The organism is Janthinobacterium sp. TB1-E2, assembly GCF_036885605.1.
GTDB classification, from domain to species: domain Bacteria; phylum Pseudomonadota; class Gammaproteobacteria; order Burkholderiales; family Burkholderiaceae_D; genus Janthinobacterium; species Janthinobacterium aestuarii.
This window is the reverse complement of sequence record NZ_CP142523.1, coordinates 972,028-1,029,698: the sequence shown is the minus strand read 5'-3', so window position 1 is coordinate 1,029,698 and position 57,671 is coordinate 972,028. Positions and strand designations below refer to the sequence as shown.

Genomic DNA, 57,671 nt, shown 5'->3' with positions numbered 1-57,671 from the left:
TGCGGTTGGCGTTGTGCGTATGCGCTGTACCGCACAGTAACATCGGCCATAACGGCCTACCCTGTTCTCATTACACAGGGAGATATCGCATGCTGACGATCATACTGGTGGTGGCCCTGCTGGGCCTGGTTGTACTGTTCGCGCCCGGCCCCGTGCGCCGCGCCCTGATTACCCCACACCTGCTGGCCCTGTTCAAGCGCATCTTGCCGACGATGTCCGACACGGAGCGCGACGCGCTCGAAGCCGGTACCACGTGGTGGGATGCGGACCTGTTTTCCGGCAAACCCGACTGGCCCAAGCTGCTGAGCTATGGACGCGCCACGCTCACGGCCGAGGAGCGCCACTTTCTTGAGCACGACGTCGAGCGGCTGTGCGAACTGGTCAACGACTGGGAAACGCAGCAGGCGCAGGATTTGCCATCCCAGGCGTGGGACTACATGAAGGCGCAAGGTTTCCTCGGCATGATTATCCCGAAGCAATATGGCGGCAAGCAATTCTCCGCCTACATGCATTCGCAAGTGGTGATGAAATTGTCGAGCCGATGTTCGGCGCTGGCCGTGACCGTGATGGTGCCCAACTCGCTGGGACCGGCCGAACTGCTGCTGCACTACGGCACAGAAGAACAGAAAAACCATTATTTGCCACGCCTGGCCAACGGCACCGAGATTCCCTGCTTCGCCCTGACCAGCCCGTACGCGGGTTCCGATGCGGCCGCCATTCCCGACCTGGGCGTGGTGTGCATGGGCATGCATGAGGGCCGCGCCACCCTCGGTTTCCGCCTCACCTGGAACAAGCGCTACATCACCCTGGCGCCTGTGGCGACCTTGCTGGGGCTGGCGTTCCAGACCAGCGACCCCGAGCATCTGCTGTCCGGCAACGATGCACCGGGCATCACTTGCGCCCTGATCCCCGCCAGCCACGACGGCGTCGTGATCGGCCGCCGCCACCATCCCTTGAACGCCGTCTTCCAGAACGGCCCCACGTCGGGCAACGATGTGTTCATCCCCATCGACTGGGTCATCGGCGGCCAGGCGCAAGTGGGCAAAGGCTGGCGCATGCTGATGGAGTGCCTGGCAGCCGGGCGCGCCATTTCGCTGCCCTCGTCCAGTGTGGGCATGGGCAAGATGGCCGTGCGCGGCACCGGCGCGTATGCGGCCGTGCGGCGCCAGTTCAACATGCCGATCGGCAAATTCGAAGGGGTGCAGGAAGCGCTGGCCCGCATGGGCGCCAACCTGTACCTGATGGATGCGGCCCGCACCCTGGCCGCGCACGCCGTCGACCTGGGCGAAAAGCCGGCCGTCATTTCCGCCATCGTCAAATACCACGTCACGGAACGGGGCCGCGCGCTCGTCAATGACGGCATGGATATTCTCGGCGGCAAGGGCATCTGCATCGGACCCAACAATTTCCTGGCCAGCGCCTACCAGCAAATTCCCATCGCGATCACGGTCGAAGGGGCCAACATCCTCACGCGCAGCCTGATCATCTTCGGCCAGGGCGCCATCCGCGCGCATCCGTATGTGCTCAGGGAAATGGCCGCCGTCAGCGAAAGCGACGGCCGCAAGGCCTTGCGCGATTTCGATGCGGCCTTCTTTGGCCACGTCGGCTTTGTACTGGGCAACCTGGCCAGGGGCCTGTGGTACGGACTGGGCGGCGCGCGCCTGGCGGCCGTGCCCGACGCCAGCGCGCCCGCACTGGCGCCCTACTACCGCGCCCTGACGCGGCTGTCGACGGCGTTTGCCGTCATGACGGATATGTCAATGTTCGTGCTCGGCGGCGAACTCAAACGCCGCGAGCGGCTGTCCGCCCGCCTGGGCGATGTGCTGGCGCAGTTATATCTGGCGTCAGCCGTGCTGAAGCGCTACGAAGACGATGGCCGGCCCGAGGCCGACCGGCCCTATGTGCACTGGTCGCTGCAAGATGCGCTGGTCAAGGCGCAGCAGGGCTTGACGGGCGTGCTCGACAATTTCCCCGCGCGCGTGCTGGCCGTGCTGCTGCGCACCTTGCTGTTCCCGTTTGGCTTGCCCCACCGTCCGCCTTCCGACGAACTGGGCAGCGAGGTGGCGCTGGCCCTGCAAACGCCGGGCGCCGACCGCGAACGCCTGCTGGCCGACGGTTATGTATCCAGCGAGGGCAACCAAGGCGGCGATCCCGTAGCCTGCGCCGAGCGGGCCCTGGCCTTGCTGCCCGACGTCCTGCACATTGAAAAACGCCTGAAAGACACGCCCGAAGGCGCGGCCCTGCGGCACCTGCCACAAAGCCTGTCCGCCATGCAGCAGTGGCTGGCCGCAGCCAAGGCGGCGGGCTCGGTCAGCTGCCAGGAGCACAATATCTTGCTGGAATATGCGCGTTTGGTCGACGGCTTGATACAGGTCGACGATTTTGCGCCCGCTGCGGCGCAACCAACACACTTGCAGGCGCACGGGGCCAATATCAACAGCCGCGCAGCCTGAGCCGGATTGCGGCCTATACTGAATTGAGCGGGTGCTGTGCCCGCTCTTTTCGGAAAGGAGTCGATCATGACGCGCAAATTCATCGATTGCCGGGAATTCCCAAGCGACACGCATTGCTCGGTGGCCATCTCGGCCGATAGCGAGGAAGAGCTATTGGGTATTGCCGTGGAGCACGCGGTCTCGGTACACCATCACCACGACACGCCGGAACTGCGCCAGCAATTGCGTCAACTGTTCAAGGACGGCATGCCGCCCGAACACCTGCCCATGACGGGACAGGCCGGCAACAGCGGGACCGCGCACGCGCACTAGCCTGCCAGGACTTGCGCCGGTTGCTGAAAGCGCAATCCCTGCACGAGCGGCACCAGGGAGACACAGGCTTGAACGCCTGACGCCTGAGCACGCCGGCAGCGGATGTCAATCCCTTGACCCAAGGCAATGCAATATGCGGCCAGCCAGCATAAGATCGCCGGCTTTGCCCATCCTCCATGCGCCACGCTCCCGAACTCCTCCTGCCTGCCGGCTCCCTGGCCAAGATGCACGCCGCCTTCGACTATGGCGCCGACGCCGTCTACGCGGGCCAGCCGCGCTACAGTTTGCGCGTGCGCAATAACGATTTTTCGACCTTGCAAGCCTTGCAGGAGGGCATCGATGGCGCCCATGCGCGCGGCAAGCAGTTCTTTGTCGCCAGCAATATCTTCGCCCACAACGCCAAGCTGAAAACGTATTTGCGCGACATGGAACCGGTGATCGCCATGCGCCCCGACGCGCTGATCATGGCCGACCCGGGCCTGATCATGATGGTGCGCGACAAGTGGCCGGACGTCCCCGTACACCTGTCCGTGCAGGCGAACGCCGTCAACTGGGCCGACGTCAAGTTCTGGCACCGCATGGGCTTGACGCGCGTGATTTTATCTCGCGAACTGTCGCTCGACGAGATCGAGGAAATCCGCCAGCGCTGCCCGGAAATGGAGCTCGAGGTCTTCGTTCACGGCGCGCTGTGCATCGCCTATTCGGGCCGTTGCCTGCTGTCCGGTTATTTCAACCACCGCGACCCGAACCAGGGCACCTGCACGAATTCCTGCCGCTGGGATTACAAGGTGAAAAACGCGTCCGAAGACGCCAGCGGCGACCTGGGCGGCATGCAGGTGGTGCCGCTGGAATTTCACCAGGCGCTGGCCGAGGCGGACAACAATGCGTTTTCCGCCCTGCACCAGCAACCGCGCCACCCGCTGGCCGACCAGCCCTATCTGATTGAAGAAGCCCAGCGCCCGGGCCAGCTGATGCCGATACTCGAAGACGAGCACGGCACCTACATCATGAATTCGAAGGACTTGCGCGCCGTCGAGCATATCGAGCGCCTGGTGAAAATCGGCGTCGATTCGCTGAAGGTCGAGGGCCGCACCAAGTCGCTGTACTACGCGGCGCGCACCGCGCAAGTCTACCGCCAGGCCATCGATGACGCCGTCGCGGGCCGCCCCTTCGATATCAGCCTCTTGGGCCAGCTGCAAGGCCTGGCCAACCGCGGCTACACGGACGGCTTTTACCAGCGCCACCACACGCAGGCGCACCAGAACTACATGCGCGGCGCGTCCGAGGCGGACCGCAGCCAGTACGTGGGCGACGTGCTGGGCGTGGCGGACGGCTGGGCCAGGGTGGAAGTGAAAAACCGCTTCGCCGTGGGCGACCGCATCGAGGCCGTGCATCCGGGCGGCAACCGCGACGTCACCATTACCCGCATGCTCAGCGATGACGGCAAAGAGATCCAGGTGGCGCCCGGCAGCGGCCACTTCGTGCGCATCGAACTTGACGGCGCTCTCGACAAGGCCTTGCTGGCCCGTTATTTGTAACCGCCAGTCTGCTGCGCGGGGTAGCGAAGCAGTCTACAAGTGTTTGATTTGACAAGAAAAATTCCGGCTGGCACTACCTAAATAATTTGTTTAGGCTTCAACATTGCTATACGATACGGCCACCCGCGCCCGGGGGCCTTATCGGCATCCCGTGCGTCCCTGACACGTTCACCGGAATCCCCGATGCCACCTGCCACACCCGCCCTGATCACCAATGACGCCGTCGTCCTCGGCCTGCTCGCCATGACCCTGGGAGCCGTCTTCTGGAGCGCTTCCCGCCCAGACGGCTTCTGGAAAAAGTTCTACACGTATATCCCGTCGCTGCTGATGTGCTATTTGATCCCGGCGCTGCTCAATACCTTCGGCATCATCGACGGCAATGCGTCCGGCCTGTACGCCGTGGCGCGCGATTACCTGCTGCCCAGCGCGCTGGTCCTGCTGTGCGTGGCCATCGATTTCGGCGGCATCATCCGCCTCGGCCCCAAGGCCATCATCATGTTTTTGACAGGCACGCTGGGTGTGATGCTGGGCGCCCTCGTCTCGTTCGAAGCCTTGCGTTTGATACACCCGGAAACGGTGGCCGGCGACACCTGGCGCGGCATGACCACCGTGGCCGGCTCGTGGATAGGCGGCGGCGCCAACCAGGCGGCCATGAAGGAAGTGTTTGAAGTGGATGCCACCATGTTTGGCCAGTTTGTCGCCGTCGACGTGCTGGTGGCCAACGTCTGGACGGCCGTGCTGCTGTTCCTGGCCGGCCGCGCGGGCGCCTTCGACCGCTGGACGGGTGCAGACTTGACTGCCATCAATGCGCTCAAGGACAGCATCGAAAGCTACCGCGCCCAGCACGCGCGCGTAGCCAACCTGACCGACATCATGATCATCCTCGGCGTGGGCCTGGGTGTGACGGGCCTGTCGCACTTCCTGGCCGGTCCCATCATCAGCTGGATCAGCACCCTGCCGGCCGCATGGCGCTTGCAGGACTACAGCCTGACGTCGAACTTCTTCTGGATCGTCGTGCTCGCCACCACCTTCGGCCTGCTGCTCAGCTTTACCAAAGCACGCAGCCTGGAAGGCGCGGGCGCCTCGACCATCGGCTCGGCCATGCTGTACGTGCTGGTGGCAACCATCGGCATGCACATGGACTTGAAAGCCCTGTTCGACAAGCCTTTCCTGTTCCTGCTGGGCCTGATCTGGATCGCCGTGCATGGCGGCCTGATGCTGCTCGTCGCCAAGCTGATCCGCGCCCCTCTGTTCTTCATGGCCGTGGGATCGCAAGCGAACATTGGCGGCGCCGCCTCGGCCCCCGTCATCGCCAGCGCCTTCCACCCTTCGCTGGCGCCCGTCGGCGTGCTGCTGGCCGTGCTGGGCTACGCACTGGGCACCTACGGTGCCTACATCACGGGCTTGATCCTGCGCGGCATGGCGGGGTGATCCCTGTCCTGGCTTGACCAGCCAGGCACGCAAGAATGACGACAACGCCAGCCTTCGGGTTGGCGTTGTCGTTTACGGCTCGCATCGGCCGCAGTGTCCAAAAAATCCCCACAATGTAGCAGAAACCCCTCAAAACCAAATTTCCGCACCATTTTTGTGCAAAATCTGCGATGATAGTTGCCCAAATAACCGATTACCTCCATGGAATTCTGATGAAATACGCATCTGCTCACGAGTATGTCCAGCATGTCGCCGCACGCAATCCAGGTCAACCCGAGTTTCTGCAAGCCGTCACCGAAGTCATGGAGAGCTTGTGGCCGTTCCTGGAACAGCACCCGAAATACGCGGAACAAGGCTTGCTGGAACGCTTGATCGAGCCGGAGCGCGTGGTGATGTTCCGCGTGTCGTGGGTCGATGATCACGGGCAAGTGCAAGTCAACCGCGGCTACCGCATCCAGCACAGCATGGCCATCGGGCCGTACAAGGGCGGCATCCGTTTCCACCCTTCCGTGACCTTATCCGTGCTGAAATTCCTCGCTTTCGAGCAGACGTTCAAGAATGCGCTGACGACCTTGCCGATGGGCGGCGGCAAGGGCGGCTCCGACTTCGATCCAAAGGGCAAGAGCCCGGGCGAAGTGATGCGCTTCTGCCAAGCCTTCGTGAGCGAACTGTTCCGCCACGTGGGTTCGGACACGGACGTGCCGGCCGGCGACATCGGCGTGGGCGGGCGCGAAGTGGGCTATATGGCCGGCATGATGAAAAAGCTCAGCAACCGCGCCGACTGCGTGTTCACGGGCAAGGGCGCCAGCTTCGGCGGCTCGCTGATGCGCCCGGAAGCGACGGGCTACGGCACCGTGTATTTTGCGCAGGAAATGCTGAAAACGCGGGGCCGCTCATTCGAAGGCATGCGCGTGTCCGTGTCCGGCTCGGGCAACGTGGCGCAATACGCGGTGGAGAAAGCCATGGCGATGGGCGCGAAAGTCATCACCGTCTCCGATTCGAGCGGCACCGTCATCGACGAGGCAGGCTTTACGCCGGAAAAGCTGGCCATCCTGATGGAGGTCAAGAATCATTTGTATGGCCGGGTCAGCGACTACGCCGCGCGCACGGGCGTGCGCTTCGAGGCCGGCGTGTCGCCATGGCATGTGCCGGTCGACATCGCCCTGCCCTGCGCCACGCAAAATGAATTGCATATCGACGACGCGCGCACCTTGATCGCCAATGGCGTGCAGTGTGTGGCTGAGGGCGCCAACATGCCCACCACCATCGAGGCAGCCAAGGCATTCGAAGCGGCCGGCGTGCTGTATGCGCCGGGCAAGGCCAGCAATGCGGGCGGCGTGGCCACGTCCGGCCTGGAAATGAGCCAGAACGCGGCCCGAATTTCCTGGCCGCGCGAGGAAGTCGATGCGCGGTTGCTGCAGATCATGCAGGGCATCCACGCCGCGTGCAAGCAATACGGCACGCGCGCCGATGGCACGGTCAGCTATGTCGATGGCGCGAATATCGCCGGCTTTGTGAAAGTGGCCGATGCCATGCTGGCGCAGGGCGTGATTTAATCATCGGCCAACGGTGGTGTCGGATTACGGCGCCTTGCGCCTAATCCGACCTACGCCGACCTACGACATTTCTGGCTTCATCAAGCTCTTGCGGCTGATGGTCCGGCCCGACACCATGAACTCGCCGTTGCCGCGGTAATGTAACGTTTCCGGCAGCTTGGGCGAGGTGGCCACGTGGGCTTTCACGCACTCGAAGATGAAGAAGCCGCCTTTCGGATTGCCCGCCACCTGGGCCAGCTTGCATTCGAAGTTGGCGTAGCACTCGGCGATCAGGGGCGCGCCCACCAGCTCGGCTGGTTGCGGTGTCAGGCCGAAGGCCGTGAACTTGTCCGTGTCTTCACCGCTGCAATTGCCGATGGCGACCACCTGGTCGACCATGTCGGCCGTGGGCAGGTTGATCACGCACTCCATGCTGCGCTTGATCATTTCATAGCTGTGGTTCGCGTCGGAAATAAAGCAGCCCAGCAACGATGGCGTGAATTCCATCAGCATGTGCCAGGCCATGGTCATGACGTCGCTTTCGCCCTGCCAGGTTGAACTGACAAGCACCACCGGCCCCGGTTCGAGGAAGCGCCGGATATCGGCGACGGGATAATCTTCTTTGTGGTAATTTTTCATCTGGTCTCCAGGACGCGGTACGCCATAGCATAGACCAACGGCGCCTTGCCGGGCGCGCGGCTGGCCGGCCGCGGCGTGTCATCGGCACCGCGATTTGTGCCGTTCATCGCAAATTTCTCCCCCTTGGAGATGTTGCAACATAGAATACACTGATCAACTACTCAAGGAAACCGCCATGCGTCCTCTGTTCCTGTTGTCAGTCCTGTCCCTCGCCTGCCTCTCGGCCCTCGCGCATGCGGACGAGCAAACCCGCACGGTAGCCGCCTTCAACGCCATCGACATCCGCGGCCCCATCAGCATCGAAGTGGAATCGGGCAAGGAGCAAAGCCTGCTGCTGCGCGGCGACCAGAAATTCCTCAGCGGCGTCATCACGGAAGTGGTCGATGGCGAGCTGAAAATTTCCATGAAGGACAAGGACATCAAGAAGACCGAGGGCGACCCGCGCATCATCATCACCATGCCCACCTTGCGCAAGCTGATCGCGGAAGGCGCGGGCGAAAAAATCCTCACCAAGCTCAATGGCCCCCGGGTCGACATCAGCTACAAGGGCGCGGGCCGCCTGGCCGCCGATGGCCAGGTCGACTGGCTGCGCCTGAAGGCGCAAGGCGTGGGCGAAGTCGATACGAAAGCCTTGCTGGCGAAAAACGTCGATGTGAATTTCGAAGGCATCGGCTCCGTCAAGGTGTATTCCTCGGGCGAGCTGAACGCCGTGGTGCGCGGCATGGGCGAACTGACCTACTACGGCAAGCCGAAGATCGTGCACAAGTCGATCGCCGGCATCGGCAGCGTCAATGCCGCCAAATAAGATTTCCTAGAACAACAAGGCCATCAGGCCACTGGAGACCGCATGACCGCAACACATGATACCGACACGCCGCTGGTACTGCGCGAGGAGCACGATAGCCTCGTCACCCTGCGGCTGAACCGCCCGCTGCAATTCAATGCCCTGTCCGAAGCCATGCTGGCCGCGCTGCAGGAAGCGCTCGACACGATCGCGCAGCAGCCGCACGTGCGCTGCGTGGTGCTGGCCGCCGAAGGCAAAGCCTTTTGCGCGGGCCACGATTTGCGCCAGATGCAGGCGACGCGCCAGCTTGCGTATTATCAAACCCTGTTCGCGCAATGCTCGCGCGTGATGCAAGCCATTCAAAGCTTGCCCGTGCCCGTGATTGCCCGCGTGCACGGCATCGCCACGGCGGCCGGCTGCCAATTGGTCGCCAGCTGCGACCTGGCCGTGGCGGGCGCATCGGCCCGCTTTGCCGTCTCCGGCATCAACGTGGGCCTGTTCTGCGCCACGCCATCGGTTGCCCTGTCGCGCAATGTGTCGCCCAAGCGGGCCTTCGACATGCTGGTGACGGGCCGCTTCATCGACGCCGACACGGCCGCCGACTGGGGCCTGATCAATGAAACGGTGGCCGATACGGCGCTCGACGAAGCCGTGGCGCGCCTGGCGCAGCAGATCATGGCGAAAAGCCCGACGGCCATCCGCTACGGCAAGGCCATGTTCTACCGGCAGCGCCAGCTGCCGCTGGACGACGCGTATGCGTATGCGGGTGACGTGATGGCGCGCAACATGATGGAAGAGGATGCGGAGGAAGGCGTCACCGCCTTCCTGGAAAAGCGGCCGCCCGGCTGGGCGGCCGTCAAGTAGCTTAACGTTCCTGCTTCATCTGCTGCTGGACGGACAAGCTCAAGGTCCCCAGGTCTTCCTTGCCCAGCATCGGCAATTGCGCCAGCAGGTTGGCCAGGGCCGAGCTGCCCGTCACGTCCAGCTCGGACGACTGCACCAGCACCGTGCCGGCGCCCGTGAAGTCGATCTGCTTTTCCTCGCCCGACAGGGTAAAGCCCGTGAGCGCGCCGGCGGCCGAGGCCCAACCCTGCACGTGGGCATAATCGTAGTGATACGAGGGGCTGGGGCAATCGGCCCAGCCCAGCACGGCCTGCTCGTCCACGCGGCATGGCAACTCGAGGAAATGCACGGGGCCGTTCGACGAGGCGATGACTTTACCCGTGCCTATCATGGTCAGGTAGCCGGGCAAGGTCGATTCCTGGCAGATCACATCCTTCGTGAAACCCAGCAGGTTTTTCGCGCGGATGGTCATGTTGGCGTTGTCCAGGTCGTAGCAGGCCAGGTCGTTGCCGTTGTCGCCCAAAATCAATTGTCCTTGCCCTTGCGCGACGACAAAGTGGTGGATGTATTTCGGCGCATTGAAGGCATTGCGCACGATCAGGTCGAGCACGCTGCTGCCCATGGCTTCGAAGCGCAGCTCGCCATAGAAGGCGATCATCTTGCCCTTGCGAATGAAGATCTGTTCCTTGACGTCGATGACATACGAAAAACGGTTCAGGTTATCGTTCTTCGGCAAGGTATCGGGAGTGTAAATCGTCATGGCTTACCTTTCGCTCGCTTGGATGTAGACCGTGCCCTGGCCCGTGAACTTCACCTGGTACGATTCGCCCGACGCCTGGCCGACGAAGGTTTTCCAGTTCAGGTCCGTGACGATGGTCGAGCTCAGCTGCCCCGTGTGGCCGATATACGCTTGCGGGTCGACAAACACGGGCACGTCCGGCGTGACGGGCAAGCCGATGGCGTTACCGTCCGACAAAATCGCCACGTCGCCCGTGCCTTGCAAGGTGGTGGTAAACAAGCCCTGGCCCGAGGCCATGCCGCGCACCACACCCTGCACGCCGCCCTGGTTGCCGAGGAACATGGTGCCGGCCGTCAAACGCGCATCGAAGGCCAGCAGGGAATCGCTTTCCACGTAAAACGTTTCGCCGCGCACGGGGACGATGGTGACGAACAGGCCGCCCTGGGCGTAAAACACGCTGCCCGTGCCACGCGCCGACATCATGGCGTAGCCTTCGTTCGTGACGGCGCGCATGGCCAGGCTTTGCACGCCCTGGCCGGCCAGGAAGGAGCGGCTGAACGCCACGTCGCCCTGGTAGGACACCATGGCGCCCTTGCGCGCGAACACTTCTTCATTGCCGAGTTTGACCTCAAGCATCTTTTCATTGATCTGCTGATAGACAGGCATCGCGGGTCCTCGCTAACTTAACGTTCGGCGGGCTGGATGAACACCACGCCCTGGCCTGTGAATTTGTGCTGGTACGATTCGCCCGAGCTCTGGCCGATCATCGTGCGCCAGTTGACGTCGAAAACGAATTCCTGGCGGATGTCGCCCTTGAAGCCGACGAAGGCGTCCGGGTCCACGCGCAGCGGATGCGCGGGCGTCACTTCCAGCATGATCAGGTTGCCGCGCGAAATGACGGCCAGGTTGCCGTTGCCTTCGACGGTGGTGGAAAACAGGCCCTGGCCCGAGCTGGCGCCGCGCAAGCCCGCAAAGCTGGTGCCCGTCTTCAGGCTCGTGTCGTAGGCCAGCAGGCTGCTGCTTTCGATGGTCAGCTTTTCGCCGGCCAGCGCCATGACGGTGATCTCGGCCGCATTCTGCGCGAAAAACACCGTGCCGGTGCCTGAAGCCTGCATCACCTGCATGCCTTCGTTCGTCACCTTGCGCTTGAGCGCGCCAAAGAGGCCCTCGCCGCCAAGCAGGGACTTTTCAAATTTGATGGCGCCCGTATAGGCGACCATCGCGCCGGCAATCGCCAGCACTTTTTCATCCTGCAGGCGCACTTCCAGCAGGCGGTCGGTATTGGTGCGGAAACTGGTCACGCGCGACTCCCCAAGAATGCCAGGCCACAAAGCCATGGCTATCCGACAAGATACCGGGGGCGTTACCGCCATGCAAGTGCTATTCCTCCCGAACGGGGGTCTGCGTTAAAAAAAAGGCGTGCCCGGAGGCACGCCTTGCGCTGACATCTGAAACGGTTTACTCGGCCAGCACCGGCTTGGCGCCGCGCGCGTTCTGGAACAGCGGCACGGGATCATTGGTATTGACCTCGACCACCGTCACGCCCTGCACCACGCCAGCGACCTGGTAGCCGACGGCGCCCAGGTGGCGCTTGCCTTCGGCCAGGTTGGACCAGCTCAGCGAGACAGACGCGGTGCCGCCCATGAAGGCCGTGCCCGGCATCAGCGCCTTGAAGCTGCCGTTGTTCAAGCCCGGCGCCAGCACCCACGACGACAAGGTGTAGTCGGCCTGGCCGTTTTGCGGCGCAAAACCGATCACGCACACCTTGTAGGTGCCGGCGGCGGGCAGGCGCAGTTCCACCTGCTCATTGGAACTTTCATTGCCGCTGCTGCCGACCAGCACATTGGCGGCGTTGTAGACCTCCATGTCCATGTCGGTATTCGCACCGCCCGTCGTTTCCGTATCGTAGGTGGCAAAGCGCGCCGCCAGGGTGCCGGCCGGGATCACCACGTTGTGCACGTTCACACCCGTGGCACCTCCCGCCTTGCAGCTGGCCGAAGCCGTGCTGTTGTTGGCCTGGCCAATCGTGCGCGTCTGGCGCACGGCTTCGACGAGACCCGACTTGACGCCGACCAGCGCACCCGTGAAGCCCGTGCCCAGGGTCAGCACCTTGCTGCCCGTGGCCGCTTCGCTGCTGACCAGCGGAATGGCGGCCAGCGACGTGCCGCGCGCCGTCAGCGGGCTGCGCACCGTGTGCGTGCCATCCGTCCAGCTCAGGGCGCCGTAGGTCCAGGTATTGGCCGGCGCCGTGGTGCGCGTCAACTTGACCTGGTATTGGCCCTTGGCGCCCGGCGCCAGGCTCAGGCTCGTTGGCGTCACCGCCACCGTGTAGCCGGGCAGGCTGGCAGAGACGTTGTAGACGGCACTGCTGGCGCCCACGTTGGTCACCGTGCGCGTCAGCACCTGCGTGCCCAGCACGTTGGCCGCCGTCAGCGACGCCAGGTTCAGGTTGTAGGCAGGAATGGTGCCGACGGCCTGGCAGGTGGCGGGACTGTAGACCTTCAGGTTCAGGCCGCACAGGAAGCGCGCATAGTCGATTTCCGACACGTCGTACACGAGGCCGGGATCGGCCGCGCTGTTCGGTGCGATGTGGCCGGCGCCCTGGCCCCATGGCAGCTGGCCCGAGTTCTTCGCCGTCGCATCCCACGACACGGAACCGTTCAAGCCATCGGGATACGTGCTGAAGGCCGTCGTCATCAGCGCCGACTTGATGGCCGCGGGCGACCAGCCCGGATGCTGCTGCTTGAGCAGCGCCGCCACGCCGGCCACGTGCGGGCTGGCCATCGAAGTGCCGGAATAGAAATCCCATTCCGCCACGGGCGCCGCGCCGCCAGCGGCCACGGCATCGCGCTGCGCCGGCGTCAGGTCGGCCGTCACGCCGGCGAGGATGTTGGTGCCGGGCGCCGACATGTCCGGTTTCAGGATGTTCGCGTTGGCCACGTTCGGTCCGCGCGAAGAACGGTCGCTGACGATCGGCGCCTGCACCGTCGTGTCGGCGATCGTATGGATTTCACCCAATGCCGCCGTGCCGTCCGGATTGGACGCCATGAAAGCCTTCAGCGCGTCGCCCTGCGCCTGCGCCAGGTGCACGGTCGACAGCGTGTGCGCCTGGTTGATGATGGTGTTGGCGCCGCCGGCCACGTTGGCGATGACCACGCCCGCCGCGCCCGCCGTCCTGGCATTCGCGCTCTTGTTGACCAGCACGTTGCCGCCACGGTCGCACACGAGTATCTTGCCCGCCACTTTCGCCGGGTCCAGATAAGCGGACGTGGCATCGGCTTCGCCGAAGCAGCGCAGCAAATTGAGGTCCGTCGGCAGCACGCCGGCCAGGCCCGCGTCGCGCGAGCGGATCAGCGGCAGGGCCGGCGTCTTCGCATTGCTCGATGCGCCTTCCAGCCTGGTGCCGTTGCTGAGGATGACATTGCCCGCGTACAGGCGGTTGTGCGTGGAATTGGCGACCGTCGCCAGCCACGGGCTGATGTGCGAGACGGGCGCCGGCACGTCGGGCGCCGGCGTGGATGGACCGGAATTGCCGCCCGACGTGGCGACAAACACGCCGGCCGCCGCCGCACCGAGGAAGGCGACTTCCGTCGGCTCGTCGAAGGCGCCGCCGCCCGCGTTCGGGCCGATGGAGAAGTTGATGACGTTGACGCCATCCTTGACGGCCTGGTCGATGGCGGCCACGCTGTCGGCCGTGGCGCAACCGTTGCGGCCCGTCGATGCGGCCGTCCAGCAGACTTTATAGGCGGCGATTCGCGCGCGCGGCGCCATGCCCGAGGCCTTGCCCAGCGACACGCCGTTCGAGGTGGCCAAGGCGCCATTGTTGCCGCCGGCCGTGGACGCCGTGTGCGTGCCATGGCCGCCATGCCCCGTCAGGCCGGCGACGGAATCGCGCGGCGAACGGAATTCCGTCCAGTGCAGCGCCGCCGTGGAGGCGCGGTAGTAGCGTGCGCCGATCAGTTTGTTGTTGCAATTCTCGGCGCTGAAACCTTCGCCCGTCTGGCAAGTGCCCTGCCAGCTGGCCGGCGGCGCGCCATACACGACGTTGCTGCCGCTGTGGCTGGGCACGCCGTTCTCGTCGAGGCGGTCGGCAAAGGCCGTGTTCTCGGGCCAGATGCCGCTGTCGACGATGCCGATGATGATGTCTTCGCCCGCGTGCGTCTTGCCGCCCAGTTGTTCCCACAGGCCGCCCGGCTTGTCCAGGCCCAGGAAGGTGGGCGTGTAGCTGGTGTCGAGCTGCAGGATGGAGTCGGCGCTGATGCTGGCTACGCCGCTGTTTTTCTTCAGGGCCCGCACTTCATCGTCCGTCAGCAAGGCGGAAAAGCCGTTGAAGACGACGCTGTACTGGTGCGTGATTTCCGCCGCGCTGACGGTGCCGGCCACGGCGGCCTGCTTGCTGTCGAGGTAGCTCAGGTAGGCCTGCACATCGGCGGCGCCCACGTTGATGCGCGCACCCGGGGCCGGCTTGGTGGCGGCCAGGCCGTCGACCTGGCCCGTGTAGGTGGCGGCCGGCTTGTCGACCAGCTGCACGATGTAGGAGCGGCGTTCCTGCGCCTGCGCCGCTTGCGCCAGGCTGGCGGCCAGCAGCAGGATGCCGAGAGAGACGGGACGTAGTTTCATCTCATGCTCCTTGCACGGTGAACGCTGCGAACTTGCCGCTGCGGCGGCGCGACAGCATGCCGATGGCGCCCAGGCCGGCCAGCAGCAGCATGTAGGTCGACGGTTCCGGCACGGCGCTGATGTTGATATTGTCGAGCGCAAACTGGCCCTGGTTAAAGGCGGGGAAATCGATGGAGTTGGTGCACGCGCCCGTATCGTTGAAGATACACGCGTTGAAGGTCAGGCCCGTGAAGGAATAGTTGCTGAAGCCGCCCAGCAGGGATGCGCTCTGGAAATGGTAATTGCCATCGCTGCCCTGGCCCGGAAACGCCAGCGAGGTGCTGACCACCTGGCCGTTGCTGAGGGTACCGCTCAGTTGCAGCTGGCCCCACTGCATGTTGGGCAAGCCGGAAACGGGCGCGATGAAGGAGTAGTCGAAACCGGCCAGGCTGAACGCCTGGTGGTCGGCACGCGCGAAATTCACGCCGCCATCGTTGAGGATAGCCAGGTAGTTGCCGGTGGCGCCCTGCGGGCAGGCGGCGATATCGCACGACGAGCCCACGCGGCCATCGAGGATGGCGCCCACGCCGCTGACACCGCCGCCGGCCGCCGTGGTCGGGTCGGCCAGGAACAGCAGGTTGTAGCTCGACGTATTGAGCGTCTGGCCGCTTTCATACACGTCGGGGGGCAAATTATCGAAGGTCAGGACACCGGCCATGGCCGGCGCCGAGGCCAGCACGGACAAGGTGGCCAGCGCGGCCAGGATGGTGGCGCGGCCGCGGGTAGCGGGCCGATCGGCGGTTGCGGGCGATACCCGCGCATGTGATGGACGATTCATTCTATTCCCTTGGTTGTTGTGGATAGATAGGTCGGCAGGTCTCGCGCCCGCTTTCAGCTTTTTCACAAAAGTGTCAACAAATATAGCAAACCACACAAAACAAATATCATATTTTTAATATCATTTATTTATTTTTTATCTAACTCTGCGATACTTTGTTTTGTTTTATCTATGAAAGCTTGAGCAATCTCAACGTTACATCGGAACAACAATGCCTCGCACCGCAGACGTGCGCGCCAGCGCGCCGGCGCGACTTCGGATAAGCTCGAAAACCGCGCCTGCCGCGCCGTCATCCCCGTCACATCGCGGTACACCTGTTCCATCCTGGAACACTTGTCTCTCGCCGCGAAGCGCCCGGCCACAGCCCCTGCGCGATGGCATGAAGCTTGCACAACAAGGGAATCGACCGCGCTCAGGGAGCAGCACCATGGAACACCATCAATTTGCCGGCAACGGCAGCGCAGGCACGCGGCCGGCCCGGCGCCTCCTCGTGTGCTGCGCGCTGGCGCTGGCTTTTTTCCTGCTGGCCGCCAGGCTGGACCTGGCCGAACGGCTGACCTACGCGCTGTGGCGCCACGAGCACTGGCAACTTGATGAACTGGCCCTGAGCCTGCTGTTGCTGACGCTTGCCCTGGCCGGCTTTGCCGTGCGGCGCGGACGCCAGGTGGCGCTGCTGCTGGCGCAAAACCGCACCCTCACGCAGCGCCTGCTGCGCGCGCAGGAAGAAGAGCGCTGCGCGCTGGCGCGCGAGCTGCACGATGAAGTGGGACAAGACTGCACAGCCATCCGCGCGGCCGCCAGCTACATCCTGCGCGCGCGCGATGGCGACCAGGCGAACGTGCAGGCGTGCGCCGCCAGCATCGCGCGCTCGTCGGAAGCGCTGCATGCGATGGTGCGCACCATGCTGCGCCGGCTGCGCCCGCCCGTGCTCGACAGCCTGGGATTGGCGCCGGCCCTGCAGGCGCTGTGCGACAGCTGGTCCCAGCAGCACGGCATCGCCTGCCATTTCGCACTGCATGCCATTCCCGCCAACCTCGACGACTGCACCGCCACCGCCATCTACCGCCTGGTGCAGGAAGGCTTGACGAACGTGGCGCGCCACGCGGGCGCCGACCGGGCCACGGTGGAATTGCGCGCCGATGCGCACGGCTTGCTGCACCTGGCCATCGAAGACAATGGCCTGGGTTTGCATCCAGACAAAACGCCGGCAGATGGCTTCGGCATGCTGGGCATGCGCGAAAGAGTGGCTGGCCTGCGCGGCCATATCCGCTGGATCAGCGCGCTGGGTAACGGCTTGCGCATCGAAGTGGCGATGCCGCTGGCGGCTGGTGCGGCATGAACGCGGCCATGACCCCGATCCGCGTGATGCTGGTCGACGACCATCCGGTGGTGCGCACCGGTTACCGGCGCCTGCTGGAACAGGGCGGCGACATCGCCGTCGTGGCCGAGGCGGGCAATGGCGAAACGGCGTATGGCTTGTACCAGGAACACGCGCCCGACGTCTGCGTGACGGATTTGTCCATGCCCGGCATCGGCGGCCTGGAATTGCTGCGCAAGCTGATCGCCCGCGACGCCGGCGCCCGCGTGCTCGTGTTCAGCATGCACGACACGCCGCAGCTGATCGCCCGCGCGTTTGAGGGCGGCGCCTGCGGCTTCGTCAGCAAGCAGGCCGACCCGGAACACCTGGTCGACGCCGTGCGTGCCGCCCATGCGGGCCGGCGCTACCTCGATCCGCACAGCGCACCGGGCGTGCTGCAAGACACTGCCCGCATGGAAGCGCAGCGCTTGAGCAGCCTGAGCCAGCGCGAATTCGAAATCTTCCGCCTGCTGGCCGAAGGCCGCAGCGCCGCCGACTGCGCCCGCCTGCTGCACCTGAGCAGCAAGACGGTGGCCAACCACCAGACCTGCATCAAAGAAAAGCTCGACGTGCCCGGCCCCGCCGCCCTCGTCCATCTTGCCCTGCGCAACGGGGTCATTGAACAGATCCACCCTTAAAACACGTAGCGCAAGCCCACATTCACGCTGCGCGGCGCGCCTGCCGCATAGAAGGTCGCGTTGACCATCGGATACTCGCCGTTCACGGCCGGCAGCGGCCGGGCACTAAAATTGCCGTTGGCATCGAATCCCGTCGCGCCCAGCTGGGCCGCCGTCGCATAGTGTCGGTCGAACAGATTATTGACCTGGGCGAATACGCTCAGTTGCCGTGTCAGCTGGTATTTGCCGTTCAGCTCGACCACGGCGTAGCCGCCGCTCTTGCCCGCGCCCAGGTACGCTGGCCCGCCCGCCTGGTGCGCATTGTTTTCATTGCCACGCGCATAGGAACTCGACACGGCCGTCATGGCCAGGCCCACCGTCCAGTCGCGTCCGCCCTGAACCTCCACGTGCGCCTTCAGGATATGGCTGGGCGTGAGGGGAATGCGCTTGCCCGGCGTGATGACGATATTGCCTTCCAGGCCGGGCGCCTCGGCGTCGCTGCTGCTGTTGGCGCTGCCGTTGACGGTTTCCCGGCTTTGGTACGTCGCCTGCAGCCACGTGTAGTTGACACCGAAGTCCAGCGCGCCCGCCTTGCCGTCGAGCGCCAGCTCCACGCCCTGGTGGCGCGTCTTGCCGAAATTCTTGAAGTAGCCGAAACCGGCCTGGTTGTCGGCCACAAACAGGATATCGTCGTGGTTTTCCGCACGGAACATGCCCGCGCTCCAGCGCGCCACCTCGCCCCATTGACCGCGCACGCCCGCTTCCCACGTCTTCGTCACTACCTGTTTCAAGGGCGGGTCGCCAGCCATGGCGTTGGGCAGGCGGCAGGGATTGTCCGGGTCGGCGCAACCGAGCTCGATGGCCGTCGGCGTGCGGCTGCCTTCGTTGTAGCCGAGGTAGGCGCTCACGCCCGAGGCCGGCGCATAGGCCAGGCCGATGGCGGGATTGAAGCGGCTGAAACGGTGGTCGCCGTCGAGCGAACCGCTGCCGCCGCCGGGCGTGATGGCGTCGCGGTTGCGCACCGTGCTGCGGTTGTAGCGGCCGGAGATGGTCAGGGTCAAGTCTTGCTTGAACGCGATGCTGTCGCTCGCATACACGCTCCACGTGCGCATGCGTCCGCTCAAGTCGACACGGTTATCGACAGGCGTGCCATCGTCGTCGATTTGCGTACCGTCGGCAAAGAAGTCGACGGGCGTGATGCCGCGGTCCGGGTTCAGATAGCCGAACTGGCTCGTCTGGCGGAAGGTGGCGTGGCTGGCATCGAAGGCGGCGCCAGCCGTGACGGTGTGGCGCGCGCGCGCCACATCGGCCAGCGCGGTGAACTGGCCGGAAAAACCATAGTTTTCCTGCTCGGTATGGCTGCGGTTGATCATGCCATTGCATTTTTCGGCCGGCTCGTCATTCAGCAGCACGTTGGCTATGCAGCGCCACTTCGGAAGCGGCGTATTGGACGCATTCGCCCCGCTGGCGGGAAAGCCCGTGTAGCCGGCCGCCGCCAGGGCAGCGCGCTCGGCCGCACCGGGCTGGTAGACGGACTGGTCGAGCGACTCGTCGTTGAGGTCGCCATTGAAGGTGTGCGTGTCGATCTTGCGGTAGTACACATTGCCGGACCATAGCAAGGCAGCGTTGGCCTGGTGCTTGCCCGTCAGGTTCAGCAAGGTCGACCTGTTTTCCGTCAAGTCTGGCTTGGTGTAGACGCTGCGGTAGTCGCGCGCCAGCAGGCGCTGTTCCTGCAAGCCGTTGCCCGTCAACGCATTGTCCGCGTGCGCCACGGTGACGGCGATATCGGTGCGCGCATCGCCCCATCCCAGCTTGCCAAACACCTGGCGCACGTCGGACGGCGAATCGTCACGCCAGCCCACTTCCTTGAAGCGGTTGCCCGTCACGTACCAGTGCCAGCCCTGCGCATTGCTGCCGCCATGTTCAACTTCCACGGCGCGCCGTTGATCGGAACCCAGGCGCGCCTCGACGGCGGTGCCCGGGTGACTCTTGCCATCCTTGGTCTGCAAGGCCAGCGCACCGCCCAGGGTATTCAAGCCGAACAGAGGATTCGAGCCGGGCATCAAGGTCAACGAAGCGATCGCCAGGCGCGGGATCAAGTCCCAGCTGACGACGTCGCCGAACGGCTGGTTCAGGCGCATGCCGTCCAGGTACACGGACAGTCCCTGCGGCGTGCCCAGCAGCGGCGAGGCCGTGTAGCCGCGGTAGCTGACGTCGGGCTGGAACGGGTTGTTCTGCACTTCGTTCACGTAGACGCTGCCCAGGTTGCGGCGCAGGAAGGCGGAAATATCGAGCGCGCCGCTGGCGGCGATCTGCTGCGCGCTGGCCGTCTGCACGGGCGCAGCCAAGGCATCGCGCGGCTGCTCCACGGTGGGCAGCGGCATGCTGCCCGTGATGATGACGGTGGGCAAGTCGCCCGAGGCGGCCAGGTTCGCGGCCAGGCTGGCGGCAGCAGGTTCGGCTGCCTGTGCCTGGCACAGCGCCATGGCGGCAGCGGCCAATAAAGTCAGTTTCATGCGGGTCCCCAGTTTTATCATGGTTTTTATGTCTGTCCAGTATCGGACAGTCACCATCGATGAACTAGGGAAAAACTCCTGCCGTGCAAGGAAACTTAGCGCTGCAAGGGCAAATAGCTCTGCTTGAGCTGGCGCAGCACGAAACTCGATTTGCTGTGGCGGATGCCGGGGATTTTATACAGGCGCTCGCGCAGCAGCCGTTCATAGTCGCGCGTGTCGCTCACGGCAATGCGCAGGTAGTAGTCGTAGTCGCCCGAGACGAGAAACGCTTCGAGCACTTCCGGGATCATGGCCAGCGCGTGGCCGAATTCGAACAGGGCCTGGTCGGAATGGTCGTCCAGGGTCACTTGCACGATGACGGTGTCGGCCAGCCCCACCTTGGCCGCGTTGACGTTCACCGTATAGCCTTCGATGACGCCATCGTCTTCCATGCGCTTGATGCGCGCCCAGCACGGCGACGATGTCAGGCCCACCTTGGCGCTCAGCTCATGCAGGCTGATGCGGGCATCCTGCTGCAGGGCCGTCAGGATGGCGAGGTCGAATTTATCGAGCTTCATTTTGCAATTTCCCATGTTTGCAGCAAATTTTGCTGATCAAGGCATTTTATACGAGAAAACCAGCAGCCTTTTCTGCCAGTGCAAGCAGAAAATAGACACATGAAACCCGATCCCGCTCCCCTCCTCGCTCCCGCCCACGACCTTGCGCCGCGCAACGGCGCCAGCACCCTGATCGACACCCTGCTGGCCCTGGGCGTCGACACCGTCTTCGGCTATCCCGGTGGCGCCGTGCTGCCCGTGTACGATGCGCTGCACGCGCAGCCGCGCTTGCGCCACGTGCTGGTGCGCCACGAACAGGCGGCCGTGCACGCGGCCGAGGGTTATGCGCGCAGCACGGGCCGACCCGGCGTCGTCTTCGTCACGTCCGGCCCCGGCATGAGCAACACCACCACGGGCTTGCTCGACGCCCTGTGCGATTCGATTCCCGTCATCTGCATCAGCGGCCAGGTGGCCACCACCAGCATCGGCACGAACGCCTTCCAGGAATGCGACGCGCTGGGCATCTCGCGCCCCGTCACCAAGTGGAACCGGCAAATCCGCACGGCCGACGAGACGGCCGCCGTCGTGCACGAAGCGTACGTGCAAGCCACGCAAGGCCGGCCCGGCCCCGTGCTGATCGACTTTCCCAAGGATATGCAATTGGCACCCGTCGCGGACAACACGCCGCTGACGTCCGCCGCCAACGTCCCCGCCCCCTTGCCCGACGCGGCCGATATCGAGCAGGCCGCCAGCCTGATCGCCAACGCGCGCCAGCCCGTGTTCTATGGCGGCGGAGGCCTCATCAATTCCGGCCCCGATGCCTGCGCCGCTTTCCAGCAGCTGGTGAAACTGGCGGCCGCGCCGTGTACCCTGACCCTGCTGGGACTGGGCGCCTTTCCCGCCTCGCACCCGGCCTTCCTCGGCATGCTGGGCATGCACGGCACCCTGGAAGCGAACCTGGCCATGCACCATGCGGATGTGATCGTCTGCGTGGGCGCCCGCTTCGACGACCGGGTGACTGGCAGGCTGGACGCCTTCTGCCCCGGCGCGAAAATCATCCATGTCGATATCGACCCGGCGTCGATCGGCAAGGTGGTGCGCACCGACGTGGCCCTGCGCGGCGATTGCGCACCCGTGCTGGCCGCCCTGCTGGCGCAGCTGCGCGGCCGCTTGCTGGCGGACCGCCAGCCGTGGTGGCAGCGTATCGATGGCTGGCGCACGGAGAATTCGCTGGCGTTCGACGACACGCCGGACGTGATCGCGCCGCAGGCGCTGATGCGCCGGCTGCAGGCGGCACTGGACGGACAGGACGCCATCGTGTCCACCGACGTGGGCCAGCACCAGATGTGGGCCGCGCAGCATTTGCGCTTCGAGCAGCCGCGCCGCTGGCTCACCTCGGGCGGCGCCGGCACCATGGGTTATGGCTTGCCGGCCGCCATCGGCGCGCAGATCGCCCATCCGGGCAAGCGCATCGTGTGCGTGAGCGGCGACGCGTCGATTTTGATGAATATCCAGGAACTGGCCACGGCCGTGCAGCACCGTCTGCCCGTGAAAGTGGTGCTGTCGAACAATGGTTACATGGGCATGGTGCGCCAGTGGCAGGAACTCATCCATGGCGGGCGCTACAGCCACAGCTACACGGAAGCGCTGCCCGACTTCGTCGCCCTGGCCCGCGCGTTCGGCTGGCAGGCGCATACGGTGAGCCGGCGCGAAGACCTCGACGCGGCGCTGGCGACCTGCCTGGCATCCGACGGCCCGTATTTCCTCGACGTGCGCGTACATGGCGCAGAAAATTGTTTCCCCATGATGGCACCCGGCGCGGGGCATCATGAAGTCACCCTGTCCAAAGGCAAGGTGTACAGCGAGCGGTAATCCGGCATGACCACCGGCCACGCCAACGATGTTGTCGGATTACGCGTGGCGTTGCCACGCTAATCCGACCTACTCGCCCCCACGGGTAGGTCGGATTAGCGGCGGTGCGCCGCGTAATCAGACATCACCACCGGCCGGATTACGCCCATATTCGGTAGATCCAGTAACTTTCATCTTCGCGGCTGGCGCGTGCGAGTTCGGTGGGACTCAGGCCGGTGATGGCGCGCACTTCGCGGCACAGGTGGGCCTGGTCGGCGTAGCCGCCCTCGGCGGCGATATCGGTCCATGAAGCATTGCCTTGCAGCATGGCCTCGCGTGCGTCGAGAAACGACTGTTCCGCGCGGCGCATGCGTCGCAGGGTGCGCATGGGCTGGCCGGCCCAGGCCTTGATGCGGCGTTCGATGTTGCGCGCGCCACTGGCCAGGCCCGTCGAGGCCGCCTGTACGCCCAGGCGGCGCACCCAGTCCTGGATGGCGCCGGTGGGATGGTCGCCGCTCTTGCGCGCCAGCGCCCAGCGCGGCGCGAGGAATGCTTCCACCAGCGCGATACGCGCTGCATCGTCGGGCGCGGCCAGCACGGCGTCGGACAAGGCCAGCCAGTCGGCGTCGAACAGCGGTTCCAGCGGGCGCACCTGGTCGAACAGGGCCGCCATGTCGATGCCCGTCAGCGCGTGCAGGGCGGCCGGATACAGCATCACCATGAACGAGTGCACGGGGCCAGGGTTGTAGCTGACCAGCGGATAGCCGCGCGGCCCGCTGAACAGGGCGGGCGGCATGCGCACGTGCAGCAGGTCGGGGCCGGGCGCGGCCGCCTCGACGTCGCCCGCGACCGTCCATAGCAGGCAGCACATGGGCGTGGCGGGAAAACGGTTCAGGCGCTGCGCGGGCGGCAGCGGCGCGCAATGCGTGGTGTCGCGCACGAGAAAGGCGCGCACGCAGGAAGCGAGCGCGGTGCGCGGCGCGATCAAGCGGGTCAGGGGCGTGGGGGCGGCAGGCATGGCGATGATTGTACCGGCAATTTTTGGCCGCGCGCGATGTCGTATTCGTTCAAGACGCGCGCCCGCAAGCGCGCTAGAGTCTAGCCATCGTTCCCACAGGAGCTTTCCATGCCGCCACTCGACCACGCCGCCGCACCCGCCACCACGCTGCGCCAGATCCGCCAGTTGCCGGGGCCATTCGCCTTGCCCATCATCGGCAACGCCATGCAAGTGCGGCTGCCGCGCATCCACCGCGACGTGGAAGGCTGGGTACGCCGCTATGGACCTTTCATGCGTGCCTGGTTCGGCCGCACCCTGGTACTGGTGGTGGCCGACAGCGAGGCGGTGGCCGCCGTGCTGCGCGACCGCCCCGATGGTTTCCGCCGCCCCCTCAGCAGCTACATCGTCTCGGAGGAAATGGGCGGCAATCCCGGCGTCTTCCTGGCCGAAGGCAGCGAGTGGCGCAACCAGCGCCGCATGGTGATGGCCGGCATGGCGCCAGGCGCCATCAAGGCGTATTTTCCCGCGCTGGTGACGGTGGCGCAGCGCCTGCAGCGGCGCTGGCAGCATGCCGCCACGCAAGGCCAGTCCATTGCCCTCGATGGCGACCTGAAGCGCTACACGGTCGACATCATCGCCGGCCTGGCCTTCGGCACGGAAGTCAATACACTCGAATCGGGCGAGGACGTGATCCAGCGCCACCTGGACGCCATCCTGCCAGCCGTGGCGCGGCGCAGCCTGTCTATGCTGCCGTACTGGCGCTACGTCAAGCTGCCCGTCGACCGGCGCCTGGACCGCGACGTGGCGGCGCTGGACGTGGCCGTGGCGCAACTGGTGCGGCAGGCGCGCGAACGCATGGAACAAGACCCCGCGCGGCGCGTGCGCCCGCCCAACCTGCTCGAAGCCATGATCGCCGCCGCCGACGAACCCGGCAGCGGCGTGAACGACCGCGCCGTGGCCGGCAATGTGCTGACCATGCTGCTGGCCGGCGAAGACACGACGGCCAATACGATTTCCTGGATCATCTACCTGTTGCAGCGCCATCCGCACAGCCTGGCCAAGGCGCGCGAGGAAGTGCGGCGCCTGGCACCCGACGTGGCGCAGTTCACCGTGGCGCAAATGGATAGCCTCGACTACCTGGGCGCCTGCGCCAGCGAGGCCATGCGCTTGAAACCGGTGGCGCCCTACATTCCGCTCGAAGCGCTGCGCGACACGGTGGTGGGCGACGTGGCCGTGCCCGCCGGCAGCATGCTGTGGTGCGTGATGCGCCACGACAGCGTGTCCGATGCACACTTTCCCGATGCACAGGCGTTCCAGCCCGAACGCTGGCTGGAAGGCGGCGAGGCGAACAACAAGCGCACCGCCATGCCTTTCGGCGCCGGCTTGCGCACGTGCCCGGGCCGCTACCTGGCCTTGTTGGAAATCAAGATCGCCATGGCCATGCTGCTGGGCAGCTTCGACATCGCCGGCGTCGACACGCCCGATGGCGGCGAGGCGCAGGAACTGATGGGTTTCGTGATGTCGCCCATCGGCCTGACGATGCGCCTGGCGCGGCCGCAGTGATACCATGGGGGAAGTCCCATACATTCGACCTTCCCATGACTATCCGCCTGGAATCGCCGCAGCAAGCCGACGTGCAAACCCTGATCGCCGAGCTTGACGCCTACCAACAGACCCTGTATCCGGCTGAGTGCGTCTACTCGCTGGACCTGGCGTCCGTGCCGTCCGATACCCTGCTGTTTGCCGTCGCCCGCGATGCGGCAGGCGCGGCGCGCGCTTGCGGCGCCATCGTCGTCACGCCCGATTTCGGCGAAGTCAAGCGCATGTACGTGCACCCGGACAGCCGCGGCCTGGGCCTGGCCAAGCGCCTGCTGGCCCTGCTGGAAGAGCAGGCGCTGGCGCGCGGCTGCCGCTTGCTGACGTTAGAGACGGGCATCCACCAGCCCGAAGCCATCGCCCTGTACGCACGCCACGGCTACCAGCGGCGCGGGCCGTACGGCGACTATCCCGACGATCCATTCAGTGTTTTCATGGAAAAACCGCTGCAGGTGGCGGCATGAACGCGCCTGCCGACAGCCTGCTCGACATCCGCGCGCGCCTGCGCGCCTTTGCCGACGAGCGCGACTGGGACCAGTTCCACACGCCGAAAAACCTGGCCATGGCCCTGTCCGTGGAAGTGGCGGAACTGGCCGAGCACTACCAGTGGCTGCCCACGGGCGCGGACGCCGAGCTGGACGATGCCAAACGCACGGGCATCCGCCACGAACTGGCCGACGTGCTGATGTATTTGGTGCGCCTGGCCGACAAGAGCGGCGTCGACCTGCACTCTGCCGTGCTGGAAAAGATGGAACTCAATGCGCAGAAATACCCGGCGCAGCAGGTGCGCGGCGACGCGCGCAAATATAGCGAGTACTGAGCGAATACCGAGACAGCCACCCGTGCGTGGCTGATGCGCAAAAAAGCGTAGCATCCAGCCATGCGCATCCCTATCCTCCTGCTGCTTGCCTGCCTGCTCCCTGGCCCGGTTGCCCTGGCGCAAACCGCGCCCGTGCCGCAGGTGAAAGTGGACGCCACGCGCGACCCCGTCGATAAATCGTACCGCAAGATGCTGCAGGGCGTGGACCGTTTCGAGCGCGACCGTGCGCTGGCGCCGCAAGCGAGCCTGCGCTTTCGCCTGCTGCCGCGCCAGCCCGGCGTGGACATGACGGGCGTGCAGCTGCGCATCGCCGGCGACACCGTCAGCATCCCGTTACCCTTGGCCGAGGACAACAGCTTTGCTCCCGTGCGCAATGCGCAAGCGGCGCGCGAAGACGCCGTGCTGATCGCCAACCGCAAGGCGACCACCATGAGCTGGCGTGCGCAAGTGATCACGCCCGGCTTGCCGCCCGGCACGCGGCGCCTGGGCGACCTGCGCCTGGAATGCCGCGCCGGCATGGATTCGGGCCTGATCTCGAACGACCCGCAAATCATCGCCTGGCTGTCCAGCATGCTCTATAGCACGGACAAGGTGTGTTCCGAGCCGGACGGCAATTATTTGTTCTTTACGGACCGTCCCCTGTTCGGCGTCACCCTCGTGCATGGCGAGCGCCGCATGGCGTTGCCGTTCAGGATGCTGTACGCGGGCGGCGAGCAGACGCCCGCCTCGCTGCCCTATTGCGATTGCCAGGTACTGCTCGACCGCACGTATTACGCGCCCTTGTGGGATGCCAGCTGGCCCGACGACACCCTGCTGGAATTTACTTACATGGACGAGGTGGTGCCATGAAATGGCTGCTGATCGCCATGCTGGCGCTGCTGGCCGCCTGCTCCGGCACGCGCGCCTTGCAGGCAAGCAAGAACGTGCCTTACGCAACCCTGGAGCAGACGGTGCAAGCAGGCAGCAGCACGCGCGAACAGGTGCGCGCCGCGCTGGGAGAAAGCACGTCCATCCGTTTCGACAGCGGCAATGAAGTATGGATGTACACCTACCCGGCCGCCTCGGGCGCGCAGGGAGAATATGTGATTTTGTTTGGCGGGGATGGGGTGGTGAAGAAGGTGCGCAGTGGAGAGGTGTATCGGGTGAAGCAGTAAAAGTACCCCACAGGCAAAACCTGGGGTCAGACCCGACGGGTACGACCCCGGCCTTTCGCCGTTGGGGTAATTAGCGTGCCTTCAGCAAGGCCCTTGCCGCCACGCCCGCGCCCACGCTGCGTCCCACGCCAGCCGTCTTGCGCTTGGGCGAGGCCTTCAATTTGAAGATGCCGATCGACTGGGCCACGCTGTCGGTGCGCTGCGCCAGGCTGGTGGCGGCTGCGGCCGCCTGTTCCACCAGCGCCGCATTCTGCTGCGTGATGCCATCCATGTGGATGACGGCCTGGTTGACTTGCCCGATGCCCTGGTTCTGCTCGCGCGTGGTCGAGGAAATCTCGTCCATCACTTCCGTCACGCGGGCTACCGAGGCGATCACCTCCGTCATGGTGGCGCCCGCATTGCTGGTCAGCACGCTGCCCGCATTCACGGTGGCGATCGAATGGTCGATCAGGTTTTTCACTTCTTTCGCCGCTGTTGCCGAGCGCTGCGCCAGGCTGCGCACTTCGCCGGCCACGACGGCGAAGCCGCGGCCATGCTCGCCCGCGCGGGCCGCTTCCACTGCCGCGTTCAAGGCGAGGATGTTCGTCTGGAAGGCGATGCCGTCGATGAGACCAATGATGTCGAGAATCTTGCGCGACGAGGTGCTGATTTCGTCCATCGTGGTCACCACTTCGCTGACGATGGTGCCGCCCTTGGCCGCGACGGTAGACGCCTGCGCCGCCAGCTTATTGGCCGTGTCCACGTGGTCGGCGCTGTTCTGCACCGTGGAAGTCAGCTCTTCCATGCTGGCCGCCGTCTGCTCGAGGCTGGACGCCTGCGATTCCGTGCGGCTGGACAGGTCCATATTGCCCGTGGCGATCTCGGCCGTGGTGACGCGGATATCCTCGAAGTTGGCGCGCACGTCGCCGATGATGCTGTGCAGGTTGATATTCGTCTGGCGCAAGGCCGCCATCAATTGGCCCATGTCGTCGTCTCGCACCTTGTCGATGACGCCCGTCAAGTCGCCGCCGGCCATCTTGCGCGCCACCGTGATGGCCTCGCCCAGCGGCGCGACGAGGGAATTGTGCAGATGGGCCCAGAAATACAGCATCAGCGCGACGGCCGCGGCGGCAGCGCCGCTGAGCCAGCTGCGCGTGGCCGTGCTCGTGTCGCCATCGATATTCCACACGGCGCAGCCGAGAATGGCCAGCACCACGCCAAAGACGATGCAATGCAGGGCCAGGTCTTGCGACAGGGTCAGCTTGCGCCACTCGGCCAGCTTGGCGGCCAAGCCCTGGCGCACGACGCGGCCATTGCGGATCGCCAGCTTGGCGCTATTGCCGTCTTTAAAACTTTTATACAGGGCTGCCGCTTCGTTGATCTGCTCGCGCGTGGGCTTGGTGCGCACGGACATATAACCGATCGGGCGGCCGTTTTCGATGACGGGCGTGATATTGGCGAAGACCCAGTAGAAATCGCCATTCTTGCAGCGGTTCTTGACCATGCCGGTCCATGGCATGCCGGTCTTGATGGTATCCCACAGGTCGGCAAACGCTTCGGCCGGCATATCGGGATGACGCAGAATATTCTGTGGCGCACCCAGCAGTTCCATTTCTGAAAAACCGCTGACTTCAATGAAATACTGATTGGCGTAATTGATGTTTCCCTGTAAATCCGTCGTGGAAACAATCGTCATGCCTTCATTTAATACGTATTCATTTTGCGTGATAGGCGTATTGACCCGCATCGTCGCTCCTCTATTTTTTTCAACTAGCATAACAAAATCATAAAAACAATATACCACATCAAGCACCCATGATATATCGCCCCGGCGACAGTGACACTGGTCAAAAAATTTAATAAAAGCTAATTCATTTATGTTTTAGAATTTACTTTGATTCAACTTGATTGATTTTATTGAATGCAAAATTCAAATTGCGCGCAAACACAATAATTAATAAAAAATTATTTATCGGCGAAGCAGGCAATAAATACGGCGTACGCGCCGGTAAAAAGGCGCAAGGGAACTGGCGCAATGGCCGGCACGTGGCGACGCCTGCTACCAACCATAGCGCGGTAATAATATTCATTTCTTGAGGGAAAATAAAAACTGGCGCGAATGCGCCAGTGGGGGAACTGTCTCCAATCCGCGACACAGGCGCCGGAGCGCCCGTGGGGATGGCTTATTTAAAGGTTTTGCGCGGTGGCGACTTCGGACGCGGCGGCGCAGGCTTGCGCTCCGTCGTGCCATCGTCCAGGCTGATGCGCAGCTTCTGGCCCGAGACCACGACCGATTTCAAGTGGTCGAGGATTTCCGGCGGCATGCCTTCAGGTAGGTCCAGCACGCTGTAGTTGTCAAAGATATCGATGCGGCCGATATGCTTGGCTTCCAGGTTCGCTTCGTTGGCGATGGCGCCGACGATGTTGCTTGGCGTCACGGCGTGTTCACGGCCCACTTCGATGCGGTAAGCCGTCACGCCTGGACGTGGACGTTCCTTCTTCGGCGCGCGCGGCGCAGGGGCAGCGTCGCCCGCGTCCGCTGGCGCATCCTTGAACGCTGGCGCGGACTTGGCGGCGAACGGCTTGCGCGGCGCGGCTGGCGGCGCCAGGTCCGGCGCGTCGCCGTCGCGGCTGATGCGCAGCTGCTGGCCCGCGACCCACACGGTTTTCAGCTGGTCCAGCAATTCTTTCGGCATGCTGTCCGGCAAGTCCAGGACGCTGTAGTCGTCATAGATTTCGATGCGGCCGATGTTTTTCGAATCGATGCCCGCTTCGTTGGCGATGGCACCCACGATATTGCCTGGTTTCACGCCATGCTGATGACCGACTTCAATGCGGAAGGTCTGCATGCCGGCGTCGGCTGGACGCTGGATGCGTTCCTTTTTCGGGAAGGCCGGGCGTTCGCTGCGCTCGTTACGGTCGAAGCGGTCGCCCCGTTCCGGACGGTCGTTGCGTTCGAAACGATCCTGACGCACTGGACGGTCGTCTTGCCACGTGGCTTGCTCGCGCGCCTTGTTCTTGTCCAGCAGCAGCGGCGTATTGCCACGCGCCATCTTCGCCAGGGCAGCGGCGATTTCGATGGCGGGAATGTTTTGCTCGCGTTCGAAATCCTCAATCAGCGACTGGAACTGTTCCAGTTCGCCCAGGGCCAGGGTTTCGCTGATCTGTTCCTTGAACTTGGCGATACGCACGTCGTTGACGGCCTGGATCGTTGGCAGTTCCAGCATGCCGATCGGCTGGCGGGTCGAGCGTTCGATGGCTTTCAACAAGTTCTTTTCACGCGGGGTGATGAACAAAATCGCTTCGCCGCTGCGGCCGGCGCGGCCCGTGCGGCCGATGCGGTGGGTATAGCTTTCCGGATCGTGCGGCACGTCGTAGTTGACGACGTGGCTGATGCGCTCGACGTCCAGGCCGCGGGCGGCCACGTCGGTTGCCACGAGGATGTCGATCTTGCCGTCTTTCAACTGCTGGATCGTGCGCTCGCGCTGGGCTTGCTGGATGTCGCCGTTGATGGCGGCAGCCGAGAAGCCACGGGCTTGCAGCTTGCCGGCCAGCTCTTCCGTACCCAGCTTGGTGCGGGCGAAGATGATCATGCCGTCAAACGCTTCCGCTTCCAGGATGCGGGTCAGCGCGTCGAGCTTGTGCATGCCCGACACCAGCCAGTAGCGCTGGCGGATGTTGTCGGCCGTGCCCGTCTTGGCGGCGACCGTCACTTCGGCCGGGTTCACCAGATAGGTCGTGGCGATGCGCTTGATGACGGAAGGCATGGTGGCCGAGAACAACGCCGTTTGATGGCCTTCCGGGGTTTCTTTCAAGATACGTTCGACGTCGTCGATAAAGCCCATGCGCAGCATTTCATCGGCTTCGTCGAGCACCAGGGTTTTCAGCTTGGACAGGTCGAGCGAACCCTTGTCCAGGTGATCGATGACGCGGCCTGGGGTGCCGACGATGACGTGCACGCCGCGGCGCAGGGCCGACAGCTGCGGGCCGTAGCTTTGGCCGCCGTAGATCGGCAGCACGTGGAAGCCGGGGATGTGGGCGGCGTACACCTGGAACGCTTCGGCGACCTGGATGGCCAGTTCGCGCGTCGGTGCCAGGACCAGGGCTTGGGGTGAGCTTTGTTTCAGATCGATGCGCGACAGGATCGGCAAGGCGAAGGCAGCGGTTTTACCCGTGCCCGTTTGCGCCTGGCCCAGCACGTCGCGGTTCGCGAGCAATAATGGAATCGTGGCCGCCTGGATAGGCGACGGTGTTTCGTAACCGACATCCTTGAGCGCGCGAATCAGCGGCTCGCTCAGGTTAAGGTCGGAAAATAAGGAAATTGGTGTATCAGACATGAAATCACTCACAAGTTCGCTCGAATCGCCCAATGCGAAAGAGTGTATCCGCTAGTTTACTCTTTACTGGACCTTACCGGGTGGAACGGGGCGGCAGAACGCCATTTTTTGCAGTCTAAAACGCAGAAAAATCGGCGATCCGCACGCAATTGGTGCAAAAACCAAGCAATATTATATGTTTTGCAATAGATTCGACTACTTTACAGATGCGCCTCGATATTGCTTGCCGCATCGACCGAGTGGCGCAAAAATTCCAGCAAGTCCTCGTTCAGCCGGTCCTTGTGCGTCGCCGCCAGGCCGTGCGGCGCGCCCGCATACACGAGCAGCTTGCTGCCGATGATGAGTTCGGCAGTGCGCCGCGCCGAGGCGGCAATCGGCACGATCTGGTCGTCGTCGCCATGGATCACCAGGGTCGGCACGTCGAATTTGGCCAGGTCAGCCGTAAAATCCGTCTCGGAAAATTGCTTGATGCACAGGTAGGATGCCGGCATGCCCGCCTGCATGCCTTGCCGCCAGAAACCGTCGCGCACGCCCTGCGACGGCTTCGCATCGGGCCGGTTGTAGCCATAGAAGGCCTCGCTCAGATCCTGGAAAAACTGGCTGCGGTCGGCCTGCACGCCGGCGCGGATGGCGTCAAATGTGGACAGGGGCAAGCCCAGCGGGTTTTCCGTGGTTTGCAGCATCAGCGGCGGCACGGCGCCCACGAGCACGGCGCCGGCCAGGCGCCCGGTGCCATGGCGGCCGATGTAGCGCGCCACTTCGCCGCCGCCCGTCGAGTGGCCGACGAGGGTGGCGCCCGTCAAGTCCAGCGCGTCGATCAGGGCGGCCAGGTCGTCGGCATAGGTATCCATGTCGTTGCCGTCAAACGGCTGGCTCGAGCGGCCATGGCCGCGCCGGTCGTGCGCGATGACGCGGTAGCCGCGCGAGGCCAGATAAAACATCTGGTCTTCCCACGCGTCGGACGACAAGGGCCAGCCGTGGCTGAAGACGACGGGCGGGCCGCTGCCCCAGTCCTTGTAGTGGATCAATGTACCGTCGGCGGTACGCAGGGTATTGCTCGATTGCAAGTTCGTGGCAGTCATGGAACGCTCCTTGTCGGTAGACCAGCAGCCATTGTGGCCGCAATTGGCCCGCGCACGCCGCGCGCTACGCCAGGGCATTGCGGTAGGGTAAGATTGTCGCTGCTTTGCTTTCCCGTATTCACTTTTGGAGTTGTCATGCGCTTTCCCCTCGTCCTCGCCGCCAGCCTGTTCAGCACGGCCGCCCTCGCCCAACCGCTCGTGGCCGAAGCGCCTCTGCGCGCCCACCTGTCCTTCCTGGCCGACGATTTGCTCGAAGGACGCGGCACGGGCCAGCGCGGCGGCGACCTGGCCGTGCGCTACCTGGAAACGCAGGCGGCCGTGGCCGGCCTGCAACCGTTGAAGGATGGCACGTACCGCCAGGCGCTGACCATCGTCGGCAGCAAGGCCTTGCCATCGAGCAAAGTCACGTTCAGCGCGGGCGGCAAGACCTTGTCGCCCGCCTTCGGCAAGGACATCGTCTTTGGCGCGGCAAATGGCCAGCAGACAGTGGCGTTCGATGCGCCCGTCGTGTTCGCCGGCTACGGCATCCGCGCGCCAGAAGAAAACTGGGACGATTTCAAGGGCGTCGACCTGAAGGGCAAGCTTGTCATCATGATGGTCAACGATCCGCAACCCACAAGCGCCGAACCGCAGCGCTTCGCCGGCAAGTCGCTGACCTATTACGGCCGCTGGGTCTACAAGTACGAGGAAGCGCTGCGCCAGGGCGCCGCCGGCGTGCTGCTGATACACACGACCGCATCGGCTTCGTATCCTTGGTCGGTACCGGCCAACGGTTTCGGCCATGAACGCTTCAACCTGGCCGGTGCGGGCAATGCGATGGAAGGCTGGCTGCAGGAAGACATGGCGCGCACGCTGTTCCAGGCGAGCGGACAGGACCTGGACGCCTTGCGCGCGCAGGCGGAAACGCGCGCGTTCCGCCCCGTGGCCCTGAACGCCACGGTCAAGGTGCAACTCGACAGCCAGGTACGCAGCATCGAGCAATTCAATGTGGCCGGCATCGTGCCGGGCACGGATCCGAAATTGAAGGACGAGGCCGTCATTTACTCGGCCCACTGGGACCACCTGGGCAAGGATGACGAAGGCAGCCAACGCGCCGGGCAAAGCGACCATATCTACAACGGCGCCATCGACAATGCGTCGGGCGCGGCCGCCTTGCTGGCCATGGCGCAAGTGGCCGTGAAACAGCCGGCGCGCCGCACGCAGATCTTCCTGTGGCCGGCAGGCGAAGAAACGGGCATGCTGGGCAGCACGGCCTACACGCGCGCGCCCCTGTGGCCGCTGGCCAAGACAGCCGCCGACCTGAACCTCGACAGCATGAATTTTGTCGGCAAGACGCACGACATCGGCGTGGCCGGCGCCGAGCGCAGCAGCCTGTACGCGAGCGCCGCCAAGGTCGCCAAGCGCATGGGCCTGCGTCTGGCGCCGACGATCCCGGACCTGTCCGGCGCGTTTTACCGGGCCGACCATTTTGCGTTTGCCAAGGCTGGCGTACCCGCCTTCAACGTGGGTTCGGCAGTGTTTTCCGGCGACGGCTCGTTCGACTTCGTCCAAGAGCCGAAAGCGTCGGGCGAGCGCCTGGTCGCCTTTAAAAAGGACTACCACCAGGTCACCGATGAGTACAACCCGTCGTGGGACTTGTCCGGCATGGTGCAGCAGGCGCAATTTACATTGAACCTCGGCTATGAAGTGGCGAACGACAAGAATTTGCCGGTGTGGAACAAGGGCGAGGCATTTGGGAAGGTCAAGCGCTAGGCATCATGAAAAACACCGGCCTGTGCCGGTGTTTTTACAAGCGTGCCGGCCACAATCCCGTAGGTTGGATTAGCGGCGCAGCCGCGTAATCCGACAACATTGTTAGCGCCGGTGGGAATGCCGGATTGCGCGGCTTCAGATTGCCATGATGCGTTTCAGGTCGACAAACGCCGTTTCATACAAATGCTGGAACGCGCCGATCATGACCTCTTCCACGCCTTCGGCCGCGTCGAATTCGCTCGACCATTCGGCCACGCACTCGTTCGCGCCTGGCTCGCCCGTGACGCGCAGGGTGGAACGGTAGTTCTTGACGGGGATCGGGCCCGAGACGATGGTGTAGCTGTAGCTCTTGTCCGCTTCGCTGTAGCTTTGCAGGCGTTCGGCGATGATGGCGCCGTCCGTGGTTTTCAGGCGGCGTACGCGGCCGCCGTGCTCGGACAAGCTGGTCTTGATCGAGCTCGACCATTCAGCCAGCGACTGGAAGCCGCCGATAAAATCCCACACGCGTTCGGCGCTTGCCGCCAATGTTACAGAAACAATTACTTGGGCCATCTTTAATTCGGTTCCTCATCCAGGTTTGCCGGGCGCCGTGCCCGGCCGGCCGGAGTTGCCCGGCACAGCCGCTATTTTAACGCCCATGCAGCGTTGCTGCTGAACTGGCAATGGCGGCTGGCCTGGCTGGCGAGGCAGTCTTACAGATTTTCCGCCAAGAAAATCAGGGAATTGCCATGCGCCTGGGCGGCGGAACGCTGCTGGTAGCTGTCGCGGTGGGTGCAGTTGAAACCGTGCTCGGCGCCTGGGTAGATATGGATTTCCACGTCTTGGCGGTCTTCGAAGCGCTCGGCGATCTTTTGCACGGCTTCCGGCGGAATATGGCTGTCCTGGCCGCCGAAATGCATGAGCAGCGGCACCTTGATCCGGTCGGCCAGGTCCAGCTTGTTCTGAATGCCGCCGCCGTAATAGGCGATGGCCGCATCAACCAGGCCGGCCGCAGCCGCCTGATACGACAGCCGGCCGCCGAAGCAGTAGCCGACCGAAGCGAGCTTGCCCGTCACTTCCGGACGCGCGCGCAGGGCGGCGATGGTGGCGGCGATATCGGCGTCGGCCTGCGGATTGTCGGTGGCCTGCATCAGCTCGACGGCACGCTTCCAGCCGTCCGCGTCATAGCCCAGCTCGATGTGCGCGCCGGCGCGCCAGAACAGGTCCGGCACCAGCACCACGTAGCCATCGGCCGCATACTGGTCGGCCACGGCGCGGATGTGCTCGTTGACGCCGAAAATTTCCTGCAACAGGATGATGGCGGGACCCTTGCCCACGTGCGGCACGGCCAGGTAAGCCTGGAAGCTGCCGTCCGGGCCGGCGATATCGATCCACTGCGAAGTTGTGCTCATAGAAAACTCCAGTCTGAGGTTGGGGGGAATGCCACAGCCAGCCATGTTACTGGTTTTTCGCGCTGTCTGCGCCTGCCCTTGGTACAGGCTAATACATCTCGCGCAGGTAAATCACGGGACCCGATTTGAAGACGCCGAAGACAACGGTGCCGACGGTGCTGGCCAGGTAGGGATGGCTGCCCACGGAAACATCCACGCTGCCGGCCTTGCCGGCACCGGGCGCCAGCAAGGTCAGGAGATTGGTCTGCGGCAGTGCGCCTTGCGTGACGGTGTATATCCGGTCATCAACGGCCAGCTTGCCGCAGTCCAGCGTTTTCTTGCAATTGACAAACACCACGTCCGACTTGTTCAAGGCACTGACGTTATCGAGCAGATTCGTGACCCATTTCGTGCCGTTCCAGTACTGGACTTGCACGGCCAGCCTGACGGGCAACAACTCGGAACCATAGCCGTGGGGCACCATCCATTGCCCCGACAGCACAGTCATCCGTGCCTCGTTCTGTATCACTGCCGAGCTTGAGCTGACGATGGCGCCGCCGGGATAGGTGCTGCTGGCGCGCAAGCGCACGTCGGTAGGCGCCACCTTCAGCGGCACGCCGGCCTTGCCCGGAAAACGGTAGGCGACCATGGGCAGGGCAACGCCGAGGGTGAATTTCGCGGGCGCCACGCCGGTGATGGTGGTCTGCGCCTTCTTGCCATCGGTAAGCCGGCTGCTGCCATCGGGGGTACTCGGCGGAAAGGAAATCGTGCCCGTGGCCGCATCGAGGCCTTCGAGCAGCACGGGCGCCAGGACGCTCGGGACGCGGTCGTCATAGTTTTTGGTCGGCGTCCCGCCCAGGGCGCGCGCCGTCACGCGCACGCCTATCGCCTGCCCCGAGTAAGCGTAGCGGCCTTTTTCCCCGTCGTTGGCGCAGGTGAGCGGTGCGGCGCACGGCGTGGCGATGCCGGCGGGAGCGCCGGTTTTCACCAGTTCCGTAATGAAGTGGTGCGGGATAAACTGCACCTCCCCGCTCACGCCCGAAGCCTTGGGCAAGGCCGGCACAGCAAGGTTGGCATCCAGGTAGCCGTTGGGGTTGGCCAGATTGAAAGCGATGGTGATGGTGCCCACTTCCGGCCAGTTCATGTCGCTGCTGACAACGCTGCCATTCGTAAAGACCACGCCACCCTGCATGGCCGGCTTGGCTGGTGTGTCCGGCGCGGCGATCTCGCTGGTCGTCGGCTTGACCAGGCTGGCCAGTGTCGGCATCGCCGTCTCCGCCGGCTTTTCATTGCCGAAGTTCGGCGTCACGGCGCCCACACTATTGAGCACACTCATGCTGACCGCCACAGGCGCGCCCGCGCGCTGGGGGTTGGCGATGGCAACGACGCTGAACGAGGCCGGCACGACGGTAACCTTGCCACTGCCCGTCATGCTCAAGCCGGCGTCGCCGGTTGTGGCCGACCCCGTATAGGTGGCCTTCAAATTCAGCTGTCCCACGTCCGCATACGACATGATGGCGGTGGCGACGCCCTGGTCGTTGAACGCCAGGTTGACGTTCGCGCCCGCCGTGCCGCAGGCGCTGGTGCTGTTCGATGCCAGTGGCACGAGCGCCCCGGTTCCCTGCACGAAAACAGGCAGGGTGCCGCTGGCGGGATTGCCATAGCTGCAAGCGAGGTTCAGGTTCTTGCTGGTACTTTTGAACAGGGGCACGCAAGCTTGCGGGGTCGCACTGGGGGGCGCCTGCACGGCGCTGATACTGAACGATTGCAGCTTGGCAGAAACATGATTGACGGGAGTGACCGTCAAGCCTGTCGCCGCAAAGCTCATGTCGCAGCTGCTGCTGTTGTCCGAAGCACGCTTGCATACGAGCGCGCCCGTGGTGCCGGGCACGCTCGTCAGGCTCAGGGTGGCAGTGCCGGCCGTGTACTGGCGCACGCTCGCCGTCGCCACGCCGGTGTTGCCTATCTGCGTCGCCGTGCCGCCAGGGCTGACAGTGACATTCACGCCGTTCGTGTACTTGGCGCTGCAGGCGGCATCCGCACATGCCGTCACCGTCACCGCCTGCGGCGCGCACGTCAGGGCATTGCCCGAATGCTCGATCTGGAAATGGTGGGGCCCCGCCTGCGTACCGGGCCCGCACTTCGGACCCATCGGTTCATTGAAAGCCCAGCCGCTGTTGTTCGTCACGCAGCTGCACGGATACGACGGTGTATAGGTTTTGCAGGTGATGGTTTGCTGCACCCGGCCCTGCCAGCCCAGGGTGATGTGGTCGACCTTGGCATTGCCCGTGATATAGGCGTTGGACGAGTCGAGCGTTACCTCGCCGGCGTCCACATTGCCCTTGATGCCGTTGCCCGAGGCGATCGACAAGGAATTGCTGGCTTCCACGTCGCCCGTGACGAGCAGGCCGGACGCTTTCAAGTCGATCGTCGGCGATTTCAGGTTACCCGTCACCTGGCTGCCGGAACCGATGGTCAGCGAAGTGGTCGCCGTGATATCGCCCTGGATGCGGGTATTGGCGGCCAGGATATTGACGATGGTGCCGCTGATGGGCCCGTTGATGACCGAACCCGAGGCGATTTCCACCGGCCCCTTGGCGCTGATCCTGCCCGTCACCGTGACGTTGTTCGAGCCCATCTTGATGGTCGTGGCGGAGATATTCGCCGTAATCGTCTGTTCCTGCGCGCCCAGGAAGAAAGTGCCACCCTCGGCTGTCAGGTTTCCGCCCGTCACCTTCAGGTTCGGCGGATTGATGTCCTTGATGTCGAGATTGCCCTTGACCGTCAGCGCGGCATTGCCGCTCATCGTCAAGCCCTGGTTGTAGCTCATCGACAAGGAACTGTTGACTGTCACGCCATACGCGCTGCCAATGACGATGACGTCGGTAGAACCGAGCGCCAGCGAGGCGCACGTGTATTGCAAACCGTCCTGGCTCAGGCCGCAGCCGCTGACGGCGCCGCCATTGAAGTTGAGCGTGACCGCGTGGGCAAGGGATGAGCCCAGCAACAATGTCAGGGCGGCAAAAATGTGGAGTAAGCGCACGATATTCAGGAATCCGATGGGTGGGGAGCCAGCGGGCGCGCCGATTATTTCATGCTAACCTACGCCATCGCTGTTGTTGCATTATGGCAGTATTTATCCCCCTCGCGCATATCGCATGATCAAGCAAAGCCCCAAAGAATTTCCCCTGCGCACCGTCGACATCATCGTCTATCCCGGCTTCAAGGCGCTTGAAGCCATCGGCGCCATGAAGGTGTTTGACTACGCCAACACCCATCTGCGCCTGCGCAAGCTGCCCGGCGGCTACGACGTGCGCATCGCCTCGACGGCCATCGGCCCGGTCGAATCGGACACGCTGATGTCGCTGCACGCGAGCAAGGCACTCGACGCCAACCGCCTGCCCGACCTGGCCGTCATCGTCGGCTGCCATCACGTCGAGCAAGTCTTGCAGGACATCCCCGCCCTGGCCGCCTGGGTGGCCGAAGCGGCGCCGCGCATCGATACCCTGGCGGCCCTGTGCACGGGCTGCTTCTTCCTGGCCGAAGCCGGTGTGCTCGACGGCAAGAGCGCGGCCACGCACTGGAGCGCCGTGGACAGCCTGCGCCAGCGCTATCCATTGATACAGGTCAATGCCGATGCGATTTTCGTGCGGGAAGGGAAATTCTGGACGTCGGCTGGCGTGACAGCTGGCATCGACCTGGCGCTGGCGCTCGTGGAAGACGATTTCAGCCGCGATATCGCGCTGGAAGTGGCGCGCGACCTGGTCGTGTATTTGAAGCGGCCCGGCGGCCAGTCGCAGTTTTCCGTGCACCTGTCGAGCCAGATGACGACGCATCCGACCATCCGCCAGTTGCAGGGCTGGATCATGGAGCATCTTGCCGAAGAACTCACCGTGCCGCTGCTGGCGGCCAGGCTGGCCATGAGCGAACGCAATTTTACGCGCGTGTTCCAGCGCGAAACGGGCACCAGCCCCACGGAATTCATCGACACGGCCCGCTTCGAAGTGGCGCGCCGTTTACTGGAAGACAATGTATCTTCCTTAAAACAGGTGGCCGTGCAGGCGGGCTTGCATAGCGAGGACAGGCTGCGCCGCCTATTCCAAAAGAAACTCGCCATCACGCCGCGCGACTATCGCGAGCGCTTTTCCAGCACGGCGCGCTAGCAGGTCAGCGAGGCTTGCCGTGGCGCACGTGGCGCGTGGCCAGCTGGCGGCTCTGCAGGGCCAGCGGTGTAAACAGGAGTGCGCACAGCAGATACGTCGCCAGCAGCGCCAGCCAGATGGCGGGCGTGGCAAGGCTGGCGGCATTGCTCCACCACAAGGCCAGCAGGGAAGACAGGGCCGCACCGAGGAAGACGGGCAGCATGCGGCGCAAGGTCGCGAGATAGGCAGTGGCAAACATGGACGGCTCCCAAAGCAAGGCGGTGATGTCTTCACACTAGCAGGGGCAGACGGCGAAGTACAGCGTGCCGTCCTGCCCCGTCCGTCAAGTGTTGCGCAATGAGTACAGTCCGATAAAATTAATACAACACGATTAATACAGGACCACGGAACGGATCGATTCGCCGCTCTTCATCAGGTCGAAGCCCTCGTTGATGCGTTCGAGCGGCAAACGGTGCGTGATCAGGTCGTCGATGTTGAGCTTGCCTTCCATATACCAGTCGACGATCTTCGGCACGTCCGTGCGTCCCCGCGCGCCGCCGAAGGCCGAACCGCGCCATTCGCGCCCCGTTACCAGCTGGAATGGACGGGTGGAAATTTCCTGGCCCGCCGCCGCCACGCCGATGATGAACGATTTTCCCCAGCCCTTGTGCGTGCACTCGAGCGCCTGGCGCATCAAGGTCGTGTTGCCCACGCATTCGAACGAATAATCGGCGCCGCCGTCCGTCAGCTGCACGATGGCGTCGACGACGTTTTCCACTTCGTTCGGGTTGATGAAATGCGTCATGCCGAACTTGCGCGCGATGGCCTGGCGCGCCGGGTTGATGTCGATACCGATGATCTTGTCGGCGCCGACCATCTTGGCCGCCTGGATCACGTTCAGGCCGATGCCGCCCAGGCCGAACACGGCCACGTTGGCACCCGCTTCCACCTTGGCCGAGAACAAGACGGCGCCCACGCCCGTCGTCACGCCGCAGCCGATGTAGCACACCTTGTCGAACGGCGCGTCTTCGCGGATCTTCGCCAAGGCGATTTCCGGCACGACGATGTAGTTCGAGAACGTGGACGTGCCCATGTAATGGAACAGGGGCTGGCCATTGAGCGAGAAGCGGCTGGTCGCGTCCGGCATCAGGCCGCGGCCCTGCGTGGAACGGATGGCCTGGCACAGATTCGTCTTTTGCGACAGGCAGAACTTGCACTGGCGGCATTCCGGCGTGTACAGCGGGATGACGTGGTCGTCCTTTTTCAGGGTCGTCACGCCCGGGCCCACGTCGACGACGACGCCGGCGCCTTCATGGCCGAGGATGGCAGGGAAGATGCCTTCCGGATCGGCGCCGGACAAGGTGTAGTAATCGGTATGGCAAATGCCCGTGGCTTTCAGTTCGACCAGCACTTCGCCGGCGCGCGGGCCCGCCAGGTCGACTTCTTCGATGGTCAGCGGGGCGCCCGCCTTCCAGGCAATCGCGGCTTTGGTTTTCATGTGTGTCATTCCTGCTCGGTTTCAGATGCGCCATTATCGGGCGCTGGCGGGCGCGATGGCGCGGCTGGCCACGCGCTTGTCTGAAAACGCGGCGCATTTGTCCGATGGCGCCGCACGTTTGCGCCAACGCAAACCTACAGGCACAAAGACGCGCATTCTTGGCACAGGCTCCCCGATTGAGCCGCCGTTGCGCCGTTCCCGCAGGAGACCGACATGCGCCATATCCTTTCCCGCTTTCCCCGGCCCTGGCTGGCCCTGCTGCTGGCATGCTGTTTGGCCCTGCTGGCCGCCTGTGGCGGCGGCGACGATGACGACCCTGCGCCTGGCCCCACCACCGGCAGCCTGATGGTCAGCATCGGCGGCTTGCCGGCCGGCGTGGCGGGCGCCGTCACGGTGACGGGACCTGCGTCCTACAGCAAGACATTGACGGCGAGCGCCACGCTCACGGATCTGGCGCCCGGCGCCTATACGCTCAACGCCGCCAGCGTGACGCAAGGCACGGGACCGCTGGCGCCCACGCCCGTCACGCAGCAGGTGCAAGTCAATGCGGGGGCGACGGCCAGCGCCAGCGTCCTGTATGCGGCGGCCACGACGCTGACCCTGGGCCTGCAGGAGGTGGCCAGCGGCTTGAGCGTGCCCATCTTCCTTACGGCGCCGCCCGGCGACAGCCGTTTGTTCATCCTCGAACGGGCCGGCCGCATCCGCGTAGTGCAGAACGGCACTCTGCTGGCCACGCCCTTCCTCGACATCAGTACGCTCACCACCACCAGCGGCGAGCGGGGTTTGCTGTCGATGGCCTTCCATCCGCAATACGCCAGCAATGGCTATTTCTTCCTGTATTACACCAACCTGACCGGCGATATCGTCATCGAGCGCCGGCAGGTGTCGGCCGGCAACGCCAACATGGCCGATCCCCTGTCGGCGCTGACCATCCTGACGATCCCCCACCCCACGTTCAGCAACCATTATGGCGGCCTGCTCAGCTTTGGGCCGGACGGCTATCTGTATGCGGGCACGGGCGACGGCGGCGCCGCGGGCGACCCGCCCCGCAATGCGCAAAACACGAATGTCCTGCTGGGCAAGCTGCTGCGCCTGGACGTCAACGCCAGCACGGTGGCCCAGCCGTACGCCATTCCGCCCGGCAACCCGTTTGCCACGGCAGGCGGGGCAGGCGGGCGCCCTGAAATCTGGGCCTACGGCTTGCGCAACCCGTGGCGCTATGCCTTCGACGTGCCAGCCCAACTGCTGTACATCGCCGATGTGGGCCAGGCCAATCTGGAAGAAGTCGACGTGCGTCCCGTGGGCCAGGCGGGCAACAACTATGGCTGGAACATCATGGAGGGCACGCAGTGCTACAACAGCGCCAGTTGCAACCAGGCGGGGCTGGTCTTGCCCGCCATCACGTACAACAACGATACGGCCAACGGCTGCTCAATCACGGGCGGCTATGTGTACCGGGGAGCGGCCTTGCCGGAACTGGCGGGGCAATACCTGTATTCGGATTACTGCAGCGCCTGGCTGAAGAGTTTCAGCTACAGCAATGGCACGGCATCGGCCGTGAAAGACTGGGGCATCACGAACGTGGGCAACATCCTGTCGTTCGGCCAGGATGCGCAAAACGAGCTGTACATGCTGAGCGGCACGGGCAAGGTGTACAAGATTGTACGTAAATAAGCGTACGCAAAAAGATGGGCCAATAAGGTGGGCCAATGAGGTGGGCCAATGAGCATGTGCAAGCAGTCATGGCGGCGCACGCCTGAGGCCGCGTTTTTCGACGGGGCGCGGGGAACCGGCTAAAATTGGTTTTTCCGCCGCGCCCTGCGCACCAGCCCAAGAGAACACCATGGCCCGTTTGAAACTTGAATTTCCCGAAGACCAGTACTGCTATTCCTCGCAACTGACGGTACGCACGACGGACATCAACGCCGGCAACCATCTCGGCAACGATTCCATGATTTCCATGATTTCCGAGGCGCGCGCCCGCTTCCTGTTCGAATATGGCGTGCGCGACATCGAAGCGGACGGCACCGGCATCATCGTCACCGACCTGGCCACCACCTACCGCGCCGAAGCCCATGCGCGCGACCAGCTGCTGTTCGAAGTGGGCGTCATGGATTTCAACAAGTATGGCGGCGACATCACCTTCCGCATCACGCGCCCGCGCGACAACACCCTGATCGCGATGGCCAAGTCCGGCTTTGTCTTCTTCAACTACAAGCGCAGCCAGGTCGTGCCCATGCCGGAAGAGTTCGGCAGCAAGTTCCCGCAGGTGAACTGGATCGATTGACAGCAGTTCGATGCCGCCATGCTGTATCCTTGCCAGGAAGATAATTAATTCTGGAGCGGCATGCAATCAGCAATAACGGCAAGACTGTGCTTGGCCCTGGCGTTGCTGGGCGTCTTGCCATGCGCCCTGGCCGCGCCGCAAACCGTCACGCTGTACGGCGATGATGACTACGCGCCGTACAGCTATGTGGAAAATGGTGTCTTCAAGGGCATGTATATCGACATCCTGCGCCAGGCGGCGGGCACGATGCCCGGCTACCGGCTGGAATTGCAGCCGCGCCCCTGGAAACGGGGGCTCGACGCGCTGGAAAAAGGCCAGGTTTTCGGCCTGTTTCCGCCCGGACGCAAGACGGAACGCTCGTACGTGCAACCATATTCGGCCGTGCTGCACCGCGAATCGGTGGTGCTGTTTTGCCATGACGCCGTCATGCGCACGCCGCGCACGCACTTCCCGACCGACTTTGCGGGCCTGACCATTGGCGTCAACACGGGTTTTTTGCTGTCGGAAAAGTTGATGGCGCCAGCCCGCCAGGGGCTGCTGCGCCTGGAAGCGGCCAAGGGGAATGAAGCGAACCTGAAGAAACTGGCCCTGCGGCGCATCGATTGCTACGCCAGCGACCGCGGCGCGGCACGCCACACGGCGCGCCAGCTTCAAGACGAACTGGCCGGCTACGGCTTTCAATTGCGCGAAGTGCTGGAATTGTCGTCCGAAGCCACCTACATCGCCTACAGCGCGCGCAACACGCCCGCCTACAAGGCCGATTTCATCGAGAGGATGAATGCCGCCCTGCTCGCCATGCGGCAGAACGGCGAGCTGGCGCGCATCGAAGGCGCTTACCTGCGCTGATTTACTACTTGCTCACTACTTGCGCGCATGACGCTTCACCTTGACGCCAAAGGTATCGGAAAACCAGTCATCGATCATCAGCTTTTCATAGCGCAACTTTTCATTGCTGAAGTAAGGATTGATGCGGCTCAGGTATGACATATCGGACAGGGCCGCATTGCCGCTGCTGATGACCTTGCCATCCTGTTCGAGCACATACTGCAAGCGCATGCGCGGCCAGTCGACCCGGCCATTCATGACGCGGATATCATGGCCGGCACGCAGCGAAGGATTTTCACGTCCCGCCAGGTCCACGTCCGTGACGTCGATTTTCAAGGTCCGCCCGGGCGGCAGCGCCGTACCCAGCTTCTCGAAATGCCGGGTCAGCTCCTTCAGTACGTCTTCCCGTTCGTTAGGATCGAACGGCACATCCGTGAATTGATCCGGTTTGCTGAAATGCACTTCGGTTCCTGCCCAGGCCGCGCTGCTGGCCAGCAAGGCCAGGCCGGCGATCAGGGCGCGCGTTGTCTTCTTTTTCATGATGTAATCCTTTCAGGAAAAATATGGGTGGCGCATGAGCCACTTTTTATCCGATTCACTATACCCCCATGCGCCGCCGTTCAAAGCGAAATTCATACCTTGTTACCTTTTCCTACGGCAACTCTGACAAGACCGGCCGCCACTTTTTTGCAGATTCATTAGCAATATTAATTAAAACAAAGTATTGTCTTGAAAATATAGTTGCCTAAGCGATAAAGTATAGATAGTGTCGGCAGCACGGATTTAAAGTGCTTTTTTAGCACGTGTGTTGCATGATTTTAGTCAATTGTTCTTGCTTATTGTTAATACTTAGCTGTCAGTCTACAATCGACAAAATGCGCCCGAAAAACGCGCAACGCCGGTCATGGCGCACAGGAATTCCTGGCGCGGGCGTCTCAGCATTGCGTCAGTTATGCCTTTTAGCGGAACTCGCCCTTATGTCATTTTTGTCTTCAGCATCGCCCAAGTTACCTCCCTGGAAAGTCCTGCTCGTCGATGATGAACCCGACATCCACGACATCACCAAACTGACGCTGAGCCGTTTCCGCCTCGAAGGCCGCGCGCTGAGCTTCGTGCACGCGTACAGCGGCGCCGAAGCCAAGCAGGTGCTGGCGCGCGAAGAAGGCATCGCGCTCGTCTTCCTCGACGTGGTGATGGAACGCGAAGACAGCGGCCTGGAAGTGGCGCGCTGGATGCGCGAAGACCTGGGCAACCAGTTTACGCGCATCGTGCTGCGTACGGGACAGCCGGGACAGGCGCCGGAAGAACGGGTGATCGTCAACTACGACATCAACGACTACAAGGAAAAGACGGAACTGGACCGCACCAAGCTGTTCACCACCACCTTTGCCGCCCTGCGCGCCTACCGCGACATCATGAAGGTGGAAGAGGCGCGCCAGGCCCAGCTCCATTACCGCGAAGGACTCGAGCGCGTCATCGCCGCCTCGGCGCACATCTTCAAGCAGCGCAACCTGCGCGACTTCGCCAGCGGCCTGCTGCAGCAAGTCGTCGCCCTGCTGCGCCTCGAAACGAGCATGCTGCTGCGCCTGCGCGGCGCCAGCGCCATCACGGGCGAGCAGGACTATGAAATCCTCGCGCAGATCGGCGACCATGAAGCCGATGGCGGCATCCTCAGCCCGTCCCTGCTGTCGCAGCTGGACGACGCCAAGAGCAACAAGATTTCGCGCCTGCATGGCGACACCTATGTCGGCTATTTCCCGAACAGCAGCGGCAAGGCGTCCTTGCTGGTACTCAAAGGTGTGGAAGAAATCTCCGATCTCGACGCGCAATTGCTGGAAGTATTCTGCTCGGGCGTGGCCATCGCCTTCGACAACATCCTGCTGACGCAGGAAATCACCGATACCCAGGCCGAGCTGATCCTGCGCCTGGGCGACGTGGTCGAATCGCGCTCGCACGAAGGCGGCAACCACGTGCGCCGCATGGCCGAAGTGTGCCAGCTGCTGGCGCAGGCGTCCGGCATGTCGGAAGAGGAAACCATGGTGCTGCGCCACGCGGCGCCCATGCACGACATCGGCAAGATCTCCACCCCCGACGCCGTGCTGCTCAAACCGGGCAAGCTCGATGCGGCCGAATGGGAAATCATGAAGCAGCATCCGACGGTAGGCATGTCCATCCTCGACGGCTCGCAGCGCCCGCTCCTGAAGGCGGCCGCCGTGATCGCCCACCAGCACCATGAAAAATTCGACGGCAGCGGCTACCCGCAAGGCCTGGTCGGCGAAAACATCCACAAATACGCGCGCATCGCCGCCGTCGCCGACGTCTTCGACGCCCTCATGCACAAGCGCTGCTACAAGGATGCCTGGCCCCTGGAGCGCGTCGTCAGCTACCTGCGCGAAGTGAGCGGCAGCCACCTCGATCCGCAGTATGTGGAGTTGCTGATTGCGAATCTGGATGAGGCGCTGGCGTTGAATCAGCGCTTCCCGGATTAGCATGCGTACGTCGGATTACGCGGCTGCGCCGCTAATCCGACCTACGTGGTTTCGGTCCAAGCCCCCAACACGGGCACTCCGGGCCAAGCGGGCCTGAAAAATGTCGAGGGCAAGGCGCAGCGACGCAGACAGTACGCATGTACGGCAAGGAGCTGCAACGCCGCCATCGGTATTTTCTCAGGCCCGCGTCTCCGGCCCGCCGTTTTTAGCCGCCGGCGTCGGATTACGCGCAAGCGCTAATCCGACCTACGTGGTTCTAATGGGAAGCGTATCTTGTAATGCAATCCCATGCCCGGCGCACTAACCACCTTCACCGTCCCTCCCAGCGGCCCCGTCACCAGGTTGTACAGGATATGCGCGCCGAGTCCGCTGCCGCCCGAGCCCCGCTTCGTCGTGAAGAAGGGGTCGAACAGCTGTGCCAGAGTGGCGCTGTCCATGCCCATGCCATCGTCGCTGTAGTCAAGTTCCAGCATGTCGCCCACCGTCCTGGCGGACAGCTTGATCTTGCCCGGCTCGCCTTCGGCAAAGCCGTGCACCAGTGAATTGACCACCATGTTCGTGACGATCTGCGAGACGGCGCCCGGATAGCTGCGCAGCTGCACCTCGGGCGCGCAGTCGATCTCCACTTTGACCGGCTTGCCCTTGAGCTTGGGCTGCAGGGACAGCAGGACTTCATCGAGGTATTTGCGCAAATTAAAGCTGCGCAATTCGTCCGACGACTGGTCCACGGCCACCTGCTTGAAGCTGCGCACCAGCGCCGCGGCGCGCTGCGTGTTCGTCGTCATGATGCGCAGGGTCTGGTCGATGATATCGAAGAATTGCCGCAAGCCGTCTTCATCGAGCTGGCCGCCTTCCAGGTCTTCGCGCGTGAGTTTCAATTCCTGCACCAGGTGGCTGGTGGCCGTGACGCAAATACCCAGCGGCGTATTGATTTCATGCGCCACGCCCGCCACCAGGCGCCCCAGGGACGCCAGCTTTTCCTGGCGCACCAGTTCCGACTGCGCTTCCTGCAAGGCGCTCAGTGCGCTGTTCAGGGCCGCGTTCTGCTCTTCCAGCGCTTCCTTGGCCTGGCGCATGGCGCTGTCGGCCTGGATGCGGGCCATCGCCACGGCCACGTGGCTGGCCATGAAGGCCAGCACGTCCAGTTCCGCCTGGCCATACACGACGGATTCGTCGTAGCTTTGCACGATGATCACGCCATATTTGCGCTCGCCCAGCAGCATGGGCGCGCCCATCCAGCTGGCGATGCCGACATTGCCCAGCGGCTCGTCCATCTCGCCGCTGGCCACCAGCGCCGCATAGCTGCTGGCATCGAGCAGGCAAGCCTTGCGCCGCGCCAGCACGTACGAACTCATGCCGATGCCGTAATGAAAGCGTTTCACGGGCGCCTGCGCATCCTTCTCGTCGACGAAATACGGGATCGTGATGTCCTTGTTGTCCGGGTGGTACAGGGCGATGAGGAAATTCTTGGCCGTCACCAGTTCGCTGATGATGGCGTGCAGGCGCGCATACAGGGTCGTCGCGTCGGCCGCCTGCGCCGACAGGTTGGCGATTTCATACAGCGCATGCTGGAGGTTTTCCGCGCGCCGCCGCTCGGCCACCTCGTGCGCCAGCAGGGCCGTGCGCTCCTGCACCGCCTTTTCCAGCCGGTCCATGCTTTGCATGCCTTGCAGGGCGCTCGACACGTGCGTGGCGATCAGCGCGAACAGGGCCTGGTCTTCCAGGCTGAAGCGGTGCTGCGCATCATAGCTCTGGATGACGATGGCGCCCAGCACCTGATGCTGCTGGTCCAGCAGCGGACAGCCTATCCAGTGCTCGGCCGCCGTGCCGCCGCCCCAGGCGCCGCCGCCGATGGCGCGCATGGCGTCGTCGTCGGCCGTCATCACCAGCTGCTTGCGGTTGACGATGACCCACGCCGTGGGCGACTGCGCGGCGCTGGCCAGGCGCACGCCCTCGTCCGGGTCGGGCGCGGCGTCGAATTCATCGACAAAATAGGGAAAGCGCACGAGGCCGTCGTCATGGTCGCTGAGCGCCACGTAAAAGTTCGCCGCATACATGATGCGCCCCAGCGCCGCATGCACCGCCTGCAGGAATTCGCTGATATCGCTGCAGGTGCTCGAGCGCTGCCCGATCTCCAGCAACACGGTTTGAACGGCTTCCAGACGGCTGAGACGGCTTTCCATGGGTGACTATGTACCTTGTGCAAGTATATGTTCTGAAAATCAATATTATCAGTTCAGCCCGGCCTTGGCACGGCATAAAACGGAGAATCTTGCCTTGAGGCAGAGCAACGCACGCCACGCGCACATTTGCCACGCTGGCAATACAGTGGCAGACTAGGCCCCTTCCTACAGACCAGACTGTCCTCATGACCGCCACGCTACGCGCCTCGCTTCGTCCCTATACCCTCGCCGGCCTGCTGGCCTTTGCCGCGCTGGGCATGCCGCCGCTGTGCGCCGCGCCAGCCAAGGCACCGGCGGCGGAAACGGCCGATGGCGGACGCTATTTCGGCCCCCTCGTCGCGGGCAAGATGCATGGCCAGGGCCGGCTCGAATACGCGAGCGGCGCGTTCTACGAAGGGGGCTTCGCGCGCGGCGTGTTTTCCGGCCAAGGCAAGCTGCGCCAGGCTTCGGGCGTCGAATACACGGGCGCCTTCCGCCAGGGCGCCTTCGATGGCATCGGCCGCTACACCTCGCCCAAGGGCGAGATCTATGCGGGCAACTTCGTCAAGGGCAGCTTCGAGGGACAAGGCCGCTTCCAGGGTGCCGACGGCGCCACCTTCGAAGGCCATTTCAAGCACTGGCGCCCGCACGGCGCCGGCAAACTGACCGACACGGACGGCACCGTCTTCGAGGGCGACTTCGTCCAGGGCCAGGTGCAGGGCAAGGCCGAGGTCACCACCAGCGACGGCATCCACTACGAAGGCGAGCTGAAAGACTGGAAATTCGAAGGTGAAGGCGTGCTGCGCACGGCCGACGGCGACGAATACCGGGGCGGCTTCAAGAATGGCCAGTTCGACGGCAAGGGCGTGCTGCGCTACGCCGTGGCGCAAGCGGACGGCCGGCGCGAAGACAGCGGCAACTGGACGGAAGGCCAGCTGGACGACCCGGCCCTGGACAAGCTCACGCGCGACAATATCGAACTGGCCCTGTACAACCAGCGCAGCCTGCTCGACGGCGCCCTGGCCCGCATCGCGCCGCGCGATGCGGCGAAAAAGATCAATCTGTATTTGCTGGGCGTGGCCGGCGATGGCGCGCAGGAAGTGTTCCACCGCGAAACGGCCTTCGTGCAGCGCCAGTTCGACCGCGATTACGGTACCGTGGGCCGCTCCTTGATGCTGGTCAATAGCCGCAACACGGTGGCCCAGCAGCCGATGGCCACGCGCACCAGCATCGCGGCCAGCCTCGACACGCTGGGCGCGAAGATGGACAAGGCCAACGACATCCTGTTCCTGTTCCTCACCAGCCACGGCTCGCCCGAGCACGAACTGGCGCTGGCGCAAAACGGCATGGACTTGCACAGCCTGCCCGCGCAGGAGCTGGCGTCCATGCTCAAGCACAGCGGCATCCGCTGGAAAGTCATCGTGATCTCGGCCTGCTATGCGGGCGGATTCATTGCGCCCTTAAAAGATGATAATACCCTCATCATCACGGCCGCGCGCAGCGACCGCACCTCGTTCGGCTGCGACGACCAGAACGATTTTACGTATTTCAGCGAAGCGTATTTCAAGGAAGCCTTGCCGAAGAGCGCTGGCTTTGCGGAAGCCTTCGACAAGGCCAAAGTGCTGGTGCAGGCGCGCGAAGCGGCCGACTTTAACGAAGGCGGCATGGAAGCGGAAGAGCATTCCGAGCCGCAACTGTTCCAGGGCAAGGCCATCGCCGCGCAGCTGAAGGCGTGGCGCGCCCAGCCCCGCTAAGCGCTTCTTTCTGTACAATAGCCGTCACCATGCGCCGATTCTTCCTCATTTTTCTGCTGTTCGTGCTTCCGCTCCAGATGTCCTGGGCCGCGGCGAGCGCGTATTGCCTGCACGAGGAAGGCAAGGCGGCGCAGCACCTGGGCCACCACAGCCACCAGCACAAGGCAGATGCGGACAAGCAGCCTGCCGGCGACAAAAAAGTGGCGGACCAGCAGAAAAAAGGCCAGCCGCACAGCGACTGCAACGTCTGCCACGGCATCGGCCATGCATGGCTGCCAGCCGGCTCCAGCCTGCCCATCGGCGACACGGCGTCCGTCAACGCGGACACTTCCCCCTTCTTTTACGCTTCCCACATCCCGGACGCTCCCAAGCGCCCTGACTGGTCGTCGGCCATCTAGGCCGACGGGACGTTTCAATCGCTTATCGCAGTAAGTCAGGCGCAGGCCTGCGCGTCCCGTCGAATTCTTTTCCATGCTTTTGGAGAATTCGATGTACCGATTCATTTTCTTGCTATCCGCTGGCCTGCTGGCCGGCAACTTTGCCCATGCACAAGCTCCACAGGAGCCTGCCGGTCCCCTGACCCTGCCCGCCGCGCTGCTGCTGGCCGAGGGCGGCAACGCCACCCTGTCGGCCGCCCGCCACGAACTGGCGGCGCAGGGCGGCGCCCTGCAGCAGGCGCGCGCCCTGCCCAATCCGGAACTGCAAACCGTGCGGGAAGACACGCGGCGCGCCACGCGCAGCACCACGGTGCAACTGAACCAGCTCATCGAACTGGGCGGCAAACGCGGGGCGCGCGCCGCCGTTGCCCAGCGCGGCGCAGACCTGGCGCAAGCGGGCCTGTCAATGCAGCAAGCCGACACGCGCGCCGCCGTCACGAGTGCCTTTGTCGACGTGCTGGCCGCGCAGGAAGGCTTGCGCCTGGCCGACAGCGCACAGGCCCTGGCCGCGCGCGCCAGCGACATCACGGCGCGCAGGGTAACGGCCGGCAAGGCCTCGCCCGTCGAGGAAACGCGCGCCAGGGTCGCCGAAGCGAGCGTGCGGCTGGAGCTGAACCTGGCCCGCAGCACCCTGGCCAGCGCCCGCAAGCGCCTGGCCGCCCTGTGGGGCAACGCCACGCCGCGCTTCAGCGTCGCCGAGGGACGGCTGGAAACCTTGCCCGAACTGCCACCGGCCAGCGAACTGGCGGCGCGCCTGGAGCAAGCCCCGGCTGTGCGCCAGGCGCAAAGCGCGCTGGCCCAGCGGCAAGCCATGCTCGACGTGGAACAGCGGCGCGCCACGCCCGACGTCACGGTCAGCATCGGCATGAAGCGCTCGGAAGAGCTGGGCCGCAACCAGGCCATCATCGGCCTGGCCCTGCCGCTGCCACTGTTCGACCGCAATGCGGGCAACAAGCTCGACGCCCTGCGCCGCAGCGACAAGGCCAGCGACGAGCTGGCCGCCGCCCGCATCGCCGTGCAAACGGACGTGGCCGCCGCCACCGAACGCCTGGCCACGGCCCGGCTCGACGTGGAAAGCTTGCGCCAGGACATCTTGCCCGGCGCCCAAAGCGCCTACGACGCGGCCAGCAAAGGTTTCGAGTTCGGCAAGTTCGCCTTCCTCGACGTGCTCGATGCCCAGCGCACCTTGCTGCAAGCCAAAAACCAATACCTGCGCGCGCTGACGGAAGCGCAACACGCCGCCGCCGACATCGAACGCCTGCTGGGTACACCAGCTCCCCTGTAAGGAACACCATCCATGAACATCACACTCAACAAAAAACAGGCGGTCGCCATGGCTTCCATCGCGGCCGCCGGCGTCGTGCTGGCCATCCTCATCCTCGGCACGGGGAAATCCAGCGCCCCGCCGGCCCTTGCCGTCAAGGCGGAAGCACATGCTGAAAAGAAAGACGAACACGGCCACGAAGAAGTGGAAGGCAAGCTGGAATTGACGGCGGCGCAAAGCAAGGCCGCCGGCGTCGTCATCGCCACGGCCGCGCCCGGCCGCATCAAGACGACGGTCGCCCTGCCCGGTGAAATCCGGTTCAATGAAGACCGCACGGCCCACGTCGTGCCGCGCCTGGCCGGCGTGGTCGAAACGGTGCAGGCGGACCTGGGCCAGCTTGTCAAGAAGGGACAAGTGCTGGCCGTCATCGCCAGCACGGAATTGTCGGAACAGCGCAGCGCGCTGCTGTCGGCGCAGCGGCGCTTGTCGCTGGCCCGCTCCACGTATGAGCGCGAAGAAAAACTGTGGCGTGAGAAAATTTCAGCCGAACAGGATTATCTGCAGGCGCAGCAGGCGTGGCGCGAAGCGGAAATCGCCGTGCAGAACGCGCAGCAAAAGCTCAGCGCCCTGGGCGCCACGAGTACCAGCAAAGGTCCGCTGAACCGCTATGAGATCCGCGCGCCGTTCGACGGCATGGTGCTGGAAAAACATATCACCCTGGGCGAGGCCGTCAAGGAAGACGCGAACATCTTCGTCATTTCCGACCTGTCGACCGTGTGGGCGGAAATCGCCGTGCCGGCGAAAGACTTGGCCACCGTGCGCATGGGAGGCAAGGCGGAAGTGAAAGCGTCCGCGTTTGACGCCAGCGCGCAAGGCACGATCACCTACGTGGGCGCGCTGCTGGGCGAGCAAACGCGCACGGCCAAGGCACGCATCAGCTTGCAAAACCCCGACATGGCCTGGCGCCCGGGTCTGTTCGTCACGGTGGAAGTGGTGTCCGGCGAAGCGGACGCGCCCGTCACCGTACACAGCACGGCCATCCAGACGGTGGAAGACAAGCCCGTCGTCTTCGTGCAGGTGAAAGATGGCTACCAGGCCACGCCCGTGGTGCCGGGCCGCAGCGATGGCACATTGACACACATCAAGCAGGGCCTGGCCACCGGCACGCCGTACGCGGCGCAAGGCAGTTTTGTCCTGAAGTCCGAGCTGGGCAAAGATTCCGCCGGCCACGAACACTGATCACGTCAAACTAAAGGAAACCATCATGTTTGAACGCTTGATCCGCTTCGCCATCGACCAGCGCTGGCTGGTGATGCTGGCCGTCGCCGCCATGGCTGGCCTGGGCATCTACAGCTATCAAAAGCTGCCCATCGACGCCGTGCCCGACATCACCAATGTGCAGGTGCAAATCAATACCCAGTCCGCCGGCTATTCACCGCTAGAAACCGAGCAGCGCGTCACCTTCCCCATCGAAACGGCCATGGCCGGCTTGCCGAATCTGGAACAGACGCGCTCGCTGTCACGCTACGGCCTGTCGCAAGTGACCGTGATCTTCAAGGATGGCACGGACATTTATTTCGCGCGCCAGATGATCAACGAGCGCTTGCAGGAAGCCAGGGAAAGCCTGCCGTCCGGCATCACGCCCAAGATGGGCCCCGTCTCCACGGGCCTCGGCGAAATCTACCTGTGGACGGTGGAAACGCAGGACGGCGCGAAAAAGCCGGACGGCACGCCGTACACGCCGACGGACTTGCGCGAAATCCAGGACTGGATCATCAAGCCGCAGTTGCGCAACGTCACGGGCGTGACGGAAATCAATGCCATCGGCGGCTACGCCAAGCAATACCAGGTGGCGCCCTACCCTGAAAAACTGGCCGCCTACGGCATCAGCCTGCAAGACGTGGTGACGGCGCTCGAGCGCAACAACAGCAACGTGGGCGCCGGGTATATCGAAAAACAGGGCGAGCAGCTGCTGATACGCGCGCCGGGCCAGGTGGCATCCAAAAGCGACATCGGCAACATCGTCGTCGCCAATGTGCAAGGCGTGGCGATCCGCATCCGCGACGTGGCCGACGTGGTGCTGGGGCGCGAGCTGCGCACGGGCGCGGCCACGGAAAACGGCCGCGAAGTGGTGCTCGGCACCGTCTTCATGCTGATCGGGCAGAACAGCCGCGCCGTCTCGCAAGGCGTCGACAAGAAGATGGTGGAGATCAACCGCAGCCTGCCCAAAGGCGTGCACGCCGTCACCGTGTATGACCGCACGGTGCTCGTCGACAAGGCCATCAATACGGTGAAGAAAAACCTGCTCGAAGGCGCGGTGTTGGTGATCGCCATCCTGTTCCTTTTCCTCGGCAATATCCGCGCGGCCATCATCACGGCCATGGTGATTCCGCTGGCCATGCTGTTCACGTTTACGGGCATGGTGCAATACCATGTGAGCGCCAATCTGATGAGCCTGGGCGCGCTGGACTTCGGCATCATCATCGATGGCGCCGTCGTGATCGTGGAAAACTGCGTGCGCCGCCTGGCCCACGCGCAGCAGAAACTGGGCCGGCCGCTCACCTTGCAGGAACGTTTTCAGGAAGTGTTTGCCGCATCGCAAGAGGCGCGCCGCCCCTTGCTGTACGGCCAGCTGATCATCATGGTCGTGTACCTGCCCATCTTCGCGCTGACGGGCGTGGAAGGCCGCATGTTTACGCCGATGGCGCTGACGGTAGTCATCGCCCTGCTGGGCGCCATGCTGTTGTCGATCACCTTCATTCCGGCCGCCGTGGCGCTGTTCATCGGCGACAAGGTGGCGGAAAAGGAAAACGCCATCATGCGCGCCGCCAAGCGCTGGTATGCGCCGCTGCTGGACAAGGTGATGCGCAACACGCCCGTCGTGCTGACGGGCGCGGCCGTGGCCGTCGTGCTGTCAGGCTTGCTGGCCACGCGCATGGGCAGCGAATTCGTGCCCAGCCTGAACGAGGGCGATATCGCCATCCAGGCCCTGCGCATCCCCGGCACCAGCTTGACGCAATCGCTGGCCATGCAGCAGCAGCTGGAAAGCAAGCTCATGGCAAACCACAAGGAAATCGCGCGCGTGTTCGCCCGCACGGGGACGGCCGAGATCGCGTCCGACCCCATGCCGCCGAATATTTCCGATGGCTACATCATGCTCAAGCCCCGCGACCAGTGGCCGGAACCGAAGAAACCGCGCGAGCAGTTGCTGGCGGAAATCGAAGCGACGGCCACCAGTTTACCGGGCAATAACTACGAGTTTTCGCAGCCGATCCAGCTGCGCTTCAATGAGCTGATTTCCGGCGTGCGCAGCGACGTGGCCGTGAAACTGTTCGGCGACGACATGCTTGTCCTCGACGGGACGGCCGCGAAGATCGCCGGCGTGCTGGGCAAGATTCCCGGTGCGACGGAAGTGAAGGTCGAGCAGACGACGGGGTTACCGATGCTGACGGTGCAGATCGACCGCGAGCAGACGGCCCGCTACGGCCTCAACATTGCCGACGTGCAAGCGGCGATTGCCACGGCCATCGGCGGGCAAGAGGCCGGCACCCTGTTCCAGGGCGACCGCCGCTTCGACATCGTCGTACGCCTGCCCGACAGCCTGCGCAGCGACCTCGAGCAACTGAAACGCTTGCCCATCGCCCTGCCCCTGGGCGCGGCGGCGGAAGGCCGTGCCCGCTTCATTCCGCTCGGTGAAGTGGCCAGCCTGCAAGTGGCGCCGGGACCGAACCAGATCAGCCGCGAAGACGGCAAGCGCCGCATCGTCATCAGCGCGAATGTGCGCGGACGCGATATCGGCTCGTTTGTCGCCGACGCCACGCAGCAGCTGCAAGCGCAAGTGGCCATCCCGGCCGGTTACTGGACTAGCTGGGGCGGCCAGTTCGAGCAGCTGCAATCGGCCACGAAACGCCTGGAGCTGGTGGTGCCCGTGGCGCTGGCCCTCGTCTTCGTCTTGCTGTTCGCCATGTTCGGCAACGTGAAAGATGGTTTGCTGGTGTTCAGCGGCATCCCGTTCGCCTTGACAGGCGGCATCGTCGCCCTGTGGCTGCGCGACATCCCCATGTCGATCTCGGCCGCGGTCGGCTTCATCGCCCTGTCCGGCGTGGCCGTGCTGAACGGCCTCGTGATGATCGCCTACATTCGCCAGCTGCGCGAACAGGGCATGCCCTTGCAGGATGCCATACGGGAAGGGGCGATCACGCGCTTGCGGCCCGTCTTGATGACGGCGCTGGTGGCGTCGCTGGGTTTCGTGCCGATGGCGATCGCCACGGGCACGGGCGCCGAAGTGCAGCGTCCGCTGGCCACCGTGGTGATCGGCGGCATCCTGTCGTCGACGGCCTTGACCTTGCTGGTGCTGCCGCTGCTGTACCGGCTCGCGTATCGCAGGAAAGAAGAGGAGGTAGGTCGGATTAGCGTGGCCGAAGGGCACGCGTAATCCGACACATGGTTGGCGCTGGTGGCGTCGGATTACGGCCTTTCAGGCCTAATCCGACCTACGCCTGCCGCGGCTGTACCGGCTGGCGTATGCCGCAAGAGGTAGGTCGGATTAGCGCGCAAGCGCGTAATCCGACACATTGTTGACGCCGGTGGTGGCGTTGGATTACGGACGGCGGTAGCCGCCCTCGATCCAGTTCGCGGCGGACGTCGCATTGAACTTGAACGCGGCCGAGGTGCGCACCTTGGCGATCTGTTCGCCGTCGGCGTCGTAGGCGCTCAGTTCCGCGTACGGGTGGTCTTCGTCGGGGACGATGTCGAACATCACCTTGACTTGCCCCTCGTCCGTGGCGACGAACAGGTTCTTGTGCAATTGCGCATGCAGCTGCTGCTCGTGGCGGCGCAGCACTTCCGACGCCGTCTTGACCAGGGTATTGAAGGCGTTGACGTCGAGCGGTTTCGGGTTTTTCTTGTCGCGGCCCATGGTCCACGGGCCCACCAGCGCCGGCTCCGGTTCGCCATCCTTGATCATGGCCACGGCCCAGCCTTCATCTTCCTCGTTCTTGATCACCCTCGCCGTCCAGCCATTGCCCACCCACAGGCGCGGCTCCTGGATCGGGGCATCATTGTCCTGCTCGGCTGCTTCGTCGGAAAAGTCGGGGAAATCGGTACTCATGGCGGTGCTCGTGATGGAAGGTCGGGGC

General features: G+C 63.9%; 46 protein-coding genes. 26 read left to right on the top strand and 20 right to left on the bottom strand.

Annotation, left to right across the window (positions count from 1 at the left end):
- Window positions 1-89: 89 nt before the first annotated feature.
- The 5 genes from OPV09_RS04610 to gdhA all read left to right on the top strand — a co-directional run bounded on the left by OPV09_RS04610 (window position 90) and on the right by gdhA (window position 7,290).
- The gene (locus OPV09_RS04610; protein WP_338680690.1) at window positions 90-2,453 is read left to right on the top strand and encodes an acyl-CoA dehydrogenase; all 2,364 of its coding nucleotides are present in this window, start codon (window positions 90-92) and stop codon (window positions 2,451-2,453) included.
- A gap of 66 nt (window positions 2,454-2,519) precedes the next feature.
- Complete coding sequence (locus OPV09_RS04605; protein WP_070305491.1) at window positions 2,520-2,765, top strand: DUF1059 domain-containing protein; 246 nt, start codon at window positions 2,520-2,522, stop codon at window positions 2,763-2,765.
- 176 nt (window positions 2,766-2,941) lie between these two features.
- Window positions 2,942-4,303 carry a tRNA 5-hydroxyuridine modification protein YegQ gene (gene yegQ, locus OPV09_RS04600; RefSeq protein ID WP_331778557.1) on the top strand — a complete coding sequence of 454 codons (1,362 nt, stop codon included), beginning with the start codon at window positions 2,942-2,944 and terminating at the stop codon, window positions 4,301-4,303.
- A gap of 183 nt (window positions 4,304-4,486) precedes the next feature.
- Entirely contained in the window at window positions 4,487-5,734 is a 1,248-nt protein-coding gene (locus OPV09_RS04595; RefSeq protein ID WP_338680689.1) for a DUF819 domain-containing protein, read from the top strand.
- Window positions 5,735-5,946: 212 nt separating this feature from the next.
- Window positions 5,947-7,290: an NADP-specific glutamate dehydrogenase gene (gdhA, locus tag OPV09_RS04590; RefSeq protein WP_034753510.1), complete on the top strand. Its 1,344-nt coding sequence runs from the start codon at window positions 5,947-5,949 to the stop codon at window positions 7,288-7,290.
- Between the two features lie 60 nt (window positions 7,291-7,350).
- Here gdhA and OPV09_RS04585 read toward each other — a convergent pair whose 3' ends face one another.
- Window positions 7,351-7,908, bottom strand: a complete 558-nt coding sequence (locus OPV09_RS04585; RefSeq protein WP_034753508.1) for a flavin reductase family protein — start codon at window positions 7,906-7,908, stop codon at window positions 7,351-7,353.
- 175 nt (window positions 7,909-8,083) lie between these two features.
- On the opposite strand from OPV09_RS04585, the gene OPV09_RS04580 reads away from it, so the two are divergent.
- Window positions 8,084-8,713: a head GIN domain-containing protein gene (locus tag OPV09_RS04580; RefSeq protein ID WP_034753507.1), complete on the top strand. Its 630-nt coding sequence runs from the start codon at window positions 8,084-8,086 to the stop codon at window positions 8,711-8,713.
- A gap of 42 nt (window positions 8,714-8,755) precedes the next feature.
- Entirely contained in the window at window positions 8,756-9,556 is an 801-nt protein-coding gene (locus tag OPV09_RS04575; RefSeq protein ID WP_338680687.1) for an enoyl-CoA hydratase, read from the top strand.
- Window position 9,557: 1 nt separating this feature from the next.
- On the opposite strand, the gene OPV09_RS04570 is transcribed toward OPV09_RS04575, so the two are convergent.
- The 5 genes from OPV09_RS04570 to OPV09_RS04550 form a co-directional block, all read right to left on the bottom strand.
- Window positions 9,558-10,295, bottom strand: a complete 738-nt coding sequence (locus tag OPV09_RS04570; protein WP_034753505.1) for an AIM24 family protein — start codon at window positions 10,293-10,295, stop codon at window positions 9,558-9,560.
- Window positions 10,296-10,298: 3 nt separating this feature from the next.
- Window positions 10,299-10,940: an AIM24 family protein gene (locus tag OPV09_RS04565; RefSeq protein WP_034753503.1), complete on the bottom strand. Its 642-nt coding sequence runs from the start codon at window positions 10,938-10,940 to the stop codon at window positions 10,299-10,301.
- Window positions 10,941-10,957: 17 nt separating this feature from the next.
- On the bottom strand, window positions 10,958-11,611 hold the full coding sequence (locus OPV09_RS04560) for an AIM24 family protein (protein WP_257620518.1): 654 nt from the start codon (window positions 11,609-11,611) through the stop codon (window positions 10,958-10,960).
- Between the two features lie 121 nt (window positions 11,612-11,732).
- A complete protein-coding gene (locus OPV09_RS04555) occupies window positions 11,733-14,894 on the bottom strand; it encodes a S8 family serine peptidase (RefSeq protein ID WP_338680686.1) in 3,162 nt (1,053 codons plus the stop codon).
- 1 nt (window position 14,895) lies between these two features.
- Window positions 14,896-15,711, bottom strand: a complete 816-nt coding sequence (locus tag OPV09_RS04550) for an NF038120 family PEP-CTERM protein (protein ID WP_070305478.1) — start codon at window positions 15,709-15,711, stop codon at window positions 14,896-14,898.
- A gap of 427 nt (window positions 15,712-16,138) precedes the next feature.
- Here OPV09_RS04550 and OPV09_RS04545 point away from each other — a divergent pair, with 427 nt between their 5' ends.
- Window positions 16,139-17,050, top strand: coding sequence for a histidine kinase (locus tag OPV09_RS04545; protein WP_338680685.1), 912 nt, complete (start codon window positions 16,139-16,141; stop codon window positions 17,048-17,050).
- Between the two features lie 8 nt (window positions 17,051-17,058).
- Window positions 17,059-17,706, top strand: a complete 648-nt coding sequence (locus OPV09_RS04540; RefSeq protein WP_338680684.1) for a response regulator transcription factor — start codon at window positions 17,059-17,061, stop codon at window positions 17,704-17,706.
- On the opposite strand, the gene OPV09_RS04535 is transcribed toward OPV09_RS04540, so the two are convergent.
- Window positions 17,703-20,201, bottom strand: a complete 2,499-nt coding sequence (locus OPV09_RS04535; RefSeq protein WP_338680682.1) for a TonB-dependent receptor — start codon at window positions 20,199-20,201, stop codon at window positions 17,703-17,705. The genes OPV09_RS04540 and OPV09_RS04535 overlap by 4 nt on opposite strands.
- A 95-nt stretch (window positions 20,202-20,296) precedes the next feature.
- Window positions 20,297-20,758 (bottom strand): Lrp/AsnC family transcriptional regulator, encoded by a 462-nt coding sequence (locus tag OPV09_RS04530; protein WP_034784295.1) that lies wholly within the window; start codon window positions 20,756-20,758, stop codon window positions 20,297-20,299.
- A 99-nt stretch (window positions 20,759-20,857) separates the two neighbouring features.
- Here OPV09_RS04530 and ilvB point away from each other — a divergent pair, with 99 nt between their 5' ends.
- A complete protein-coding gene (ilvB, locus tag OPV09_RS04525) occupies window positions 20,858-22,609 on the top strand; it encodes a biosynthetic-type acetolactate synthase large subunit (protein ID WP_338680681.1) in 1,752 nt (583 codons plus the stop codon).
- A gap of 139 nt (window positions 22,610-22,748) precedes the next feature.
- On the opposite strand, the gene OPV09_RS04520 is transcribed toward ilvB, so the two are convergent.
- Window positions 22,749-23,606 carry an AraC family transcriptional regulator gene (locus OPV09_RS04520; protein ID WP_338680680.1) on the bottom strand — a complete coding sequence of 286 codons (858 nt, stop codon included), beginning with the start codon at window positions 23,604-23,606 and terminating at the stop codon, window positions 22,749-22,751.
- A 108-nt stretch (window positions 23,607-23,714) separates the two neighbouring features.
- On the opposite strand from OPV09_RS04520, the gene OPV09_RS04515 reads away from it, so the two are divergent.
- Genes OPV09_RS04515 through bamE form a run of 5 tightly spaced genes read left to right on the top strand, consistent with a single transcriptional unit; the run spans window position 23,715 to window position 27,155 of the window.
- Complete coding sequence (locus OPV09_RS04515; protein ID WP_338680679.1) at window positions 23,715-25,148, top strand: cytochrome P450; 1,434 nt, start codon at window positions 23,715-23,717, stop codon at window positions 25,146-25,148.
- Window positions 25,149-25,183: 35 nt separating this feature from the next.
- Window positions 25,184-25,645, top strand: a complete 462-nt coding sequence (locus tag OPV09_RS04510) for a GNAT family N-acetyltransferase (protein WP_046682200.1) — start codon at window positions 25,184-25,186, stop codon at window positions 25,643-25,645.
- Complete coding sequence (locus OPV09_RS04505; protein ID WP_338680677.1) at window positions 25,642-26,001, top strand: nucleotide pyrophosphohydrolase; 360 nt, start codon at window positions 25,642-25,644, stop codon at window positions 25,999-26,001. The genes OPV09_RS04510 and OPV09_RS04505 overlap by 4 nt, the downstream gene beginning before the upstream one ends.
- A gap of 60 nt (window positions 26,002-26,061) precedes the next feature.
- Complete coding sequence (locus OPV09_RS04500; protein ID WP_338680676.1) at window positions 26,062-26,850, top strand: hypothetical protein; 789 nt, start codon at window positions 26,062-26,064, stop codon at window positions 26,848-26,850.
- Window positions 26,847-27,155, top strand: a complete 309-nt coding sequence (gene bamE, locus OPV09_RS04495) for an outer membrane protein assembly factor BamE domain-containing protein (protein ID WP_338680675.1) — start codon at window positions 26,847-26,849, stop codon at window positions 27,153-27,155. The genes OPV09_RS04500 and bamE overlap by 4 nt, the downstream gene beginning before the upstream one ends.
- Window positions 27,156-27,225: 70 nt before the next feature.
- Here bamE and OPV09_RS04490 read toward each other — a convergent pair whose 3' ends face one another.
- From OPV09_RS04490 to OPV09_RS04480, 3 genes are all read right to left on the bottom strand, one after another.
- Window positions 27,226-28,881, bottom strand: coding sequence for a methyl-accepting chemotaxis protein (locus tag OPV09_RS04490; protein WP_072457118.1), 1,656 nt, complete (start codon window positions 28,879-28,881; stop codon window positions 27,226-27,228).
- Between the two features lie 436 nt (window positions 28,882-29,317).
- A complete protein-coding gene (locus OPV09_RS04485) occupies window positions 29,318-31,471 on the bottom strand; it encodes a DEAD/DEAH box helicase (RefSeq protein WP_099411741.1) in 2,154 nt (717 codons plus the stop codon).
- A gap of 200 nt (window positions 31,472-31,671) precedes the next feature.
- Window positions 31,672-32,553, bottom strand: coding sequence for an alpha/beta hydrolase (locus tag OPV09_RS04480; RefSeq protein ID WP_338680673.1), 882 nt, complete (start codon window positions 32,551-32,553; stop codon window positions 31,672-31,674).
- A 135-nt stretch (window positions 32,554-32,688) separates the two neighbouring features.
- Between OPV09_RS04480 and OPV09_RS04475 the strand changes: the two genes are divergently transcribed.
- Window positions 32,689-34,305 carry a M28 family peptidase gene (locus OPV09_RS04475; RefSeq protein ID WP_338680672.1) on the top strand — a complete coding sequence of 539 codons (1,617 nt, stop codon included), beginning with the start codon at window positions 32,689-32,691 and terminating at the stop codon, window positions 34,303-34,305.
- 135 nt (window positions 34,306-34,440) lie between these two features.
- Here OPV09_RS04475 and OPV09_RS04470 read toward each other — a convergent pair whose 3' ends face one another.
- The 3 genes from OPV09_RS04470 to OPV09_RS04460 form a co-directional block, all read right to left on the bottom strand.
- Window positions 34,441-34,857: an SRPBCC family protein gene (locus OPV09_RS04470; protein WP_072457112.1), complete on the bottom strand. Its 417-nt coding sequence runs from the start codon at window positions 34,855-34,857 to the stop codon at window positions 34,441-34,443.
- Window positions 34,858-34,997: 140 nt separating this feature from the next.
- A complete protein-coding gene (locus tag OPV09_RS04465; RefSeq protein ID WP_034753485.1) occupies window positions 34,998-35,696 on the bottom strand; it encodes a dienelactone hydrolase family protein in 699 nt (232 codons plus the stop codon).
- 88 nt (window positions 35,697-35,784) lie between these two features.
- On the bottom strand, window positions 35,785-38,718 hold the full coding sequence (locus OPV09_RS04460) for a polymer-forming cytoskeletal protein (RefSeq protein WP_338680670.1): 2,934 nt from the start codon (window positions 38,716-38,718) through the stop codon (window positions 35,785-35,787).
- 115 nt (window positions 38,719-38,833) lie between these two features.
- Here OPV09_RS04460 and OPV09_RS04455 point away from each other — a divergent pair, with 115 nt between their 5' ends.
- On the top strand, window positions 38,834-39,838 hold the full coding sequence (locus OPV09_RS04455; RefSeq protein WP_338680669.1) for a GlxA family transcriptional regulator: 1,005 nt from the start codon (window positions 38,834-38,836) through the stop codon (window positions 39,836-39,838).
- A 4-nt stretch (window positions 39,839-39,842) separates the two neighbouring features.
- Here the strand turns inward: OPV09_RS04455 and OPV09_RS04450 are convergent, their stop codons facing one another.
- Both OPV09_RS04450 and OPV09_RS04445 read right to left on the bottom strand, forming a co-directional pair.
- The gene (locus tag OPV09_RS04450; RefSeq protein WP_034753482.1) at window positions 39,843-40,076 is read right to left on the bottom strand and encodes a hypothetical protein; all 234 of its coding nucleotides are present in this window, start codon (window positions 40,074-40,076) and stop codon (window positions 39,843-39,845) included.
- Window positions 40,077-40,208: 132 nt separating this feature from the next.
- Window positions 40,209-41,315, bottom strand: a complete 1,107-nt coding sequence (locus OPV09_RS04445; protein ID WP_035824324.1) for an S-(hydroxymethyl)glutathione dehydrogenase/class III alcohol dehydrogenase — start codon at window positions 41,313-41,315, stop codon at window positions 40,209-40,211.
- Window positions 41,316-41,528: 213 nt separating this feature from the next.
- Between OPV09_RS04445 and OPV09_RS04440 the strand changes: the two genes are divergently transcribed.
- The 3 genes from OPV09_RS04440 (at window position 41,529) to OPV09_RS04430 (ending at window position 44,448) form a co-directional block, all read left to right on the top strand.
- Window positions 41,529-42,989: a PQQ-dependent sugar dehydrogenase gene (locus tag OPV09_RS04440; RefSeq protein WP_338680667.1), complete on the top strand. Its 1,461-nt coding sequence runs from the start codon at window positions 41,529-41,531 to the stop codon at window positions 42,987-42,989.
- Window positions 42,990-43,158: 169 nt separating this feature from the next.
- On the top strand, window positions 43,159-43,602 hold the full coding sequence (locus OPV09_RS04435; RefSeq protein ID WP_034753479.1) for a thioesterase family protein: 444 nt from the start codon (window positions 43,159-43,161) through the stop codon (window positions 43,600-43,602).
- A gap of 60 nt (window positions 43,603-43,662) precedes the next feature.
- Window positions 43,663-44,448, top strand: coding sequence for a substrate-binding periplasmic protein (locus OPV09_RS04430; RefSeq protein ID WP_319992243.1), 786 nt, complete (start codon window positions 43,663-43,665; stop codon window positions 44,446-44,448).
- Window positions 44,449-44,463: 15 nt separating this feature from the next.
- Here OPV09_RS04430 and OPV09_RS04425 read toward each other — a convergent pair whose 3' ends face one another.
- On the bottom strand, window positions 44,464-44,967 hold the full coding sequence (locus OPV09_RS04425) for a DUF3016 domain-containing protein (RefSeq protein WP_338680666.1): 504 nt from the start codon (window positions 44,965-44,967) through the stop codon (window positions 44,464-44,466).
- A gap of 437 nt (window positions 44,968-45,404) precedes the next feature.
- Here OPV09_RS04425 and OPV09_RS04420 point away from each other — a divergent pair, with 437 nt between their 5' ends.
- On the top strand, window positions 45,405-46,916 hold the full coding sequence (locus OPV09_RS04420; RefSeq protein ID WP_034753476.1) for a DUF3369 domain-containing protein: 1,512 nt from the start codon (window positions 45,405-45,407) through the stop codon (window positions 46,914-46,916).
- A gap of 236 nt (window positions 46,917-47,152) precedes the next feature.
- Here the strand turns inward: OPV09_RS04420 and OPV09_RS04415 are convergent, their stop codons facing one another.
- On the bottom strand, window positions 47,153-49,099 hold the full coding sequence (locus OPV09_RS04415) for a GAF domain-containing sensor histidine kinase (RefSeq protein ID WP_338680665.1): 1,947 nt from the start codon (window positions 49,097-49,099) through the stop codon (window positions 47,153-47,155).
- A gap of 185 nt (window positions 49,100-49,284) precedes the next feature.
- Between OPV09_RS04415 and OPV09_RS04410 the strand changes: the two genes are divergently transcribed.
- The 5 genes from OPV09_RS04410 (at window position 49,285) to OPV09_RS04390 (ending at window position 56,968) form a co-directional block, all read left to right on the top strand.
- Entirely contained in the window at window positions 49,285-50,832 is a 1,548-nt protein-coding gene (locus OPV09_RS04410) for a C13 family peptidase (protein WP_338680664.1), read from the top strand.
- Between the two features lie 29 nt (window positions 50,833-50,861).
- Entirely contained in the window at window positions 50,862-51,230 is a 369-nt protein-coding gene (gene czcI / locus OPV09_RS04405) for a cation efflux protein, CzcI family (RefSeq protein WP_319992239.1), read from the top strand.
- Between the two features lie 91 nt (window positions 51,231-51,321).
- On the top strand, window positions 51,322-52,554 hold the full coding sequence (locus OPV09_RS04400; RefSeq protein WP_338680663.1) for a TolC family protein: 1,233 nt from the start codon (window positions 51,322-51,324) through the stop codon (window positions 52,552-52,554).
- A 12-nt stretch (window positions 52,555-52,566) separates the two neighbouring features.
- On the top strand, window positions 52,567-53,772 hold the full coding sequence (locus OPV09_RS04395) for an efflux RND transporter periplasmic adaptor subunit (RefSeq protein WP_219329737.1): 1,206 nt from the start codon (window positions 52,567-52,569) through the stop codon (window positions 53,770-53,772).
- A gap of 25 nt (window positions 53,773-53,797) precedes the next feature.
- Entirely contained in the window at window positions 53,798-56,968 is a 3,171-nt protein-coding gene (locus tag OPV09_RS04390; protein ID WP_219329736.1) for an efflux RND transporter permease subunit, read from the top strand.
- Window positions 56,969-57,133: 165 nt separating this feature from the next.
- Here the strand turns inward: OPV09_RS04390 and OPV09_RS04385 are convergent, their stop codons facing one another.
- Window positions 57,134-57,643, bottom strand: a complete 510-nt coding sequence (locus OPV09_RS04385) for a hypothetical protein (RefSeq protein ID WP_034753470.1) — start codon at window positions 57,641-57,643, stop codon at window positions 57,134-57,136.
- Window positions 57,644-57,671 lie beyond the last annotated feature (28 nt).

Bases quoted from the DNA above. Each gene is read 5' to 3' on its own strand.
- OPV09_RS04610 (WP_338680690.1), top strand. From the start codon at position 90: ATGCTGACGATCATACTGGTGGTGGCCCTGCTGGGCCTGGTTGTACTG.
- OPV09_RS04605 (WP_070305491.1), top strand. From the start codon at position 2,520: ATGACGCGCAAATTCATCGATTGCCGGGAATTCCCAAGCGACACGCAT.
- yegQ (WP_331778557.1), top strand. From the start codon at position 2,942: ATGCGCCACGCTCCCGAACTCCTCCTGCCTGCCGGCTCCCTGGCCAAG.
- OPV09_RS04595 (WP_338680689.1), top strand. From the start codon at position 4,487: ATGCCACCTGCCACACCCGCCCTGATCACCAATGACGCCGTCGTCCTC.
- gdhA (WP_034753510.1), top strand. From the start codon at position 5,947: ATGAAATACGCATCTGCTCACGAGTATGTCCAGCATGTCGCCGCACGC.
- OPV09_RS04585 (WP_034753508.1), bottom strand. From the start codon at position 7,908: ATGAAAAATTACCACAAAGAAGATTATCCCGTCGCCGATATCCGGCGC.
- OPV09_RS04580 (WP_034753507.1), top strand. From the start codon at position 8,084: ATGCGTCCTCTGTTCCTGTTGTCAGTCCTGTCCCTCGCCTGCCTCTCG.
- OPV09_RS04575 (WP_338680687.1), top strand. From the start codon at position 8,756: ATGACCGCAACACATGATACCGACACGCCGCTGGTACTGCGCGAGGAG.
- OPV09_RS04570 (WP_034753505.1), bottom strand. From the start codon at position 10,295: ATGACGATTTACACTCCCGATACCTTGCCGAAGAACGATAACCTGAAC.
- OPV09_RS04565 (WP_034753503.1), bottom strand. From the start codon at position 10,940: ATGCCTGTCTATCAGCAGATCAATGAAAAGATGCTTGAGGTCAAACTC.
- OPV09_RS04560 (WP_257620518.1), bottom strand. From the start codon at position 11,611: ATGGCTTTGTGGCCTGGCATTCTTGGGGAGTCGCGCGTGACCAGTTTC.
- OPV09_RS04555 (WP_338680686.1), bottom strand. From the start codon at position 14,894: ATGAAACTACGTCCCGTCTCTCTCGGCATCCTGCTGCTGGCCGCCAGC.
- OPV09_RS04550 (WP_070305478.1), bottom strand. From the start codon at position 15,711: ATGAATCGTCCATCACATGCGCGGGTATCGCCCGCAACCGCCGATCGG.
- OPV09_RS04545 (WP_338680685.1), top strand. From the start codon at position 16,139: ATGGAACACCATCAATTTGCCGGCAACGGCAGCGCAGGCACGCGGCCG.
- OPV09_RS04540 (WP_338680684.1), top strand. From the start codon at position 17,059: ATGACCCCGATCCGCGTGATGCTGGTCGACGACCATCCGGTGGTGCGC.
- OPV09_RS04535 (WP_338680682.1), bottom strand. From the start codon at position 20,201: ATGAAACTGACTTTATTGGCCGCTGCCGCCATGGCGCTGTGCCAGGCA.
- OPV09_RS04530 (WP_034784295.1), bottom strand. From the start codon at position 20,758: ATGAAGCTCGATAAATTCGACCTCGCCATCCTGACGGCCCTGCAGCAG.
- ilvB (WP_338680681.1), top strand. From the start codon at position 20,858: ATGAAACCCGATCCCGCTCCCCTCCTCGCTCCCGCCCACGACCTTGCG.
- OPV09_RS04520 (WP_338680680.1), bottom strand. From the start codon at position 23,606: ATGCCTGCCGCCCCCACGCCCCTGACCCGCTTGATCGCGCCGCGCACC.
- OPV09_RS04515 (WP_338680679.1), top strand. From the start codon at position 23,715: ATGCCGCCACTCGACCACGCCGCCGCACCCGCCACCACGCTGCGCCAG.
- OPV09_RS04510 (WP_046682200.1), top strand. From the start codon at position 25,184: ATGACTATCCGCCTGGAATCGCCGCAGCAAGCCGACGTGCAAACCCTG.
- OPV09_RS04505 (WP_338680677.1), top strand. From the start codon at position 25,642: ATGAACGCGCCTGCCGACAGCCTGCTCGACATCCGCGCGCGCCTGCGC.
- OPV09_RS04500 (WP_338680676.1), top strand. From the start codon at position 26,062: ATGCGCATCCCTATCCTCCTGCTGCTTGCCTGCCTGCTCCCTGGCCCG.
- bamE (WP_338680675.1), top strand. From the start codon at position 26,847: ATGAAATGGCTGCTGATCGCCATGCTGGCGCTGCTGGCCGCCTGCTCC.
- OPV09_RS04490 (WP_072457118.1), bottom strand. From the start codon at position 28,881: ATGCGGGTCAATACGCCTATCACGCAAAATGAATACGTATTAAATGAA.
- OPV09_RS04485 (WP_099411741.1), bottom strand. From the start codon at position 31,471: ATGTCTGATACACCAATTTCCTTATTTTCCGACCTTAACCTGAGCGAG.
- OPV09_RS04480 (WP_338680673.1), bottom strand. From the start codon at position 32,553: ATGACTGCCACGAACTTGCAATCGAGCAATACCCTGCGTACCGCCGAC.
- OPV09_RS04475 (WP_338680672.1), top strand. From the start codon at position 32,689: ATGCGCTTTCCCCTCGTCCTCGCCGCCAGCCTGTTCAGCACGGCCGCC.
- OPV09_RS04470 (WP_072457112.1), bottom strand. From the start codon at position 34,857: ATGGCCCAAGTAATTGTTTCTGTAACATTGGCGGCAAGCGCCGAACGC.
- OPV09_RS04465 (WP_034753485.1), bottom strand. From the start codon at position 35,696: ATGAGCACAACTTCGCAGTGGATCGATATCGCCGGCCCGGACGGCAGC.
- OPV09_RS04455 (WP_338680669.1), top strand. From the start codon at position 38,834: ATGATCAAGCAAAGCCCCAAAGAATTTCCCCTGCGCACCGTCGACATC.
- OPV09_RS04450 (WP_034753482.1), bottom strand. From the start codon at position 40,076: ATGTTTGCCACTGCCTATCTCGCGACCTTGCGCCGCATGCTGCCCGTC.
- OPV09_RS04445 (WP_035824324.1), bottom strand. From the start codon at position 41,315: ATGAAAACCAAAGCCGCGATTGCCTGGAAGGCGGGCGCCCCGCTGACC.
- OPV09_RS04440 (WP_338680667.1), top strand. From the start codon at position 41,529: ATGCGCCATATCCTTTCCCGCTTTCCCCGGCCCTGGCTGGCCCTGCTG.
- OPV09_RS04435 (WP_034753479.1), top strand. From the start codon at position 43,159: ATGGCCCGTTTGAAACTTGAATTTCCCGAAGACCAGTACTGCTATTCC.
- OPV09_RS04430 (WP_319992243.1), top strand. From the start codon at position 43,663: ATGCAATCAGCAATAACGGCAAGACTGTGCTTGGCCCTGGCGTTGCTG.
- OPV09_RS04425 (WP_338680666.1), bottom strand. From the start codon at position 44,967: ATGAAAAAGAAGACAACGCGCGCCCTGATCGCCGGCCTGGCCTTGCTG.
- OPV09_RS04420 (WP_034753476.1), top strand. From the start codon at position 45,405: ATGTCATTTTTGTCTTCAGCATCGCCCAAGTTACCTCCCTGGAAAGTC.
- OPV09_RS04415 (WP_338680665.1), bottom strand. From the start codon at position 49,099: ATGGAAAGCCGTCTCAGCCGTCTGGAAGCCGTTCAAACCGTGTTGCTG.
- OPV09_RS04410 (WP_338680664.1), top strand. From the start codon at position 49,285: ATGACCGCCACGCTACGCGCCTCGCTTCGTCCCTATACCCTCGCCGGC.
- czcI (WP_319992239.1), top strand. From the start codon at position 50,862: ATGCGCCGATTCTTCCTCATTTTTCTGCTGTTCGTGCTTCCGCTCCAG.
- OPV09_RS04400 (WP_338680663.1), top strand. From the start codon at position 51,322: ATGTACCGATTCATTTTCTTGCTATCCGCTGGCCTGCTGGCCGGCAAC.
- OPV09_RS04395 (WP_219329737.1), top strand. From the start codon at position 52,567: ATGAACATCACACTCAACAAAAAACAGGCGGTCGCCATGGCTTCCATC.
- OPV09_RS04390 (WP_219329736.1), top strand. From the start codon at position 53,798: ATGTTTGAACGCTTGATCCGCTTCGCCATCGACCAGCGCTGGCTGGTG.
- OPV09_RS04385 (WP_034753470.1), bottom strand. From the start codon at position 57,643: ATGAGTACCGATTTCCCCGACTTTTCCGACGAAGCAGCCGAGCAGGAC.